General features: G+C 72.2%; 49 protein-coding genes (1 of these 49 running past the window's edge). 32 read left to right on the top strand and 17 right to left on the bottom strand.

The features are described from left to right. Positions 1-130 precede the first annotated feature (130 nt). Positions 131-775: a ferritin-like fold-containing protein gene (locus tag ACZ7CF_RS09635; protein WP_360386323.1), complete on the top strand. Its 645-nt coding sequence runs from the start codon at positions 131-133 to the stop codon at positions 773-775. A gap of 43 nt (positions 776-818) precedes the next feature. After that, the gene (locus ACZ7CF_RS09630; RefSeq protein ID WP_053739329.1) at positions 819-1,043 is read left to right on the top strand and encodes a DUF3107 domain-containing protein; all 225 of its coding nucleotides are present in this window, start codon (positions 819-821) and stop codon (positions 1,041-1,043) included. A 60-nt stretch (positions 1,044-1,103) separates the two neighbouring features. Here ACZ7CF_RS09630 and ACZ7CF_RS09625 read toward each other — a convergent pair whose 3' ends face one another. Both ACZ7CF_RS09625 and ACZ7CF_RS09620 read right to left on the bottom strand, forming a co-directional pair. Then, on the bottom strand, positions 1,104-1,418 hold the full coding sequence (locus ACZ7CF_RS09625; protein WP_360386325.1) for a DUF4873 domain-containing protein: 315 nt from the start codon (positions 1,416-1,418) through the stop codon (positions 1,104-1,106). Next, on the bottom strand, positions 1,418-2,101 hold the full coding sequence (locus tag ACZ7CF_RS09620; protein WP_360386328.1) for a TetR/AcrR family transcriptional regulator: 684 nt from the start codon (positions 2,099-2,101) through the stop codon (positions 1,418-1,420). Before ACZ7CF_RS09620 ends, ACZ7CF_RS09625 begins: the two co-directional genes overlap by 1 nt. A 61-nt stretch (positions 2,102-2,162) precedes the next feature. On the opposite strand from ACZ7CF_RS09620, the gene ACZ7CF_RS09615 reads away from it, so the two are divergent. From ACZ7CF_RS09615 to ACZ7CF_RS09600, 4 genes are all read left to right on the top strand, one after another. Continuing rightward, positions 2,163-3,050 (top strand): AurF N-oxygenase family protein, encoded by an 888-nt coding sequence (locus tag ACZ7CF_RS09615; protein ID WP_360386331.1) that lies wholly within the window; start codon positions 2,163-2,165, stop codon positions 3,048-3,050. Then, positions 3,023-3,811, top strand: coding sequence for an alpha/beta fold hydrolase (locus tag ACZ7CF_RS09610; protein WP_470369381.1), 789 nt, complete (start codon positions 3,023-3,025; stop codon positions 3,809-3,811). The genes ACZ7CF_RS09615 and ACZ7CF_RS09610 overlap by 28 nt, the downstream gene beginning before the upstream one ends. 383 nt (positions 3,812-4,194) lie before the next feature. Further along, positions 4,195-4,341: a hypothetical protein gene (locus ACZ7CF_RS09605; RefSeq protein WP_470369380.1), complete on the top strand. Its 147-nt coding sequence runs from the start codon at positions 4,195-4,197 to the stop codon at positions 4,339-4,341. A gap of 98 nt (positions 4,342-4,439) precedes the next feature. After that, positions 4,440-5,051 (top strand): hypothetical protein, encoded by a 612-nt coding sequence (locus ACZ7CF_RS09600; RefSeq protein WP_470369379.1) that lies wholly within the window; start codon positions 4,440-4,442, stop codon positions 5,049-5,051. 48 nt (positions 5,052-5,099) lie between these two features. On the opposite strand, the gene ACZ7CF_RS09595 is transcribed toward ACZ7CF_RS09600, so the two are convergent. After that, complete coding sequence (locus ACZ7CF_RS09595) at positions 5,100-5,729, bottom strand: TetR/AcrR family transcriptional regulator (RefSeq protein WP_360386336.1); 630 nt, start codon at positions 5,727-5,729, stop codon at positions 5,100-5,102. Positions 5,730-5,856: 127 nt separating this feature from the next. Here ACZ7CF_RS09595 and ACZ7CF_RS09590 point away from each other — a divergent pair, with 127 nt between their 5' ends. From ACZ7CF_RS09590 to ACZ7CF_RS09540, 11 genes are all read left to right on the top strand, one after another. Further along, a complete protein-coding gene (locus ACZ7CF_RS09590; RefSeq protein ID WP_470369378.1) occupies positions 5,857-6,810 on the top strand; it encodes an alpha/beta fold hydrolase in 954 nt (317 codons plus the stop codon). 40 nt (positions 6,811-6,850) lie between these two features. After that, a complete protein-coding gene (locus ACZ7CF_RS09585) occupies positions 6,851-7,843 on the top strand; it encodes a DUF3152 domain-containing protein (RefSeq protein WP_470369377.1) in 993 nt (330 codons plus the stop codon). A 79-nt stretch (positions 7,844-7,922) separates the two neighbouring features. Then, positions 7,923-9,095 (top strand): adenylyltransferase/sulfurtransferase MoeZ, encoded by a 1,173-nt coding sequence (gene moeZ / locus ACZ7CF_RS09580; protein ID WP_360386343.1) that lies wholly within the window; start codon positions 7,923-7,925, stop codon positions 9,093-9,095. Between the two features lie 154 nt (positions 9,096-9,249). After that, entirely contained in the window at positions 9,250-10,047 is a 798-nt protein-coding gene (locus ACZ7CF_RS09575; RefSeq protein ID WP_360386346.1) for a TIGR02569 family protein, read from the top strand. A gap of 105 nt (positions 10,048-10,152) precedes the next feature. Continuing rightward, complete coding sequence (locus tag ACZ7CF_RS09570) at positions 10,153-12,084, top strand: molybdopterin oxidoreductase family protein (RefSeq protein WP_470369667.1); 1,932 nt, start codon at positions 10,153-10,155, stop codon at positions 12,082-12,084. After that, positions 12,069-13,607, top strand: a complete 1,539-nt coding sequence (locus ACZ7CF_RS09565) for an FAD-dependent oxidoreductase (RefSeq protein WP_470369376.1) — start codon at positions 12,069-12,071, stop codon at positions 13,605-13,607. Before ACZ7CF_RS09570 ends, ACZ7CF_RS09565 begins: the two co-directional genes overlap by 16 nt. Positions 13,608-13,705: 98 nt before the next feature. After that, the gene (locus tag ACZ7CF_RS09560; protein WP_470369375.1) at positions 13,706-15,007 is read left to right on the top strand and encodes an MFS transporter; all 1,302 of its coding nucleotides are present in this window, start codon (positions 13,706-13,708) and stop codon (positions 15,005-15,007) included. A gap of 73 nt (positions 15,008-15,080) precedes the next feature. Further along, positions 15,081-17,537: a nitrite reductase large subunit NirB gene (nirB, locus tag ACZ7CF_RS09555; protein WP_470369374.1), complete on the top strand. Its 2,457-nt coding sequence runs from the start codon at positions 15,081-15,083 to the stop codon at positions 17,535-17,537. After that, a complete protein-coding gene (gene nirD, locus ACZ7CF_RS09550) occupies positions 17,534-17,848 on the top strand; it encodes a nitrite reductase small subunit NirD (RefSeq protein WP_360386357.1) in 315 nt (104 codons plus the stop codon). Before nirB ends, nirD begins: the two co-directional genes overlap by 4 nt. Next, entirely contained in the window at positions 17,845-18,939 is a 1,095-nt protein-coding gene (locus tag ACZ7CF_RS09545; protein ID WP_360386359.1) for a uroporphyrinogen-III synthase, read from the top strand. Before nirD ends, ACZ7CF_RS09545 begins: the two co-directional genes overlap by 4 nt. Beyond that, a complete protein-coding gene (locus tag ACZ7CF_RS09540; RefSeq protein ID WP_360386361.1) occupies positions 18,936-19,583 on the top strand; it encodes a sirohydrochlorin chelatase in 648 nt (215 codons plus the stop codon). Before ACZ7CF_RS09545 ends, ACZ7CF_RS09540 begins: the two co-directional genes overlap by 4 nt. Before the next feature lie 31 nt (positions 19,584-19,614). On the opposite strand, the gene ACZ7CF_RS09535 is transcribed toward ACZ7CF_RS09540, so the two are convergent. Further along, positions 19,615-19,932 (bottom strand): MGMT family protein, encoded by a 318-nt coding sequence (locus ACZ7CF_RS09535; protein ID WP_360386363.1) that lies wholly within the window; start codon positions 19,930-19,932, stop codon positions 19,615-19,617. A 235-nt stretch (positions 19,933-20,167) separates the two neighbouring features. Between ACZ7CF_RS09535 and ACZ7CF_RS09530 the strand changes: the two genes are divergently transcribed. After that, positions 20,168-22,249: a putative bifunctional diguanylate cyclase/phosphodiesterase gene (locus ACZ7CF_RS09530; RefSeq protein ID WP_470369373.1), complete on the top strand. Its 2,082-nt coding sequence runs from the start codon at positions 20,168-20,170 to the stop codon at positions 22,247-22,249. A 17-nt stretch (positions 22,250-22,266) separates the two neighbouring features. On the opposite strand, the gene ACZ7CF_RS09525 is transcribed toward ACZ7CF_RS09530, so the two are convergent. Together ACZ7CF_RS09525 and ACZ7CF_RS09520 are read right to left on the bottom strand one after the other, a co-directional pair. Continuing rightward, positions 22,267-23,265: an alpha/beta hydrolase gene (locus ACZ7CF_RS09525; RefSeq protein ID WP_360386369.1), complete on the bottom strand. Its 999-nt coding sequence runs from the start codon at positions 23,263-23,265 to the stop codon at positions 22,267-22,269. 18 nt (positions 23,266-23,283) lie between these two features. Then, positions 23,284-24,597: a cytochrome P450 gene (locus ACZ7CF_RS09520; protein WP_360386372.1), complete on the bottom strand. Its 1,314-nt coding sequence runs from the start codon at positions 24,595-24,597 to the stop codon at positions 23,284-23,286. A 162-nt stretch (positions 24,598-24,759) separates the two neighbouring features. On the opposite strand from ACZ7CF_RS09520, the gene ACZ7CF_RS09515 reads away from it, so the two are divergent. The 5 genes from ACZ7CF_RS09515 to ACZ7CF_RS09495 all read left to right on the top strand — a co-directional run bounded on the left by ACZ7CF_RS09515 (position 24,760) and on the right by ACZ7CF_RS09495 (position 35,236). Next, positions 24,760-25,572: an SAM-dependent methyltransferase gene (locus tag ACZ7CF_RS09515; protein WP_360386375.1), complete on the top strand. Its 813-nt coding sequence runs from the start codon at positions 24,760-24,762 to the stop codon at positions 25,570-25,572. Positions 25,573-25,677: 105 nt separating this feature from the next. Then, complete coding sequence (locus ACZ7CF_RS09510) at positions 25,678-27,798, top strand: putative bifunctional diguanylate cyclase/phosphodiesterase (RefSeq protein ID WP_458429271.1); 2,121 nt, start codon at positions 25,678-25,680, stop codon at positions 27,796-27,798. A 189-nt stretch (positions 27,799-27,987) separates the two neighbouring features. Continuing rightward, the gene (locus tag ACZ7CF_RS09505; protein WP_470369372.1) at positions 27,988-31,125 is read left to right on the top strand and encodes an ATP-dependent helicase; all 3,138 of its coding nucleotides are present in this window, start codon (positions 27,988-27,990) and stop codon (positions 31,123-31,125) included. 198 nt (positions 31,126-31,323) lie between these two features. Continuing rightward, on the top strand, positions 31,324-31,560 hold the full coding sequence (locus tag ACZ7CF_RS09500) for a hypothetical protein (protein WP_470369371.1): 237 nt from the start codon (positions 31,324-31,326) through the stop codon (positions 31,558-31,560). 316 nt (positions 31,561-31,876) lie between these two features. Beyond that, positions 31,877-35,236 (top strand): ATP-dependent helicase, encoded by a 3,360-nt coding sequence (locus ACZ7CF_RS09495; protein ID WP_458429268.1) that lies wholly within the window; start codon positions 31,877-31,879, stop codon positions 35,234-35,236. Positions 35,237-35,289: 53 nt separating this feature from the next. Here the strand turns inward: ACZ7CF_RS09495 and ACZ7CF_RS09490 are convergent, their stop codons facing one another. Both ACZ7CF_RS09490 and ACZ7CF_RS09485 read right to left on the bottom strand, forming a co-directional pair. Then, a complete protein-coding gene (locus tag ACZ7CF_RS09490) occupies positions 35,290-35,829 on the bottom strand; it encodes a hypothetical protein (RefSeq protein WP_197289137.1) in 540 nt (179 codons plus the stop codon). 75 nt (positions 35,830-35,904) lie between these two features. Then, positions 35,905-36,285 carry a DoxX family protein gene (locus tag ACZ7CF_RS09485; RefSeq protein WP_360386387.1) on the bottom strand — a complete coding sequence of 127 codons (381 nt, stop codon included), beginning with the start codon at positions 36,283-36,285 and terminating at the stop codon, positions 35,905-35,907. Between the two features lie 62 nt (positions 36,286-36,347). Here ACZ7CF_RS09485 and ACZ7CF_RS09480 point away from each other — a divergent pair, with 62 nt between their 5' ends. After that, a complete protein-coding gene (locus tag ACZ7CF_RS09480; protein WP_470369370.1) occupies positions 36,348-37,757 on the top strand; it encodes a M20/M25/M40 family metallo-hydrolase in 1,410 nt (469 codons plus the stop codon). Then, a complete protein-coding gene (locus ACZ7CF_RS09475; RefSeq protein WP_360386391.1) occupies positions 37,754-38,794 on the top strand; it encodes a potassium channel family protein in 1,041 nt (346 codons plus the stop codon). The genes ACZ7CF_RS09480 and ACZ7CF_RS09475 overlap by 4 nt, the downstream gene beginning before the upstream one ends. Here the strand turns inward: ACZ7CF_RS09475 and ACZ7CF_RS09470 are convergent. Both ACZ7CF_RS09470 and ACZ7CF_RS09465 read right to left on the bottom strand, forming a co-directional pair. Beyond that, positions 38,766-39,194, bottom strand: coding sequence for a hypothetical protein (locus ACZ7CF_RS09470; RefSeq protein WP_360386394.1), 429 nt, complete (start codon positions 39,192-39,194; stop codon positions 38,766-38,768). The genes ACZ7CF_RS09475 and ACZ7CF_RS09470 overlap by 29 nt on opposite strands. A gap of 74 nt (positions 39,195-39,268) precedes the next feature. After that, positions 39,269-39,841: a single stranded DNA-binding domain-containing protein gene (locus ACZ7CF_RS09465; RefSeq protein ID WP_470369369.1), complete on the bottom strand. Its 573-nt coding sequence runs from the start codon at positions 39,839-39,841 to the stop codon at positions 39,269-39,271. Positions 39,842-39,920: 79 nt separating this feature from the next. Here ACZ7CF_RS09465 and ACZ7CF_RS09460 point away from each other — a divergent pair, with 79 nt between their 5' ends. Both ACZ7CF_RS09460 and ACZ7CF_RS09455 read left to right on the top strand, forming a co-directional pair. Continuing rightward, a complete protein-coding gene (locus ACZ7CF_RS09460; RefSeq protein WP_053739297.1) occupies positions 39,921-40,589 on the top strand; it encodes a response regulator transcription factor in 669 nt (222 codons plus the stop codon). After that, positions 40,586-41,890, top strand: coding sequence for a sensor histidine kinase (locus ACZ7CF_RS09455; protein WP_470369368.1), 1,305 nt, complete (start codon positions 40,586-40,588; stop codon positions 41,888-41,890). The genes ACZ7CF_RS09460 and ACZ7CF_RS09455 overlap by 4 nt, the downstream gene beginning before the upstream one ends. Positions 41,891-41,922: 32 nt before the next feature. Here the strand turns inward: ACZ7CF_RS09455 and ACZ7CF_RS09450 are convergent, their stop codons facing one another. After that, positions 41,923-42,822 carry a neutral zinc metallopeptidase gene (locus tag ACZ7CF_RS09450; RefSeq protein WP_360386401.1) on the bottom strand — a complete coding sequence of 300 codons (900 nt, stop codon included), beginning with the start codon at positions 42,820-42,822 and terminating at the stop codon, positions 41,923-41,925. A gap of 15 nt (positions 42,823-42,837) precedes the next feature. Continuing rightward, positions 42,838-43,926, bottom strand: a complete 1,089-nt coding sequence (locus ACZ7CF_RS09445) for a neutral zinc metallopeptidase (RefSeq protein WP_360386403.1) — start codon at positions 43,924-43,926, stop codon at positions 42,838-42,840. Between the two features lie 478 nt (positions 43,927-44,404). On the opposite strand from ACZ7CF_RS09445, the gene ACZ7CF_RS09440 reads away from it, so the two are divergent. Genes ACZ7CF_RS09440 through nudC form a run of 4 tightly spaced genes read left to right on the top strand, consistent with a single transcriptional unit; the run spans position 44,405 to position 49,677 of the window. After that, on the top strand, positions 44,405-46,045 hold the full coding sequence (locus ACZ7CF_RS09440) for a DUF2207 family protein (protein WP_458429256.1): 1,641 nt from the start codon (positions 44,405-44,407) through the stop codon (positions 46,043-46,045). A 10-nt stretch (positions 46,046-46,055) separates the two neighbouring features. After that, the gene (locus tag ACZ7CF_RS09435; RefSeq protein ID WP_360386409.1) at positions 46,056-47,339 is read left to right on the top strand and encodes a M16 family metallopeptidase; all 1,284 of its coding nucleotides are present in this window, start codon (positions 46,056-46,058) and stop codon (positions 47,337-47,339) included. Beyond that, positions 47,336-48,724, top strand: coding sequence for a M16 family metallopeptidase (locus ACZ7CF_RS09430; RefSeq protein ID WP_360386412.1), 1,389 nt, complete (start codon positions 47,336-47,338; stop codon positions 48,722-48,724). The genes ACZ7CF_RS09435 and ACZ7CF_RS09430 overlap by 4 nt, the downstream gene beginning before the upstream one ends. Further along, positions 48,721-49,677 (top strand): NAD(+) diphosphatase, encoded by a 957-nt coding sequence (nudC, locus tag ACZ7CF_RS09425; protein ID WP_470369367.1) that lies wholly within the window; start codon positions 48,721-48,723, stop codon positions 49,675-49,677. The genes ACZ7CF_RS09430 and nudC overlap by 4 nt, the downstream gene beginning before the upstream one ends. An 18-nt stretch (positions 49,678-49,695) precedes the next feature. Here the strand turns inward: nudC and ACZ7CF_RS09420 are convergent, their stop codons facing one another. Then, positions 49,696-50,901 (bottom strand): FAD-dependent monooxygenase, encoded by a 1,206-nt coding sequence (locus ACZ7CF_RS09420; protein ID WP_470369366.1) that lies wholly within the window; start codon positions 50,899-50,901, stop codon positions 49,696-49,698. 56 nt (positions 50,902-50,957) lie between these two features. On the opposite strand from ACZ7CF_RS09420, the gene ACZ7CF_RS09415 reads away from it, so the two are divergent. Beyond that, positions 50,958-51,428, top strand: coding sequence for a MarR family winged helix-turn-helix transcriptional regulator (locus ACZ7CF_RS09415; RefSeq protein ID WP_360386418.1), 471 nt, complete (start codon positions 50,958-50,960; stop codon positions 51,426-51,428). Here the strand turns inward: ACZ7CF_RS09415 and ACZ7CF_RS09410 are convergent. From ACZ7CF_RS09410 to ACZ7CF_RS09395, 4 genes are all read right to left on the bottom strand, one after another. Beyond that, complete coding sequence (locus tag ACZ7CF_RS09410) at positions 51,414-52,430, bottom strand: DUF2399 domain-containing protein (protein WP_470369365.1); 1,017 nt, start codon at positions 52,428-52,430, stop codon at positions 51,414-51,416. The two genes, ACZ7CF_RS09415 and ACZ7CF_RS09410, sit on opposite strands and share 15 nt — an antisense overlap. A gap of 24 nt (positions 52,431-52,454) precedes the next feature. Beyond that, the gene (locus ACZ7CF_RS09405; protein WP_360386423.1) at positions 52,455-53,594 is read right to left on the bottom strand and encodes a response regulator transcription factor; all 1,140 of its coding nucleotides are present in this window, start codon (positions 53,592-53,594) and stop codon (positions 52,455-52,457) included. A gap of 120 nt (positions 53,595-53,714) precedes the next feature. Next, on the bottom strand, positions 53,715-53,849 hold the full coding sequence (locus ACZ7CF_RS09400) for a hypothetical protein (RefSeq protein WP_360386426.1): 135 nt from the start codon (positions 53,847-53,849) through the stop codon (positions 53,715-53,717). Positions 53,850-54,141: 292 nt separating this feature from the next. Beyond that, positions 54,142-57,441, bottom strand: partial view of an SbcC/MukB-like Walker B domain-containing protein gene (locus ACZ7CF_RS09395; protein WP_470369364.1) — the 3' portion only. It continues 849 nt past the right edge of the window; 3,300 of the gene's 4,149 nt are visible here — the last part of the coding sequence; its start codon lies off the right edge, out of view; its stop codon occupies positions 54,142-54,144.

Below are 57,441 nucleotides of genomic sequence, written 5' to 3'. Positions count from 1 at the left end.
GACACCGGGGCCCGTCGGGACCGCTCCCACGCCTGACGAGCACGTGCTGGGGGCACGCGGCGGGTGCGTTCGGAGCAGGCCGAGCGCGTGACGGGCGGTGGGCACCGGTCGCGCCACTAGAGTTCGGGCCATGGGTGTTGCGGAGGGTGTTGTTGATCTTCTTGGAGCGCTGGCCTACGGCGAGCTCTCCGCCTTCGACCGGATGACGGAGGACTCCCGCTCGGCGCCGACGCTGTCCGGGCGTGCCGCGCTCGCGCAGATGGCCGCCGCGGAGATCGGGCACTTCACGTTGCTGCAGAAGCACCTGGCCGAGCACGACCTCAGGGTCGAGGACGCGATGGCGCCGTTCGTCACCGGGTTCGACGCCTTCCACGAGTCGACGAGCCCCAAGTCGTGGCTGGAGTCGCTGGTGAAGGCGTACGTGGGCGACGGCCTCGCCGCGGACTTCTACCGCGAGGTCGCGGCGTGGCTCGACGACGAGCCGACCCGCGAGCTGGTGCTCGCCGTGCTCGCCGACACGGGTCACTCGGCGTTCGCTGAGCGCGAAGTCCGGGCCGCCGTGGAGTCGGATCCGCGGGTGCGCGACCGGCTCGCGCTGTGGGGCCGCCGGCTGCTCGGAGAGGCGTTGACGCAGGCCCAGTACGTGGTGGCGGAGCGGGACGGGCTCTCGGAGCTGATCATCAGGGGGTCGGGGGACCTCGCTGGGATCGGTCAGCTGTTCCGCCGTCTCCAGCAGTCGCACGCGCGGCGCATGACGCAGCTGGGTCTGGGCTAGGTAGGCTCGGCCGTAGATTTTTCTCTTGAGCACGGAGGTCAGCGTGGAGGTCAGGATCGGCGTCGCGGACAGCCCGCGGGAACTCGTCGTGACCAGTGAGCTCAACCCGTCCGAGGTCGAGGCTCTGGTGGCGGACGCGGTGTCCGGCAAGTCCAGCGTGCTGTCGCTGGTGGACGCCAAGGGTGCGCGGTTCGTCGTGCCCGCTGGCCGCGTCGCGTACGTGGAGATCGGCCCGCAGGACTCGCGCAAGGTCGGGTTCGGCGCCTGAAGCACGGTCGACGAGAAGGGCCCCGGTCACCGCGACCGGGGCCCTTCTCGCTGTTCGGCGTCAGTGCCCGGCGGGCTCTTCGACCCGGTAGGGCGGCGTGGAGGTGCCGCCGACCCGGTACCGGCCCCACGGGTCCTGGTCGGTGAGCGTCCCCTCCGCCTGCCCGGTGGGGGTGCGCAGCAGCGCGGTCCGCGCGCCCGCTTCGACCCGGTTCGTGACCTCGTCGTTCTTCTTCACGCGGCCGTACCAGTGGTAGCGGCCGTCGATCGGCTGGAAGTAGCCGCGCAGCTCGACCTCGACCGCGACCTCCTCCTCCCCGAAGACGAGCGTGGCCGCGCCGGTGTAACCCTCTTCGTCGTGGTCGTGCTCGCTCATCAGTCCACCAATCGCAGCTGGGTGAGGGGCTGTTCGGGGTCGATCTGGATGCCGCCCGCGCGCAGCAGGCCGTCGATGGCGTGCCAGATGATCGTGGCGAGGTAGTCGCTGAGGTTCGCGCGGGACATGGTCTGCCGTTCGAGCCACCAGTCGCCCGCGTTCTGCACCATGCCGACGAGGCCGTGCGCCCACGGCTCGGCACCGCCGGAGTCCATGTCGAACGCGCGCAGGTAGTCGCCGAGGATTCGGGCCAGCGTCGCGGCGATGAGGTTCTTGTCCTCCTGCGCGACGTCCTTCTCCACCGGGCGGTCCACGAACGAGCCCTTGACGACGAACCGGTAGAGGTTCGGGTTCTCCTCGATGACCGACAGGTAGGCGTCGACGATCCGCTCGATGCGGGCGCGGATCGGGCCGTCGGCGGCGAGCGCGGGCCCCATCCGCTCCATCAGCAGCTCGGTGGCCTTCTGGCCGACCGCGAGGTAGAGGTCCGACTTGTCGGTGAAGTGCCGGTACAGCACGGGCTTGCTGACGCCCGCCTCCGCGGCGACGTCCTCCATGCCGACGTCGGGGCCCTTCTTGGCCACGACGGCGATCGTGGCCTCCACGAACTCCGCCCTGCGCTGCTCGCGATGCCCCTTCCACCGCTCACGTCGCGCGTCCGGCCCCTTGACAGTGCGTGCCATGTGACGCACGCTACCAGAAGTAACCGTTACCTCAAGTAACACTTACCGGGGAGGGCAACCGATGAGGGTCGCCGATCGGGAGAAGACGGCGGAGAGGCTGCTGAAGTCGTCCGCGGAGAAGTTCTACGACCCGGAGGTGGACATCGACTGGTCCGCACCGCTGGTCGACGGTCTCTTCTACATCCCTGAGCAGCGCATCTCGCTCTACGGCACACCCCTGTACGACTCGCTGACGCACGAGCAGCGCATCGAGCTCTCGAAGCACGAGCTGGCCTCGATCGCGTCCGTCGGCCTGTGGTTCGAGCTGCTGCTGATGCAGATGCTGGTGAAGGTCGTCTACAACTCCGATCCCACGACCCGGCACGCCCAGTACGCCCTGACCGAGGTGGCCGACGAGTGCCGCCACTCCACGATGTTCGCGCGCCTGGTCGAACGCGTCGGCTGCCCGCCGTACGGCCCGGTCAAGCACACCCACCGCCTGGGCAAGCTGCTGCCGGCGATCGGCTACGGCCCCGCGATGTACGGCTCGATCCTGGTCGCCGAGGAGATCCTCGACCGCCTGCAGCGCGAGGCGATGAACGACGAGACCGTGCAGCCGCTCGTGCGGATGGTGAACCGCATCCACGTGCTGGAGGAGGCCCGCCACGTCCGGTTCGCCCGCGAGGAGCTGCTGCGCGGCATGGAGGGCCTGCGCGGCTTCGAGAAGCCGTACCAGAAGTGGCTCATCGGCTACGTCTCGATGATGATCACCCGCACGATCGTCAACCCGGACGTCTACGCGGCCGTGGGCCTGGACGTGCGCGAGGCCCGCCGCCAGGCGCTCGCCAACCCCCGCTTCCAGGAGACCATTCGCTGGTCCGGTGAGCGGATCATGTCGTTCCTGCAGGAGGCCGGACTCGTCGGAAAGCCGGGGATGCGCTCGTGGCGCCGCTCGTTCTTGATCGCCTGAACGTCGTCACGTCGGGGCCCTCGTCCGCCGGCGTGACCGCCGTCCTGCTGCACGGCTGGACCATGGACCTCACGACGTGGGACCGCGTCGCCGGGGCGTTGCCGGGCCGGGTCGTCCGCTACGACGTGCGCGGCCACGGCCGTTCCCCCGGCGAGGGCCCGTCCCCGACCCTGGCGGAACTGGCCGACGACCTCGCCGCCGTGCTGGCGGAGCACGCCCCCACGGGCCGGATCGTGCTGGCCGGCCACTCGCTGGGCGGCATGACCATCATGGCGCTCGCCGAGTCCCACCCCGAACTGTTCGCGCGCGTCACGGGGGTGGCGCTGATCGCCACGTCGTGCGGGAACCTCCCCGCGGTGAACGCCGTCGAGCGCTTGGCCGCGAAATGGCTGGTCACACGCCCGAAGATCGGGTTCGGCCGCGTGCTCGCGCCCGGTCTGCGCGTGACCTTCGGGCGCCGTCCCCGGTGGTCCGACGTGCGCGCCGCCGCGGCCATGGCGGGGAACACGACCGGGACCGCGTTCGTCGGCCTCCGCGAGGAGCTCACCCGGCACCAGCGCCGGGAAGCGCTCGCGGTGCTGTCGTCCGTGCCGACCGTGGTGATGGCCGGGTCCTGGGACCTGCTGACGCCGATGCGGCACGCGCGGGCCATCGCCGAGGCGCTGCCGTCGGCGGAGTTCGTGATCTACCCGAAGACCGGGCACATGCTGCCGCTGGAACGGTCGGAGGACGTGGCGAGACGCATCGCCGCGCTGATGTGAGCTTCGCGCTCGGTCGAACAGCCCCTCGCCCACGTGGGTGAGGGGCCGTTCGCGTCGATGCTGGATGCTTTTGGACAGTTTTCATGCTCTTGGTCAGATTCCAAGTGTGGTGTTCGGGACCTGCGCTTTTGTCCCTGAACGAAATGCTTCGCAGGCTTCTGGACGTTTTTAGACCTGCGAAGCGCTGCGGATGCGTTTGATCGAAGTCTCGTGTCGGTGTCAGGATCGTGCTCCTCCGACAGTTCCTGAACCGAATCAATGCGGCGCCGAAATGCATCGGCCCGTTGGAGAATCCCTTGAGAACCGCTCTTGAGATGTGCGCTCCTCGCACGTCGTGTCGTTCTGCCGTCCTGGTTCAGCTCGTCCAGACGGCCATGGCTTACGTGACCGTTGTGCTGCTGCTCTCGGCGGGTCATGCGCCCGAGGTCGCCGGTGCGGTGGTGGCGGGGGTTTTGCTGCTGGTCACCGCGGCTACGCGGAGGACGCCGGTGCTCGAGGCGGTCCTCCGGCGCGCGGTGGCGTTGCGATGAGCGCCTGTGGTCCCACGCAGAACGGACGGTCCACGTCGTTCGCGGCCGCCGTGCGGAGCGCATATCGAGAAGCCGGGATGACAGTTCCGGTTCGTGTCATGAAGGCACTTCGGCACCGCGCGATGCCGTGGGTCTGGTTCGCGGCGGAGATGTTCGACCTCGACATCTCCACGGAGAACCGCCGTCGGCTGAAGGCGGAATTCCAGCTCTGGCGGCCGGTGGCCGAACACGAGGTCGTGGAGCACGAACCGATCGCACCGACCGAAGACGGCGAACTGCGGGCTGCGACGCCCGCGGAGTTCAACGCGCTCCTCCGGAGGCTGCATCGGCGATCAGGTGTCAGTCCCGCCGAGATCGCCAAGAGGTCCGATCGGGAGTTGCCCCGCAGCCAGGCCTACGAGCTGGTCAAAGAAGGGCGCACCGCCCTGCCGACGAAGCTCGACCAGATCAGGTCGTTCGCGCGGGCGTGCGGGCTCCCAGGGCGTCAGATCGCCCTGCTCGTCAAGGTGTGGGCGGACCTTCGGGACAGCTCGTGCGCGGCCGTCGCCGGAGAGGTCGAACAGGCTCTGGGGCGGGTCCTGGCGCGGTACGTCCGAGACGCCGGCCTGCACACCGCAGTGAAGATCGACCTCGTGCACCCCACCTGGGCCGCCGACGGCAAGGTGCTCCCGCGTCACGCCCGCTCACGGCCACGAGGCCGCAGTTCGTGACACCGAACGGCCCCTCGCCCGCGTGGGTGAGGGGCCGTTCGCGTCACGTCAGTGCTGCAGCGGGAACCCGCCACCGATCCCGCGCCACGCCAGGTTGGAGATCAACGCCACCGCGTCCTCCTTCGGCACCCGGCGGTTGTCCGCGAGCCACGACCGGGCCGTGACCTGCGACAACCCGACGAGACCGACGGCCAGCAGCCGTGCGCGCTCCGGGTCGAGGCCCGCGTCGGCCGTGATGGTGTCCGTGATGGCGTCGACCGAGTCGGTGGTGGCGCGTTCGACTGCGGACTGGACCGCCGGTTCGGAGCGCAGGTCCGACTCGAAGACCATGCGGAAGGCCTGGCCCTCGCCGTCGACGAAGTCGTAGAACGCGGCCACGGCGGCGCGGACGCGGAGCTTGTTGTCCGTCGTGGAGCCGATGGCGGTGCGCACACGGCCGACCAGCTCGTCCACGTGGGACTCGAGCAGGGCCATGTACAGCTCCAGCTTGCCCGGGAAGTGCTGGTACAGCACCGGCTTGGACACGCCCGCGCGTTCCGCGATCTCGTCCATCGCCGCGGCGTGGTAGCCGTTGGTGACGAACACGTCCTGCGCCGCTGCCAGCAGTTGCGCGCGGCGTGCGGTGCGCGGCAGTCGAACGCCCCTGCCTGCGGGTGCGCTCTGCGCCGTCTCCGTCATGGTGCCTCCAGCACTGGTCATCACTGCCGTCGGGTCGAGCGCCGGCCGACCGCGGCGTGGCCAACCTTACTCGCTGGTAGCCCACTTGAGGGAACCATCTCCCGCCCGGTTCCCGCATCCTGGGGAGATGAGCACGCTGATCCCCGCCCCGCTGTCCACGGCCGAGCTGCCGCCGCTGGACACCGACCAGCCGCCCTGGCCGGGTGAGTTCCGCCGGATCGACGACCACGAGGTGCACGTCAGGGTCACGCCGGGGAACGGGCCGCCCGCGGTCTACGTGCACGGGCTCGGTGGGAGCGCGACCAACTGGACGGACCTCGCGGCGCAGCTGCGGGACCACGTCAGCGGCTCCTCGATCGACCTGCCCGGTTTCGGGCGGTCGGAGCCGATCCCCGGCTACGACTTCAGCCTCGCCACGCACGCCCGCACGGTCATCGGCTACCTGGAGACCCGCGGCGAGCCCGCGCACCTGTTCGGCAACTCCATGGGCGGTGCGATCTCGGTCATCGTTGCCGCGACCAGGCCGGACCTGGTCCGCACGCTCACGCTGGTCTCGCCGGCCGTGCCCGACCTGCGGCCGCGCCTGGACCGCATGTCCGACCCGCGGATGGCGCTCGCGGTGCTGCCGGTCATCGGCGCGAGGGTGCGCCGCGAGCTCGCGAAGCTGACCCCGCACGACCGCACCCGGCAGATGCTCCAGCTCTGCTTCGCGGACCCGAGCATCGTGCCCGACAACCGGATCGAGGAGTCGATCGCGGAGAACGAGGAACGCGCGCGGCAGCGGTGGGCTGGCCGGGCGCTCAACCGCAGCACCGTCGGGTTGATGACGCACTGGCTCACGCCGGGCGCGAAGTCGCTGTGGCGGTTGTTGCCGCAGGTCCAGGCGCCGACGCTGGTGCTGTGGGGCGAGCACGACCGGCTGGTCAGCGTCCGCAAGGGACCCCGCACTGCGCAGCTGCTGCCCAAGGGACGACTGCTCGTGCTGCCCAACACCGGGCACGTCGCCCAGATGGAACGGCCCGCCACCGTCGCGAGGGCGGTGCTGGGCATGTGGGAGGCGGTCGACCGGCACTCATGGTGACGAACGACGGCCATACAGGGGGTGTGGGACCCTGGGCGACGTGAATCGCGCCCCCGAGCGAGGACGAAGTGCTCCGCCCGCAGACCGCTACCGCCGTGGCGCGCGGCGGACCAGCGCGGAACCGCTCGCCGCCGCCTGGGAGCCGGAGGGCACCGGGCGGCTGCAGCGACCCCGCAGGCCCGGTGGCGTGAAGCGGCTCGTCTCCCACTACGGCTGGCGGATCTACGCGATCCCGGTGCTGGTCGTGCTCACCGCGCTCGTGGTGCTCGACACGGTCCAGCCGAAGACGCCGACCGGCGACGCCGGGGGCACCAACGCCGCCGAGACGCCGGTCAACCCCGTCGAGCCGCCCGCGACCGAGGTGCAGGGGCAGAAGCCGCAGCTCAACATCCCCACCGCCGAGCTGCCGCCGGGCCCGGACTTCTCGCAGGACGGCGTCGGCACGTTCAAGGCCGTGCCGGGCAGCGGCCCGCGCGTCGGCGAGGCGAACGCGGCCAAGTTCCGCCGGTACGCGATCGCCATCGAGGACGGCGTGCGGCCCGCGGACTACAACGACGACGCGGCGGCGTTCGGGCGCACGGTCGAGGGCTTCCTGTCCGACCCGCGCAGCTGGATCGGCACGAAGACGGTCGCGCTGCAACGGGTCGAGGCGAACCAGAACCCCGACTTCACGATCATCCTGACCAGCACGAAGACGACGCACGCGATCTGCGGCAAGGAGATCCCGTTCGAGACGTCGTGCTACGACAACCAGAGCAAGCGCGTGATCATCAACGTGGCCCGCTGGGTGCGCGGCGCCATGGTCTACAGCCGCGACCTGTCCGGGTACCGCAACTACGTGATCAACCACGAGGTCGGTCACGCCCTGGGCAGCGGCCACGCGGCCTGCCAGGAGACCGACGCGCCGGCCCCGGTGATGATGCAGCAGACGTTCGGCGTCTCGAACGACTTCGTCGCCCAGCTCAACGCCGGTCTGGACGTGGTGCCCGCCGACGGCAAGGTGTGCAAGCCGAACGCGTTTCCCGCTGGGTGAGACGGCTTTCCAACGGGGAAGAGTCGAGGCAGGGTAGACGTTGTCTCGGACACGGAGACATTCGTCGAGGAGGACCAGCATGGCGCTTCCGCCGCTCGTTGAGCCAGCCGCGGAGCTGACCAAGGAAGAAGTCGCGCGCTACAGCCGGCACCTGATCATCCCGGACGTCGGGGTGGACGGGCAGAAGCGGCTGAAGAACGCGAAGGTGCTCGTCGTCGGCGCGGGCGGCCTGGGCAGCCCGGCACTGCTGTACCTGGCCGCGGCCGGGGTCGGCACGCTCGGCGTCGTCGACTTCGACGTCGTGGACGAGTCGAACCTGCAGCGCCAGGTCATCCACGGCCAGTCCGACGTCGGCCGCCCCAAGGCCGAGTCCGCGCGCGACTCGGTCGCGGAGATCAACCCGTTCGTCAAGGTCGTGCTCCACCAGGCGCACCTGAACTCCGAGAACGCGCTGGAGATCTTCCGCGACTACGACCTGATCCTCGACGGCACGGACAACTTCGCCACGCGGTACCTGGTGAACGACGCCGCGGTGCTGCTGGGCAAGCCGTACGTGTGGGGCTCGATCTTCCGGTTCGAGGGCCAGGTCAGCGTCTTCTGGGAGGACGCGCCGAACGGTCAGGGCCTCAACTACCGCGACCTCTACCCGGAGCCGCCGCCTCCCGGCATGGTCCCCTCGTGCGCCGAGGGCGGCGTGCTGGGCGTGCTGTGCGCGTCGATCGGCTCGATCATGGTCACCGAGGCGATCAAGCTGCTCACGGGCATCGGTGACCCGCTGCTGGGCCGCCTGATGGTCTACGACGCGCTGGAGATGTCCTACCGGACCATCAAGATCCGCAAGGACCCGGAGTCGCCGAAGATCACCGAGCTGATCGACTACGAGGCGTTCTGCGGTGTCGTGTCCACGGACGCGCAGCAGGCCGCCGCGGGCAACACGATCACGCCGCTCGAGCTCAAGCACAAGCAGGAGTCCGGCGAGGACTTCCTGCTGGTGGACGTCCGCGAGCCGCACGAGTACGAGATCGTGAAGATCCCGGGCTCGGTGCTCATCCCGAAGGACAAGATCCTTTCGGGTGAGGCGTTCTCGGAGCTGCCGCAGGACAAGCCGCTGGTGCTGCACTGCAAGTCCGGCGCCCGGTCCGCGGAGGCGCTCGCGGCGCTGCACAAGGCGGGTTTCTCCGACGCCGTGCACGTCGGCGGCGGTGTGCTGGCGTGGGCCCGCGAGGTCGACCCGAGCCTGCCGACGTACTGATCCCTCCTCGCTCGACGGCGTCTGCAAGTACTGCCAACCACCCTGTCGGTGGTACTTGCAGACGCCGGAGCAGGGGACCCGAACGTGGTGACGTGAAAATCGGTCGTGTCGTGGTCCACCACCCGGACGGTCCAGCCAGGTAGCGTGCCCAGCCGTGACCCGCAGTCCCGAACCGCCCCCAGCGCACGTGCGTGCGGCGTTCGGGGCACGTGACGCCGAACCAGAGCTCATCGACGGCGGCCCCGCGTGGCGGTGTGGCGACGCCACGATCCGCCCGGCGCCCAGGCCCGCCGAGGCCACCTGGATCGCCAAGACCCTCGACAACCTCGACGTGCCGAACCTCAGGATCGGCCGCCCGCTGCGGTCCACCGACGGCCGCTACGTCGTCGGCGGCTGGTCGGCCACGAAGTTCCTCGCCGGCCGCGCCGAGGCACGCCACGACGAGGTGATCGCCGTCGCCCAGCGCCTGCACCAGGCCACGGCGGACCTGCCCAGACCCCGGTTCCTCGACGCGCGCACCGACGTGTTCGCCGTCGCCGACCGCCTGGCGTGGGGCGAGGAGGACGTGCCGCTCGACGCCGACCTCGGCGGCCGGCTGTTCGAGCTGCTCGCCGAGGTGCAGAAGCCGATCAACCTCAAGCCGCAGGTCGTGCACGGCGACCTGTTCGGCAACGTGCTGTTCGCCGGCACCGCGCCGCCCGCGGTCATCGACTTCGCCGCGTACTGGCGGCCGGCCGAGTGGGCGGCGGCCGTGGTCGCGGTGGACGCCGTCGCGTGGGGTGGCGCGGACGCCGGCCTGTTCCACCGGTGGAGCCACCAGGCCGAGTGGGAGCAGGCGCTGGTGCGGGCGGTGCTGTACCGGCTGGCCGTGCACGCGTTGCACCCGTTGTCAACGCCGCGGTCGTTTGCGGGCTTGGAACGAGCTGCTCACCACGTGACCGAGCTGCTCTGAGCGGGCCATTTTCCCGGCCTGAAACATTGCGGAGCTTCGGGTTAACGCGCGCTTCTTAGCGTCAGCGGCGTGACCCATTGCCCGTACTGCGCGCTCCAGTGCGCCATGAGCGTCATCGACGGCCAGGTGGCCCCCGGCCCCGGTGGGCTGTGCCAGAAGGGCTGGACGGCGGGGGAGCTGCTGCGCCATCCAGGCCGCCTCACCACGCCGTTGGTCCACGGCGAACCCGCCTCGTGGGACGAGGCGATGGACTACGTGGTCAACAGGATCAGGACTTGCGAACCCGACGAGGTCGCCGTGTTCGGTGGCGGCGGGCTGACCAACGAGAAGGCGTACCTGCTGGGCAAGTTCGCCAGGGTCGCGCTGAAGACCTCGCAGATCGACTACAACGGCCGGTTCTGCATGTCGTCGGCCGCGGCGGCGGGCAACCGTGCGTTCGGGCTGGACCGGGGCATGCCGTTCCCGCTCACCGACCTGCGGACCGCCGACACGGTGCTGCTCGCGGGCTCCAACCCGGCCGAGACCATGCCGCCGTTCCTGCGGCACCTCGAAGGCGCCCGGCTGATCGTCATCGACCCGCGCCGCACGGCCACCGCGGAACGCGCCACGCTGCACCTGCAGCCCGCACCGGGCACGGACCTGGCGCTGGCACTGGGACTGCTGCACACCGCGGTGATCGAGGGCTTGGTCGACAAGGAGTACATCGCCGAGCGCACCACCGGGTTCGACGACGCCTGGCGGATCGCCGCGCAGTGGTGGCCGGAGCAGACCGAACGCGTCACGGGCGTGTCCGCCGCCGACCAGCGCGCGGCCGTGCAGATGCTGGCCGGGAGCTCGTACGTCCTCACCGGGCGGGGCACCGAGCAGCACGCGTCGGGCACCGACACCGTCTCCGCGTGGATCAACCTGGCGCTCGCGCTGGGCCTGCCGGGCAGGAGCGGTTCCGGCTACGGCTGCCTGACCGGGCAGGGCAACGGCCAGGGCGGCCGCGAGCACGGTCAGAAGGCCGACCAGCTGCCCGGTTACCGCAAGATCGACGACCCGGCGGCCCGCGCGCACGTCATGGCCGTCTGGGGCGTCGACGAGCTGCCGGGCCCCGGCCGCAGCGCCTACGAGCTGCTCACCGCCGACGACCTGAAGGCGATGCTCGTGTTCGGCAGCAACCCGGTCGTCTCGGCGCCGCGCGCGGCCCATGTCACCGAGCGGATGAAGGCGCTGGACCTGCTGGTGGTCGCCGACTTCGTCCTGTCGGAGACCGCCGCGATGGCGGACGTCGTGTTCCCGGTCACGCAGTGGGCCGAGGAGGACGGCACGATGACCAACCTCGAAGGCCGGGTCATCCGCCGCCGCAAGGCGCTCGACCCGCCGCCGGGTGTCCGCAGCGACCTGGAGCTGATCAACGGCCTGGCCGCGCGCCTCGGCGTGCCGACGGGGTTCCCCACGTCGCCGCGCGAGGCGTTCGAGGAGCTGCGGAAGGCCTCGCAGGGCGGCCTGTCCGACTACTCCGGCATCACCTACGAGCGGCTCGACGCCGAGCAGCTGCACTGGCCGGTGCCCTCGACCGACCACCCCGGCACCCCCAGGTTGTTCCTGGACCGGTTCGCCCACGCCGACGGTCTGGCGCGGTTCGTCCCGGTCGACCACACCGGCCCGGCGGAACCGCCGGACGCCGAGTTCCCGTTGCAGGCCACCACCGGGCGGGTCTTGCAGCACTACCAGTCAGGTGCGCAGACGCGGCGGATCGGGGAGCTGGCCGCGGCCGTTCCCGGGACGTACGTCGAGGTGCACCCCGACACGGCCGCGCGGGCGGGACTCGTTCCCGGCGAGCCCGCGCACGTCGTGTCCAGAAGAGGTCGTGTCACGGCCACCGTGCGCTGCGTGCCGAGCATGCGCGTCGACGCGGTGTTCCTGCCGTTCCACTTCCCCGGTGACGGGCGGGCGAACCTGCTCACCAACCCCGCGCTCGACCCCACGAGCCGGATGCCCGAGTTCAAGGTCTGCGCGGTGCGATTGGAGCGGGCATGCGACGAGTCGTGATCGTCGGGTACGGCATGGCGGGCGCACGGCTGGCGGACGAGCTCCGCCGCCGTGACCAGGACATCTCCATCACCGTCATCGGAGCCGAGCCGCACGCGGCGTACAACCGCGTGCTGCTCTCAACCGTGGTCGCCGGGACCATGATTCCCTCAGCGACCCGCCTCCACGACGAATCCTGGGCCGCCACCCACAACATCGACCTGCGCCTCTCCCACGAGGTCGTCTCCCTCGACCGCGTCACCCGAACGGTGGACGTCAGGTGCACGCGGGGCGCTTTCGTACCCTCAGAGAGCACGGAAGGGCCCCGCGTGCACGTTCCCCTGGATGTCACGCGGGAGTCCCGCGTTCCCCTGGGGGGAACGCGGGGCCCCCGCGTGACCGTTGCGTACGACGCGTTGGTGTTGGCGACGGGGAGTGTGCCGTGGGTGCCGCCGGCCGAAGGGCTCGTCGAGGACGGGAAGCTCGCCGACGGGGTGGTTGCCTTCCGGACGTTGGACGACTGCGCGCGGATCGAGGCCAAGGCGCAGAAGGGCATGCCGGTCGCGGTCCTGGGCGGTGGCCTGCTGGGCATCGAGGCGGCACGCGGCCTGGCCGGGCGCGGCTGCCTGGTCACGGTCGTGCACCCGGTCGGCCACCTGATGGAACGCCAGCTCGACCCCGGCGCCGGCGGTGTCCTCGCGCGGACGCTCGGCAAGCTCGGCATCGAGTTCCGGCTGAACGCGCGGGCCGCCAAGTACCTGCCCGGTGACGGTCTGGTCCTCGACGACGGCACGCACGTGCCCGCCGAGCTGGTGGTCGTCTCCGCCGGTGTGCGGGCGGAGACCGGGCTGGCGGTGCGGGCGGGACTGGACGTGGACCGCGGCATCGTCGTGGACGACGCGCTGCGCACCAGCGACCCGCGCGTCCACGCGATCGGCGACTGCGCCCAGCACCCCGGCACCGTCTCCGGTCTCGTGCAGCCCGCGTGGGACCAGGCCGCCGTGCTCGCCGACCGGCTGACCGGCGCGAACCCGGCCGCGCGCTACAGCGGCACGTCCGTCGTGACCCGGTTGAAGGCCCGCGACGTCGACCTCGCGGCACTGGGCGACGTGCACACCGACGTGGACTGCCCCGACTCGGAGGTCCTGTGCTTCCAGGAACCCTCCCGCGGCCGCTACGCCAAGCTGGTGCTGCGCGACGACCGGGTCACCGGCGCGATCGTGCTGGGCGCACCGGACGCGGCCGCCACGATCACCCAGCTCTACGACCGCGGCATCCCCGCGCCGACCGACCGGCTGGCGCTGCTGCTGGGCCGGGCGCTGCCCGCGGAGGCCGCGTCACCGGCGGACCTGCCGTCCAGCGCGGTGATCTGCCGCTGCAACACCGTCTCCAAAGGACAGATCGTGTCGGCGTGGCGTGCGGGCGCGGAGTCGTTGCCGCAGCTCGCGGAGGCCACGCGGGCGACCACGGGCTGCGGTGGCTGCAAGGACGCCGTGTGCGGGCTGCTCGACTGGCTCGGGGCCTCACAACCGGCCACCGCGTGATGTGCGGCGGAGTTGCCGCCGCCGTCATCGACCAGAACCCCCTGGTAACGCGCGGTTCCTAGGTTTCTCGGCAATCGCCGACCCCGCGGAGGACGTACATGAGCTGGATCGACCACTGGGAGCCGGAGAAGCCCGAGTTCTGGGAGTCCACCGGCAAGCGGATCGCACGCAAGAACCTCGCGCTCTCCATCTTCGCGGAGAACCTCGGGTTCAGCGTCTGGGTGCTGATGAGCATCGTGGTGGTGAGCCTCGGCCCGGTCGGGTTCGACTTCAGCGTCGGCCAGCAGTTCTGGCTGCTGATCGTGCCGAACCTGGTGGGCGCGGTGCTGCGGGTGCCCTACACGTTCGCGGTGCCGCGGTTCGGCGGGAGGGTGTGGACGACGATCAGCGCGGGGCTGCTGCTGATCCCCTGCACGATGCTCGCCCACGCGGTGTCCACGCCCGGCACGCCGTACTGGTTCTTCCTGCTCACCTCGGCCGCCATGGGCCTGGGCGGCGGCAACTTCTCGTCGTCGATGGCGAACATCTCGTTCTTCTACCCGGAGGGCAAGAAGGGCCTCGCGCTCGGCATGAACGCCGCCGGCGGCAACCTCGGCGTCGCGATCACGCAGCTCATCGTGCCGGTCGTCATCACGCTCGGCACCGGCATCCACCTGGCCTACGCGGCGCTGATCTGGATGCCGTTCATCGTGGTCGCCACGCTGTGCGCCTGGTTCTTCATGGACAGCCTCACCCAGGCCAAGCCGGACGGCCAGTCGTACAAGCTGGCGCTGTCCAACAAGCACACCTGGGTGATGTCGTTCCTGTACATCGGGACGTTCGGGTCGTTCATCGGCTACTCGTTCGCGTTCCCGTCGCTGATCAAGCTCAGCTTCGTGGACCACAGGGGCTGGGTGGCGCTCGCGTTCCTCGGCGCGCTGATCGGCTCGGTCGCCCGGCCCGCCGGCGGGTGGCTCGCCGACCGGGTCGGTGGCGCGAAGGTGACGCTGGGCACGTTCGTGGGGCTCGGCGTCGGCACGATCGGCGTGATCATCAGCGTCGACACGAAGAACTTCGCGCTGTTCTTCGGCTCGTTCATCGCGCTGTTCGTGCTGGCCGGCGTCGGCAACGGCTCGACGTACCGGATGATCCCGGCGATCTTCCGCACGCAGTCGGACGACGACAAGTCCGCCAAGCGCCAGGCCGCCGCCGTGGTCGGCATCGCGGGCGCGGTCGGCGCGGCCGGTGGCGTGCTGGTGAACCTGGTCTTCAAGTTCTCGCTGGAGGGCTCGAAGACGCTCACGCCCGCGCTGACCGCGATCCTCGTGTTCTACGCGCTCTGCCTGGGCACCACGTGGTGGTTCTACCTGCGGCGCACCGTCTTCGCGGCGCGGCCGTCCCTGGCCTACGCGGGCGTGTAACAGCTCGGACACACAGCTGACCTCGGCACGACACACCGCCCGGTGACGATTCCGGGTGGAAGGAGGGACTCCGATGACTCGAACCCTGGTCGTGATCGGCCACGGCATGGTCGGCCACCGGCTCACCGAACTCCTGCACGACTCCGGGTGGCGGATCGTCGTGTTCGGCGAGGAGTCCCGCCCCGCCTACGACCGGGTCGCCCTGTCGTCCTATGTGGACACGTGGAGCTCCGCCGGCCTGGAGCTGCCCGCGCTGAGCGGGTGCGAGCTCCGCCTCGGCGAGAAAGCGGTCTCCGTCGACCGGGAACGCCGGGTCGTCGTGGGCGCCTCCGGTGTCGAGGTCGGCTACGACGCGCTGGTGCTGGCCACCGGCTCCGTGCCGTTCGTGCCGCCCGTCCCCGGCCGGGACCTGCCCGGCTGCCACGTCTACCGGACCATCGACGACCTGGACGAGATCCGGGCGACGGTCCAGGCCGCCGACCGGCCGGGCCGGCACTCCGGCATGGTGCTCGGCGGTGGCCTCCTCGGCCTGGAGGCGGCCAACGCGCTGCGCGGCATGGGGGTCTCGCCGCACGTCGTGGAGCTCGCACCCCGGCTGATGCCGATCCAGGTCGACGACGGCGGCGCCGGACTGCTGAAGCGGCTGGTCGAGAAGCTCGACCTGACCGTGCACACCGGCACCTCCGCCTCCTCGATCGAACGCGACGGGTCGCGGTTGATCGCCAAGCTGGCCAGCGGTCTGGAGCTCGACCTCGACGTCGTGGTGTTCAGCGCCGGCATCCGGCCCCGCACCGACCTGGACCTCGGGCTGGAGCTGGGACCGCGCGGCGGGTACCTGGTCGACGGTTCCTGCCGCACCGCCGACCCGCACGTGTTCGCGATCGGCGAGTGCGCGGCGGTCGAGGGCGTCACGTACGGGCTGGTGGCGCCCGGTTACGCGATGGCCGAGGTGGTCGCGGACCAGCTCTCCGGTGGCACGAAGGTGTTCCCCGGTGCGGACGTGTCGACGAAGCTGAAGCTGCTCGGCGTGGACGTGGCGTCGTTCGGTGACGCGCACGCCACGACCGAGGGTGCGCTGGAAGTCGTCGTGAACAACGCCGTCGCGGGCACGTACAGCAAGCTCGTGGTGTCCGACGACGCGAAGACCCTGCTCGGCGGCGTGCTGGTCGGTGACGCGTCGGCCTACCCGTCGCTGCGCCCGCTGGTGGGCAAGGAGGTCCCCGCGGCCCTGTTGCAGCCGGGTGCGGCCGTCGACGTGGACATGCCGGCGGACGCCCAGGTCTGCTCGTGCCACGCCGTCACCAAGCAGACGATCACCGACGCCATCGGGTCCGGTGTGGCGTGCGACGTCGCCGAGCTGAAGGCGTGCACCAAGGCGGGCACGGGCTGCGGTTCGTGCGTGCCGATGCTGAAGAAGCTGCTGACCGACTGCGGCGTCGAGCAGTCCAAGGCGCTGTGCGAGCACTTCACCCACTCGCGCGCGGAGCTGTTCGAAATCGTCCGCGCGACCCGGATCACGACGTTCACCGCGCTGGTCGAGAAGCACGGCAGCGGGCGCGGATGCGACATCTGCAAGCCCGCCGTGGCCTCGATCCTGGCGTCGCTGAACAACGGGCACATCCTCGGCGAGGCACAGGTTTCGTTGCAGGACACCAACGACCGGTTCCTCGCGAACATGCAGCGCAACGGCACCTACTCGGTCGTGCCGCGCATCCCCGGCGGCGAGATCACGCCGGAGAAGCTCATCGTGATCGGCGAGGTCGCCCGCGACTTCGGGCTCTACACGAAGATCACCGGCGGGCAGCGGATCGACCTGTTCGGCGCGACGGTCGACCAGCTGCCGCAGATCTGGCGCCGCCTGGTCGACGCCGGCTTCGAGTCCGGGCACGCGTACGGCAAGGCGCTGCGCACGGTGAAGTCCTGCGTCGGCACGACCTGGTGCCGCTACGGCGTGCAGGACTCCGTCGGGCTCGCGATCGACCTGGAGCTGCGCTACCGCGGCCTGCGGTCGCCGCACAAGCTCAAGTCCGCGGTGTCGGGGTGTGCGCGCGAGTGCGCGGAGGCCCGCAGCAAGGACTTCGGCATCATCGCGACCGAGAACGGCTGGAACCTCTACGTCGGCGGCAACGGCGGCTTCACACCCCGCCACGCCGACCTGCTGGTGTCCGATGTGGACACGGAGACGCTCATCCGCACCATCGACCGGTTCCTGATGTTCTACATCCGCACCGCGGACCGGTTGCAGCGCACTTCGGCGTGGCTGGAGGGCCTCGACGGCGGCCTCGACCACCTGCGCGAGGTGGTCGTGGACGACGAGCTCGGCATCTGCGCCGACCTGGAGGCCGCGATGGACGCCCACGTCGGTTCGTACGCCGACGAGTGGAAGGGCGTGCTGGAGGACCCGGAGAAGCTGGCGCGCTTCACGTCGTTCGTCAACGCCCCCGGCACCCCCGACCCGTCGATCTCGTTCCGCGCCGAACGCGGTCAGCGCGTTCCCGTCCAGCTCGGCATCCCGGAGGTCGTGCGATGACGAAGGTCTGTGACTTCGCCCTGCTGCGCCCGGAACAGGGCGTCGCGGCCCTGCTCCCCGACGGCTCGCAGGTGGCCGTGTTCCTGACCGCGGAGGGCACCCTGCACGCGCTGGACAACGTCGACCCGTTCAGCGGCGCCGCGGTGCTCTCCCGCGGCATCCTCGGTGACCGCGGCGGCGTGCCCGTGGTCGTGTCCCCGGTCTACAAGCAGGCCTTCGAGCTGGCCACGGGCAAGTGCCTCGACTCGCCCGAGGTGTCGGTCGCCGTGCACGGGGTGCGTGTGCGTGACGGTGTGGTGGAGCTGACGTGACCGGTCCGCTGGCCGGGTTCACCATCGGCGTCACCGCCGCCCGCCGTGCCGACGAGCTCATCGCGCTGCTCGAACGCAAGGGCGCCGCGGTCCTGCACGGCCCGGCCATCCGCATCGTGCCGTTGCCGGACGACACCTCGTTGCTGGCCGCGACGTCCGCCCTGCTGTCGGCGCCGGTCGACGTGGTCGTGGCGACCACCGCGATCGGTTTCCGCGGCTGGTTCGAGGCCGCGGAGGGCTGGGGCCTGGGCGCGCGCCTGCACCGCGCCCTGTCGTCGGCCGTGGTGCTGCCGCGCGGCCCGAAGGCGAAGGGCGCGGTGCGGGCCGCCGGCCTGACCGAGACGTGGTCGCCGTCGTCCGAGTCGAACGCCGAGCTGCTGCAGTACCTGCTGCGGATGGGCGTCTCCGGCAAACGCGTGGCCGTGCAGCTGCACGGCGAACCGCTGCCGGACTTCGTCGGCACCCTCCAGGCCGCGGGCGCCGACGTCGTCGAGATCCCGGTCTACCGCTGGGAACCGCCCGCCGACCCCGGCCCGCTGGAGCGGCTGATCGACGCGGTGCTCGACGGCCAGGTGGACGCGCTGACGTTCACCAGCGCCCCGGCCGCCTCGTCGGTGCTGCGCACGGCCGGAGACCGCCGCGCCGACCTGGTGGAGGCCCTGCGCCGCACCGTGCTGGTGGTCGGCGTCGGCGCGATCACCGCAGGTCCCCTGGTGGCCGCAGGAATCCCGGTGGTGCAGCCGGCCCGCTCGCGCATCGGCTCGATGGTGCGCGAACTGGCCGTCGAGCTACCCGCGCGGGCGACCCGGCTGCGGATCGCCTCGCTGGACATGGAGATGCGCGCCCAGGCCGTGGTGATCGACGGCGAGCTGCGCCCCGTCGCACCGGCGCCGATGGCGGTGCTGCGCACCCTCGTCGCCGCCCGCGGACGGGTGGTGTCCCGGCAGGAGCTGCTGGCCGCCCTGCCCTCCGGCGGCGAGGAACACGCCGTGGAGACGGCGATCGGACGGCTTCGGACGGCACTGGGGGCGCCGCAGATGGTGTGCACCGTGGTCAAGCGCGGATACCGACTCGCGATGGAGCCCGCATGAAGCTCGTCCTGGCCTTCCACGGCACGCGGAACCCGCGCGGGGTCGCGGTGTGCGAGGAGATCGCGGCCCTGGTGCGCGCCGCGGTGGACGCACCCGTCGCGGTCGCGTACGCCGACGTGCTCCAGCCGGACGTCCGGTCCGTTGTGGACGGTCCGTGCGTCGTCGTGCCGGTGTTCCTGGCGGCCGGGTACCACGTGCGGGTGGACATCCCGGAGCAGATCGGGTCACGCCCCGGGGTCGTGGTGACCGAGCCGCTGGGCGTGGCCGCGGTGCCGGCGGTGGTGGACCGGTTGCGCGAGGCCGGGGTCCGGCGCGGCGACCTGGTGGTGCTCGGCGCGGCCGGTTCGTCGGACGCGCGGGCCCTGGCGGACGTGCGGCGGGCCGCGGTGCTGGTGGGGGCGGAGGCCGTCGGGTACGTCGCCACGGCCACGCCCCGGATCGCGGACGTGGTGGCCTCGGTCCGCCACGGCGGGCGGCGGGTCGTGGTGGCGTCGTGGTTGCTGGCGCCCGGTGTCTTCCAGGGCGGCCTGGCCGCGTGCGGGGCGGACGTGGTGGCGGAACCGGTCGGGGCGCATCCGCTGGTGGTCGAGGCGTTGGTGCGGAAGTACCGGGAGGGCGTTGCGGGGGTGCGCAGGTCGGCGTGAGCGCGAGGCCGGTCGCCGACCTGCGCACCGCCTACCAGAGCCCGGGGAGCTCCTCTTCGCGCGCGTCCTCCCACCGGTACTCCCGCAGGTTGACCTTCCCGTCGAGGTTCGGCACCCCTTCCTCGTGCAGCATCTGCAGCTGGGTGTCGCGCAGGTGCGGGGCGCAGGTGCCGTCCGCCTTCAGGACGCGTTGCCATGGCAGGTCGTGGCCGTCCTCGTTCAGGATGCGGCCGACCAGCCGGGGCGACGGTGCCTTGGCGAGATCGGCGATGTCGCCGTAGGTGGCGACGCGGCCGCGGGGGATCGCCTTGATGGTGTCGCGGATCCGCTCGTGGATCTCTTCGTCCATGCGCCGAGTCTAGGGTCAGATCCGCACCGCCCAGGAGGCGACGGCCGCGCGGTGACCGGTCGGTCCCGGCGACGTCGCCGCGGAGGCGCCCGTGAACGTGTTCCGGTACGCTGAAGTAGGTCGTAAGGGTTAAAACCACTCCAAGGAGTGGCGCTTTCACACTGTTGGCGCAACGGACGCCGACTCGTGGTGGGTAAACTGCCGGGCACTCTTCAACCCATACAGGGCAACGGGAATGACGAAACCGAGCCGTAGACCCGATGCCGCTCCACCCGCGGGCACCGCCACCGCCCGCGCGCGGGAAGCCTTGGCGCGCAAGTGGAGCTACCTGCTCAGCAGCGTCGTGATGGTCGCGTTGAGCCGGGACGAGCTGGACGCCGAACTGGGCGACCAGCTCGACGTGCTGTGCACGGCGTTGCACAGCGAGCCGTTCGACCCCGCTCCGTTCGAGCAGGTGGGCGAGCGGCTCGCCGGCGTCGGCTACGTCAACGAGCCCGGGCTGCGCCGCACCGTCGACGTGCTCGGCAAGGGCCTGCTGGGCCTGGACGAGTTCAGCGGGAGCAAGCAGCACGTCGTGCGCGTCGTCGGCGGCATGGGCGCGCTGATGTGCGCCTTCAGCGCGGCGCGGGCACGTTCCATCCTGGACCAGCAGGAGAGCATGCAGCTCGCGCTGCTCAAGGCCGCCCGTGACGCGCAGCGGGACCAGCGGCGCAGCGAGGCCAGGTTCGCCGGCATCGCGACGTCGTCGACCAGCGGCATCTTCGTCGTCGGCCTCGACGGCAAGGTGGTGTGGGTCAACGACGCCGTCGGCGACGTCCTGGGCCACAAGCCCGATCCGGGCACGCGGCTCATGGACCTGGTCGCGCCGGGGTCGGTCGTCGTGTTCCGCGAGATGGTCGAACGCGTGCTGGCCGAACGCCGTGAGTTCGAACGGGAACCGCTGCACCTGTTGCGCGGCGAGGACGACGTGGCCAAGGTGACGCTGACGGCGTCACTGCTGCGCGACGGCGACAACAAGCCCAGCCACGTGCTGGTGGTCGCCGACGACGCCACGGAACTCGCGCTGCTGCAAGGAGAACTGCGCAGGCAGTCGTTGCACGACGTGCTGACCGGCCTGCCGAACCGGCAGTTCTTCACCACCCACCTGGAGACCGTGCTGCGCAGGGCCGACCCCGTGCTCGGCGTGACGGTGTTCCACCTCGACCTCGACGCGTTCGGCCTGGTGTGCAACAGCCTCGGCGGCCGGGTCGGCGAGCGGCTGCTGCAGCACGTGGCCCGCAGGCTGCGCGCGTTGCTGTCGCGCGAACAGGCGATGGTCGCCCGGTTCGACGGTGACGAGTTCGGCATCGTCGTCGAGAACTCCGCCGCCACACCGGACATCGCGACGATGATGACCACGATCAACGCCGACCTGGCCGAACCGGTGTTCGTCGACGAGCACGGGCTCGCGGTGTCGGTGAGCGCGGGCGTCGTGCACCGGCCCTCGCCGGACGTCGACCCGGTCGAGCTGCTGCGCATGGCCGACCTCGCGTTGCGGCAGGCCAAGAAGGACCAGCGCGGCCAGTGGGAGTTGTTCCACAGCAACCAGGACACCGAACGGCGCCGTGACCACGCGCTGGCCGTCGTGATGCCGGGCGCGTGGGAACAGGGTGACATCGGCGTCTGCTACCGGCCGGTGCGCGCGCTCGCGACCGGTGAGCTGGCGGGCGTGGAGGCCGTGCTGCACTGGGACCTCACCGACCGCTGCGCCGAGCTCGCCGACGCCACGGGCATGATCCTGCCGATGGGCGAGTGGCTGATCCGGATCGTCGCCGGTCAGGCCCAGTGGTGGCGGCACCGCGGTGAGCTCGACGCGCAGTTCGGCGTCCGGCTCACCCGCCACCAGTCGACCGACGGCGACCTCGTGTCCCGCGTGGCGCGGGTGATCGAGGAGACCGGCCTGCCGCACGAGCGGCTGACGCTGAGCATGCCGGTCGGCGTGCTGGGCGTGGCCTGCGCGGCGGAGAACCTGGGCACGCTGGCGGCCAGGGGAGTGCGGATCGCGCTGGAGGACTTCGCTCTCGGCCCGCGCGACCTGAACTGGCTCTCGGAGCTGCCGATCGCGTCCGTGCTGGTGCCGGGGGACCTGGTGCGCAAGCAGGACGAGCGGTGCGCCGCGCTCACCCCCGCCGTGCACGAGCTGGGCGTGAACATCTGCGTGGACGGCGTCGAGACCGCCGCCCAGGCCGAGTGGTGGGCGCGAGCGGGCGCCGACCTCGCGATCGGCACCCACTTCGGCGTTCCACGCGACGCAGGCGAGTTCCTGCAGAAGCTCTAGCCCCCTTGCAGATGCCGTCAGACGCTGCGCTGCCAGGTGACGACGGCCGTGTGGTAGGCGTCAGCGGCCGTCACCGAGAAGTTGAAGCAGTGGCCGTACCCGTTGACCACGAAGGCGTCCAGCCGCGGTGCGCGCGGGTAGAACGGCCGCTCGGAGCGGGCCAGTGCCGCGGACGACGAGCAGTCGGCGCCGAGCGGCGGGGTGCCGCAGAAGTAGTCGGCCGAGGTCTGCACGGTCATCACCGGCACGTCGATGGCACCGCTCGCGGGGAGCACGATGTTCGACATCAGCGCGGTCGTGACGAACTCACCGGCCGACACGACGTCCTTGGTGGACTCGTCGAGGTTCACCACGTCGGTGACCTTCGGGCCCGGTGCGTGGAACATGGTGTAACGGGTGCCGGGTGCCGTGGTCAGGTAGCCGAGGTCGAGACCGCGCAGGCTCAGCTTCGCGTCGAGCACGGCGGGGATCAGGTTCGTCAGCGCGGGCACGGCCCGGACGTAGTCCCACTGGTGGGTCATGCCGGTGACCAGCACGCCGTCGACGTCGCGGTACCGGCCGGCCTCGGCCATCGCGATCGCGGAACCGATGGAGTGCCCGCCGATCAGCACCTTCGCGAACCGCTGCCGCAGGCGCTCGACGATCTGGTGCACCGCTTCGGCCTGGTTGGGGACGTCGACCAGGATGCTGAGCGGCTTGGTGCTCTTGCCGGTGCCGATCCGGTCCACCGCCATGGTGGCGATGCCGGCGCTGTTCATGGCGCGCACGACCGACCGGGCCTCGGGACCGACCGGGATGTCCCAGTAGCCGCTGGTGTAGGTGCCACCGGGGACGAGCACCTGGACCGCCCTGGCCCCGCGGGGGACGCAGAGGCGGCCGTACATCGTCTGCTTGACCAGTCCGAACTGGACGGGCGTGTACACGTCCTCACAGGTGGTCTGGGCGGCGTTCGCCTGCGCGGGCACCGGTAAGAGCGCGGCGAGCAGCACGGCGGCACAGAGCCGACGGAAACGCATGGGGGAAGAAACCTCCAACTAGCGGGGGACGACCTTCATCATCAGGTCGTTGGGGTAGGCCGCATTGGTGAACGTGGTGCGCACGGGCCGGTCCGGGACCAGCCGGTAGCGCGAGCAGACCGCCGCAACGACGACGGCGATCTCGGTCAGCGCGAAGTGGTTGCCGATGCACTGGTGGATGCCGCCGCCGAACGGGACGAACGCGCCCTTCGGCAGCTGCCGGACGCGGTCGGGCGTCCAGCGGTCCGGGTCGAAGCGCTCGGGGTCGGGGAACTGCGCGGGGTCGTGGTGCAGGGTGTGCGGGCTGAGGATCACCTCGGTGCCCGGTGGCAGGCGGACGCCGCCGAGGTCGACCTCCTCGGCGGTGCGGCGCATGACGAGCCACAGCGGGTACTTCCGCAGCACCTCGCTCGCCACCTGGCCGACGTAGGTCAGCCTCGGCACGTCGTCGACCGTGACCGCGCGCCCGGCGAGCACCTCGTCGACCTCGGCCACGACCCGCCGCTGCACGTCGGGGTTCGCGGCGATCTCGTGGAAGATCCACGCCAGCGCGAGCGCGGTGGTCTCGATCCCGGCCGTCAGCAGCGTGATGACCTCGTCGAAGACCTGCTCGTCGGTCATCGGCTCGCCGGTCTCGGCGTCCCTGGCGGCCAGCATGGTCGACAGCAGGTCGCCGTGGTCGGCGGGGTCGTCGCGGCGGGCCGCGATGACCTCCTGCACGATCGCCCGCATCCGGTCGACCGCCTCGTCGAACTCGCGGTTCGCCGGGATGGGCAGCTTCTCCACGAACCCCGGTGACAACGCGCGCAGGATGCCGTTGCGGATGATCACGAAGACGGACCGCCGGGCCTCGTCGATCGCCCGCTGACCGATCTCGGTGGAGAACAGCGCCTCACCGACGATCGTGACGGCGAGGCCCTGCATGTCGGCCTCCAGCTGCCGCACCTCGCCCGGCCGCCAGCCGTCGACGACCTCGCGCGCCGCGCGGGCCATGACGGTGACGTAGCCCGCGATCCGGTCGCGGTGGAACGCCGGCTGCACCATCCGGCGCTGGCGCAGGTGGAACGACCCGCTGGACACCGCGAGCCCGTTGCCCACGAACGGGCGGAACTTGTCGTACATCCGGCCCTTGTGGAACTTCGGCGCATCGGTGACCAGCACCTGGTGCGTCAACCGCGGGCTGGTGACGAAATAGGTGCGCATCGGACCCAGGTGGACTTCCACCAGATCACCGCGACCACGCAAATTCCCGGTGAAGGCGAATCTTTTCCTGAGCATTGGCAACGTGTGCCCGAGAAATGGCAGCCGACCGGGTGCCACCGGGACGGACATCATCGCTCCTCGCGACGTGGAAAGGATGGACCACCTTATGAGTCGTTCGGGTGAGGATGACAGTGCCCGTTCGGGTGGCGTGTGTTCACACTTGCGGCCTAATCGAGTGCGCTTCGTGCATGACTAAGCTTGTGCGTCCGCAACCTCAAGAGGGTGGTCGCCGTGGCCGACGAGAACTGGATCCCGCAGAGCGTGGACGTGTCCGTGCCCAGTGCGGCGCGGGTCTACGACTACCTGCTCGGCGGCGCGCACAACTTCGCGGTCGACCGCGTGATGGGCGACAAGGCCGAGGAGATGATGCCGCACTCGCGCAGCGCGGCCCGCCTCAACCGGGCCTTCCTGCGCCGTGCCGTGCGGTTCATGACCGAGCAGGGGGTGCGGCAGTTCCTCGACATCGGCTCCGGCATCCCGACCGTGGCGAACGTGCACGAGGTCGCGCAGGAGCAGGCCCCGGAGTGCCGGGTCGTCTACGTGGACCGCGATCCCGTCGCCGTGGCGCACGGTGAGCTGATCGTCGCGGGCAACGACCGCGTCGGCGTGCTGCAGGCCGACATGCGCGACCCGGAGAGCATCCTGAGCAGCGGCGAGGTCAGGCGGCTGCTCGACTTCGACCAGCCGGTCGGGCTGCTGCTGCTGTTCATGGTCCACTGGGTGCCGGACGACGCCGACCCGCAGGGGCTGCTCAAGCGCTACCGCGAGGCGTTGCCCGCCGGGAGCTACCTCGCGATCTCGCACATGGCCGGCGACCACGTCAACGACGAGGCCAGGGCCGTCACCGACCGGATGAGCAAGGCCGGCGGCGGTGACGTCGCCTATCGCGACCGCGCCGAGATCGAAGCCTTCTTCGGTGATTTCGAGCTGGTCGAACCGGGACTGGTCAAGTACGCCGAATGGCGACCTTCCGGTCCTGGTGACATCTCCGACGACCCGGCGGTGAACCGGATCGCCTTCGCAGGGGTCGGTCGTAAGTCATAGCCGATACCGATAGGGTGATGTCGATTCACGTCGCCGGTTGAGGTGGGACCGACGGTGCGTGGCTAAACTGCCGGACACTCCGAGCCCGTGACGAGGCAGCCCCGAATGCCGAAGCCGAGTCGTGCACGTGACGCAACCCCGTCGCCCGAGGACGCCGTCCGGGCGCGGCTGACGCTCGCGCGCAAGTGGTCCTACCGGCTGCTCGGCACCGTCGTCATCCCGCGCGGCAGCCAGGAGCTCGACGAGGAGCTGAGCGGCCGGCTCGACGCGTTGTGCGCCCTGCTGCACGAGGAACCGTTCCGCGCGACCGCGGTCGAGCAGCTGGGCGCCGACCTGGTGGGCCTGGGCCACCTCGGGAAGGCCGGTCTGCGCTGCACCACCGAGGTGCTGGGCAAGGGCCTGCTCGCGCTGCCGGAGTTCCAGCCCGTCGAGCGGTACGCGGAACGGGTCGCGCTCGCCGTGGGCGCCCTCGGCGTCGGGTTCACCGCCGCCAGCACCGAGTCCGTGCTCTCCCAGCAGGAGGGCATGCAGAAGTCGTTGCTCAAGGCGGTCCGCGACGCGAACTGGAACCTCAGGGAGAGCGAGGCCCGCTTCAACGAGGTGGTCACCTCCTCGACCAACGGCGTGCTGATCGTCGACCTCGACGGCCGGTTGCTCCAGGTCAACGCCGCGATCGGGCAGATCCTCGGCAGCACCTCCGACGAGCTCACCGGTGTGCCGCTGCTCGACCTGATCCAGCCCGGTTTCACCGACATGCTGCGGGAGGCGCTCGCCGACCTGGCCGCCGGCGCCACCGAGCGGGTCCGGCAGTCGCAGCGGTTGCTGCGCAAGGACGGCGAGTCGGCGCGGGTGACGCTGACGGCGTCGTTGCTGCGCGGCGCCGACGACAAGCCGATGCACTTCGTCGTGGTGGTCGAGGACGGCACGGAGCTGGCGCTGCTGCAGGGCGAGCTCAAGCGGCAGGCGCTGCACGACGTGCTCACCGGCCTGCCGAACCGGCAGTTCTTCACGACCCAGCTGGAGATCGCGCTGCGCAAGTGCGACCCCGAGCACGGCATCACGGTGTTCCACCTCGACCTCGACGCGTTCGGCATGCTGCGCGACACCTTCGGCGGCCGGGTCGTCGAACGCCTGCTGCAGCACGTCACGCAGCGGCTGAAGGCGTTGCTGGCGGACGAGAAGGTCATGATCGCCCGGTTCGGCGGCGACGAGTTCGGCGTGCTGGTCGAGAACACCGCGACCACGCCGGGCATCGACGCCGTCATGCGCGGCATCAACGACGACCTCGGGCTGGAACCGACCTATGTGGACGGTCACGGGCTGGCGGTGTCGGTCAGCGCGGGCGTCGTGCACCGGCCGGCCGCCGACAGCGAGCCGCTCGACGTGCTGCGCTCGGCGGAACGCGCGCTGCGCAGGGCCAAGAAGGGCCGCCGCGGCCAGTGGGAGCTGTTCCACGCGGGCCAGGACGCCGAGGAACGCCGTGACGACGCGCTGGCCGTGGCGATGCCGAGCGCGTGGGAGGACGGCGAGATCACCGTGCGGTACCGGCCGGTCGTCGACCTGGTCGGCGGGGTGGTCAGCGGTGTCGAGGCCGCGCTGCACTGGGACCGGCCGGACGCGGGCGAGCTGGGCCACGACCGGTGCGCGGAGCTGGCCGAGCAGACCGGGCTGATCCTGCCGCTCGGCGAGTGGGCGCTGCGGGTCGCCGCCGGCCAGTCGGTGTGGTGGCGCCAGCGCGGCCAGTTCGACCGCGCGCTCGCGATGCGGCTCACCGCGCACCAGTCGGCCGACGCGGACCTGGTCTCGCGGGTCGTGGGCGTGCTCGACCAGGTCGGGCTGCCCACCGACCAGCTGATGATCAGCGTGCCCGGCTCGGTGCTGCCGATGGCCGACGCCGCGGACAACGTCGCCGTCCTGACCCGCATGGGCGTGCTGACGGCGATCGACGACTTCGGCCTGGGGCCGCTGGACTTCGGCCTGCTCGCTTCCGACCTGCCGGTCCGCGCGGTGCGGGTGGCCCGCGGCCTGGTGGAGAGCCGGTCGCCGTACGTCGCGGCGCTGCTGCCGTTGCTGCGGGAACGCGGTGTGTCGGTGGCGGTCGACGGGATCACCAGCGCCGAGCAGGCGGAGTGGTGGCGTGCGGCGGGGGCGAGCTTCGCGACCGGCGACCACTTCGGCGTGGCCCGCGCGGCCGGGGAGTTCCTGGAGGGCCTGCAGCCCCGGTGACGGACGGGGTCGGGGTCACGTCCGATCGCCGGGGGAGTTCGTCCGGACCGGCTGCGCAGTGGCGAGGCTCACAACACCGTCAAAACGGGCTGAACCACCGCTCGCCGTCGAGGAGGTGGACGGCAGCGGTGGGTGCTCCGATCGGCGGGCGGGACTGATCTTGTCGGTGCAGCGTGGTGAAATCGAGGCGTGGCACTTCCACCCCAGCTGGTCCGCAGGAGACCGGAGACGCGTCCGCGTCCCCGGTGGGACGCCGCTGCGCAGCGGGTCTTCGCGCACGAGGGCTTCGTGCGCGTCCTCGGCGGCCCCGGCACGGGCAAGACGACGCTGCTGGCCGAGCTGGCCGCGCACGTGGTGCTGGAGCACGGCGCCGACCCGGAGAACGTGCTGGTGCTCACGGCGAACCGGCGCGCGTCCGTGGCGTTGCGCGCCCACGTCACGCGGCTGCTGACCGGGCAGTTCCCGACGGTGCGCGAGCCGCTGGTGCGCACCGTGCACTCGTACGCGTTCGCGGTGCTGCGCAACCAGGCGGTGCTGCTCGGCGAGCCGCCGCCGCGGTTGCTGTCCGGGCCGGAGCAGGACGCGATGGTGCGCGACCTGCTCGCCGGTGACGTCGAGCTGGGCGCCGCGCACTGGCCGGAGCGGTTGCGGCCGGCGCTGGAGCTGCCCGGGTTCGCGCACGAGCTGCGGGACCTGCTGCTGCGCGCCGCCGAACGCGGGCTGGGCCCGGAGGACCTGGTCGAGCTGGGCGAGCGGCACGGGCGCGACGAGTGGGTGGCGGCCGGGCGGTTCGGGCAGCAGTACGAGGAGGTGAACCTGCTGTCGGGGATGGACTCCGCGACGGCGTTCGCCCCCGCGCTGGACGCGGCCGAGCTGGTGGCGATGGCCTACGCGGCGTTCGCGACGGACGAGGACCTGCTGTGGGCCGAGCGGCGGCGGGTGCGGTACCTGCTGGTCGACGACGCGCAGCACCTCGACCCGATGCAGTACTCGCTGATCAGGACGCTGGGGTCGGGTGCGGCGCGGTTCGTTCTCGCCGGTGACCCCGACCAGGCGATCTTCACGTTCCGCGGCGCCGACCCGGACATCCTGCGGGACGTGCCGGGCGAGACGGTGGTGCTGGCGCAGTCGCACCGGATGCTGCCCGAGGTGCGCGACGCGGTGGCGCGGCTGGCCGCCCGGTTGCCTGGTGCGTCGCCGACGCGGTCGGTGCTGCCGGTCGACGGCGAGGGGACGGTGCAGGTGCGGCTGCTCGCCTCGGCCGCGCAGGAGGCCACGTGGGTGGCGGACCAGCTGCGGCGGTCCCATCTGGCCGATGAGGTGCCGTGGTCGCAGATGGCCGTGATCGTGCGGTCGGCCACGTTGTCGCTGCCGGTGTTGCAGCGCGCGCTGCTCGCCGCGGGCGTACCGGTGGCGGTGCCGTCGGACGAGCTGCCGTTGGCGCAACAGCCGTCCGTGCGCCCGTTGCTGGCCTTGGTGCGTGCGGCGGCCTCACCGTCCGCGTTGGACGAGGACACGGCGGCGATGCTGCTGTCGTCGTCGTACGGTGGCGCGGACCCGTTGGCGCTGCGGCGGTTGCGGCGTGGTCTGCGGCGGCTGGAGATGGCCGCCGGCGGTGACCGGCCGAGCGGGGAGCTGCTGGTCGAGGTGCTGCTGACCGACGACCGGCTGGCCGCGCTGGAGGACGTCGAGTCGCTGCCCGCCCGCCGGATCTCGCACCTGCTGTCGCTGGCGCGCAAGGCGATCGGCCGCGGTGCGACGGTCGAGTCGGTGCTGTGGGAGCTGTGGACGGCCACCGGGCTGCAGGAGCGGTGGGTCACGCAGTCGGCGCGCCGCGGCGTGACCGGCATGCAGGCCGACCGCGACCTCGACGCGATCGTGGCGTTGTTCGAGGCGGCCGCGAAGTACGTCGACCGGTTGCCGGGCTCCGGTGTGGCCGGTTTCGCGGACTACCTGGAGTCGCAGCGGATCGTCGGCGACACGCTGGCCGCCGCCGCACCCGTCGGCGAGGCCGTGGCGGTGCTGACCGCGCACGCCGCCGCCGGCCGGGAGTGGGAGGTCGTCGCGGTGCCGGGGGTGCAGGAGGGCGCGTGGCCCGACCTGCGGCTGCGCGGCACGGTGCTGGGCGTCGAGCGGATGGTGGACGTGCTGGCCGGCCTGGAGCCGTCGGTGTCCGCGGTGGCGCCGATCCTGGCCGAGGAACGCCGCCTGCTGCTCGTGGCGGCGTCGCGGGCCCGGTCGAAGCTGCTGATCAGCGCCGTCCGCGGCGAGGACGAGCAGCCGTCGCGCTTCCTGGACGAGATCGAGTCGTCCGCCGAGGACGAGCGCAAGCTCCACCGCCCCCAGCGCGGCCTGGTGCTCGCCGAGCTGGTCGGCGAGCTGCGCCGGGTGGTGTGCTCGGACGCGGAGCCGGCCGACCGCCGTTCGCGCGCCGCCACCCAGCTGGCCCGCCTGGCCGAGGCCGGCGTTCCCGGCGCGCACCCGGAGTCCTGGTACGGCGTCGCCGCCGTGTCGTCAGAAGATCCACTGTGGACGGAAGAGCAGAAGGTCAGCGTGACCCCCTCGACCATCGAGGTGATCACCAAGTGCCCGCTGCGCTGGGTCGTCGAACGCCACGGCGGCCAGGACCCGGCCGAGCTCGCCTCCGTCACCGGCACCCTCGTCCACGCCCTCGCCCAAGCCGCCGCCTCGGGTGCAGACGCCCGCGAGCTGCGCGTGAAGCTCGACGAGGCCTGGGCCGCCGTCGACGCGGGCGCCCCCTGGTTCTCCCGCCGCGAACGCATGCGCGTCGAGAAGATGCTGGACACGTTCCTCGCCTGGCTCACCATGACCCGCAGCCAGCTCACCCAGGTGGCGGTCGAGGAGGAGATGTCCGTCGAGGTCCCGAAACGCGACGGCGGCCCCTGGCTCCAGGTCCGCGGCCGCGTCGACCGCCTCGAACACGACGCCGACGGCCGCCCGATCGTCGTGGACATCAAGACCGGCAAGAACCCGGTCTCCCGCGACGCCGGCCAGGAACACCCCCAGCTCGCCGTCTACCAGCTGGCCACCTCCCTGGGCGGCTTCACGCACATCGGCCTCGGCACCGAACCGGGCGGCGCCCGCCTGCTGTACGTGGCCCGCGAGGACAAGAAGACCGGCGCCGTGGAACGCACCCAGGCCCCCCTGGACGAACAGGGCGTCCGCGCGTGGCTGGAGGTCGTCCAAGACGCGGCCGAGTCCGTGCTCGGCCCCTCGTACACGGCGCGCGAGAACGCCGACTGCGACCGCTGCCCGGCCCGCACCACGTGCCCGGTCCACCCGTCCGGACGCCAGGTGAGCGAGTAGGTGGTGAGGCCCGCCGGTGACCTGCACCTCCCTCCCGGCGCACCGCCGGGCGACCGCGTCCACCCGGCTGGTGCGGAGCCGTTCGGAGCAGGTAGGAAGATGTGCCGGTGACGTTGCTCAGCACCCCGGTCCGGTTCTTCGCCTCGTGCGCTGAGCCGCGCCTTGCCACGGGCGCATGCCGCGCGCGTGGTGGGCGGTGTGGGGTTGTTGGGTGGCGTGGGGCTGTTGAGTGGCGTGCGCGCGTTGGGCGTGTGGCGGGGGAGCGACGTGTGGGTGCTGGGGGGCCTGCTGGCGCGGCGCGGCTCCCAGCGGCTGGCGCGCTGGCGCGCATGGGACGGCACGGAACCGTCGGACGGCGTGCGGGCGGTGAGCACCGGCCGTGCGTTGGCCGCGGTGCGCGCGTTGACTGGCGTGCGCGTGTTGAGCGCGGTGTAGTTGTCGGCTGGCGTGCGCGCGTTGAGCACGAGCCGTGCGTCGGGCTCCGTGCGCGCGTTGAGTACCGGCCGTGTGTTGGCCGCGGTGCGCGCGTTGACTGGCGTGCGCGTGTTGAGCGCGGTGTAGTTGTCGGCTGGCGTGCGCGCGTTGAGCACGAGCCGTGCGTCGGGCTCCGTGCGCGCGTTGAGTACCGGCCATGCGTTGACCGCCGTGTGCCCGTCGAACACCATGCGCGCGTTGAGCACCGGCCGCGCGTTGACCGCCATGCGCGCGTTGATCGGTCTCGTCCCGCTCCCCACCCCAAGGGCAGGCGGCCATGACCGTCAGCCCCTTCGAGATCGCCGAAGCCCTCGGCCTCAACAAGCCGACCCCCGAGCAGGCCGAGGTCATCGCCGCCCCCGCCCGCCCCGCCCTGGTCATCGCCGGCGCGGGTGCGGGCAAGACCGAGACCATGGCCGCGCGGGTCGTCTGGCTGGTGGCGAACGGGCTGGTCGAGCCGGACCGCGTCCTGGGCCTGACGTTCACCCGCAAGGCCGCCCGCCAGCTCGCGGACCGGGTGCGGGCGCGGCTCAGGCGGCTCGCCGGCTCCACCCTGCTCGACGACCTCGACCCCAGCGGCGAGCGCAAGATGGCGGTGTTGACCGGCGAACCCGTCGTGCTCACCTACCACGCCTACGCGGGGCGGCTCGTCACCGAGCACGGGTTGCGGCTCCCGGTCGAGCCCGGGGTGCGGCTGCTCACCGAGACCGCAGCGTGGCAGCTCGCGCACCGCGTCGTGTCGACGTGGGCCAAGGACCTCGACACCGACAAGGTGCCCGCGACCATCACCGGGTACCTGCTCTCGCTCGCCGGTGAGCTGGGTGAGCACCTCGTCACGCCCGAGCAGCTGCAGGACCACGCCGCGCGGCTCACCGAGCTCGTCGAGAACGCCCCCAAGGCGCCGCGGCAGCGGGACGCGTTGCCCGAGAAGCTCAAGGAGATCGTTGCGGCGCAACGGTTGCGGGTCGCGTTGCTGCCGTTGCTCGACGCCTACCAGCAGCGCAAGCGCAGGGAGGCGGCGCTCGACTTCGCCGACCAGATGTCGCTGGCGGCGCAGCTCGCCGGGTTCCCCGAGGTCAGCGAGGGCGAACGGGCCCGGTACGGCGCGGTGCTGCTCGACGAGTACCAGGACACCGGGCACGCGCAGCGCGTGCTGTTGCGCAGCCTCTTCGGTGAGGGCGCGCCGATGCCGGTCACGTCGGTGGGCGACCCGGCGCAGGCGATCTACGGCTGGCGCGGTGCGTCGGCGGCGAACCTGCCGCGGTTCGCGGACGACTTCCCGCCGACGACGAAGTTCGGGCTGCTGACGAGCTTCCGCAACCCGCCGGAGGTGCTGGAGCTCGCGAACGCGGTGTCGTTGCCGTTGCGGGAGGCCGGTCTCGACGTCGAGGAGCTCAAGGCCCGTCCGGGTGCGGGGCCGGGGGACGTGCGGCTCGCGCTGCACGCCGACATCCGCCAGGAGCTCGACTGGATGGCGGACAACCTCGCGGCGCAGTGGATCGCGCACCTCGACGCGGAGGGGGCGCCGCCGACCGCGGCCGTGCTGGTGCGGCGCCGGTCCGACATGGCGGCGATCGCCGCGGCGCTGCGGGAACGCGGGCTGCCCGTCGAGGTCGTCGGGCTCGGCGGGCTGCTCGACGAGCCCGAGGTGCGGGACCTGGTGTCCGCGCTGCGCGTCCTCGTCGACCCGCTCGCGGGCACGGCGGCCGCGCGGTTGCTCACCGGCTCGCGCTGGCGGCTCGCGGCGCGCGACCTGGCCGCGTTGTGGACCAGGGCGCGGGACCTGGCCGGTGTCCAGTCGCGACAGTCCGCCGTGGACGACCCGCTGCTGGTGATCGCGGACGCGCTGCCGGGGGAGCACGCCGAGCAGGCCGGGCTCGCCGACGCGCTGGACGACCCCGGCGACCCGGACGCGTACTCGACGGACGGGTACCGGCGGATCCGCAGGCTCGGCGGTGAGCTGGCGGCGATCCGGCGCAGGCTCGACCAGCCGCTGCCGGAGCTGGTGGCGGACGTCGAACGGACGTTGCTGCTGGACATCGAGGCCATGTCGCGGCCGGGCATGGTCGGCCGCGCGCACCTGGACGCCTTCGCCGACGTCGTCGCGGACTTCGCGGCCGCCAGCCCGTCGGCGACGCTGCCGTCGCTGCTCGACTACCTCTACACCGCCGAGCACGCCGAGGACGGGCTGGAGCCGGGCGAGGTCGAGGTGTCCGAGGACCGGGTGCAGATCCTGACCGTGCACTCGGCGAAGGGCCTGGAGTGGCACATCGTCGCGCTGCCGCACCTGGTCAAGGACGTGTTCCCGGGCCGCAAGAAGTCGTCGTGCTGGTTGAAGGCGGTCACCGAACTGCCCGCCGACCTGCGCGGTGACGCGCAGGACCTGCCCGAGCTGAAGCTGAGTGCCGGCCAGAACCGCAAGGAGGTCGACGAGGCCCTCACGATCCACGCCGAGGAGTTCGAGGACCGCAGGCAGGTCGAGGAACGCCGGCTGTTCTACGTCGGCGTCACGCGCGCCGAGCACAGCCTGCTGCTGTCCGGCCACTGGTGGGGCGAGGCGGGCGACAAACCCAAGGGCCCCTCGGTGTTCCTCACCGACATGCACGCGGTCCTGCAGCGCGACAACGCCCCTGGCGACATCAGCGTCTGGGCCGACGAACCCGAGCCCGGCACCCCGAACCCGCTCGCCGAGGACGTGAAGGCCGCGCAGTGGCCCGCCGACCCGCTGGGCAAGCGCCGTGACGCCGTCGTCGAGGGCGCGGAGCTGGTGCTGGCCGCGCTCGACCGGCTCCGCACCGCACCGCCGGAGCCGCTGCCGCTGATCTTCGAGCCGGAACCGGAACCGGAGACCCCCGCCGACGAGGACTACCCGCCGCCGGACGAGCCACCGGACGAGGACTTCCCGCCCGAGCCGGAACCGCTGCCCGACGACGTGGTCCCCGACGACCCGGAGCTGCCGGAGGACGCCGACCCCGAGGGCTGGGCCGCGGACGTCGACGTGCTGCTCGCTGAACGGGCCGCCTCGATGAACCGGCGTGAGCAGGTCCTGCTGCCCGACCACCTGAGCGTGAGCCAGCTCGTCGAGCTCGCCAAGGACCCCGACCTGCTCGCCCGCAGGTTGCGGCGGCCGCTGCCGTTCCCGCCGAACCCGCTGGCCCGCCGCGGCACCGCGTTCCACACGTGGCTGGAGAACCGCTTCGGCGCCACCCGCCTGCTCGACATCGACGAGCTGCCCGGCGCCGGTGACGCCGACGCCTCGCCCGACACGGACCTGGACCGCCTCAAGGAGGCGTTCCTGAGCAGCCCGTGGGCCGACCGCACCCCGCACGACGTGGAGGTGCCGTTCGAGGCGGAGTTCGACGGGATCTCGGTGCGCGGCCGCATGGACGCCGTCTACCGGGACCCGGACGGCTGGACCGTCGTCGACTGGAAGACCGGCGCGGTGCCGGACGAGGAGGCGCTGCCGGCGTTGTCGGTGCAGCTCGCCGCGTACCGGCTGGCGTGGGCGGCGCTGGTGGACGAGCCGCTGGAACGGGTGCGGGCCGCGTTCCACTACGTCCGGCACGACCACACGGTGCGCCCGGCCGACCTGCTGGACGAGGACGGCCTGAAGGCCCTGATCAGGACCGTGGGCTAGGCAGGATCGTGGGCTAGGCAGGACTGCGGGTCCGGCTCAGGACCGGGGCTGGCTCAGGACTGCGGGCTGGTCCCGGCCGGTGCGTGCGAGGCCTTCAGCACGCGTTCGTAGAGCACTTCGAGCAGCCACCGGCCGAACAGCGACGGCCCGAACTCCGGTGAGCGGTCCTCCGGCGGCACCATCAGGTCGGCGGAGTGCTCGTCCGCGACCACGACACCGATGCCGTAGTAGTCGAGCTCGATGAACGACCACGCCTGCGACTCACCGGTCCGCGGCAACATGACCGCACACGGCGCGAGGGTCAGCAACGTGCCGCACGACTGGAGCGCCCGGTCCGTCGTCGACTCGCTGACGAGCACGCCGACCAGTTCCACGGCGGCAACGGGCAGGCGGTCGTGCGCGGCCGGCTCGAACCAGGAGCGGAACCACGACGGGTCCGCGCGCGGCGGCCAGCCGTTCTGGGTTCTCCACTCGTGGACCTCGGGCAGCAAACGCACCACCGCGGACACCTGCTGGCCGAGCACGGCGACGTCCGGAACGGCGACCCCGTCCCAGCCGAGCGCGGCCGCGGCGCGTTGCAGAAGCGTTTGCACAGGGCGCATCCTAAGGTTTCTCGCGCAAGAAATGACAGCGTTTGCCGACACCCCGCCACTCACCACCGGGGGTGATCAGGGCGACGACTTCGCCACTTTCCACGCCCATGCCACAAGAGGGACCTGCAACGGCAGGCGACCGTAGGCAATTGCCTTGGCTTTGGGTGATTTGTCCCGGAAATCGAGAGCCATCTTCACATTTGCCGGGAACACCGCGACGAACAGCGCCGCGGCGGCGAGACCGCCGAGCCTGCGGGTGCGGGGTGCGGCGACGGCTGCCGCGACGGCGAGCTCGGCCGCGCCCGACGCGTACGTCCACTGCCGCGGGGTACCGGGCAGCGCACGCGGAACGATCGCGTCGTAGTACTTCGGCCTGGTGAAGTGGGTTGCCCCGGCCAGCCCGAGCAGTGCGGCGAGCGCCAACGCCGATCGCGCTCGGGAACGGTTCGGTTCCATGCCGTCACCCTGTCATGCCTGCACCGCGTAGGCGAGCGCGGGCTGGCCTATTGTCCTGCGGCGTGGCAGGTGATTCTCATCATCCAGAACGGTCCGCGGTCGCCGCGCTGGCCGAGGAGTTCGTGGCCGGGCTCAGCGAGTGGCTGACCATCCCGTCGATCGGCGTCGACCCGGCGCACCACGCCGACGTGCACCGATCCGCCCGGTGGCTGGCCGATCGGCTCAGCGCCGACGGGTGGCCGCAGGTCGAGGTCTGGGACCACGGTCCGGCGCTGCCCGCGGTCTACGCGTGCTGGCCCGCCGAGGACCCCGGCGCACCGACCGTGCTGGTCTACGGCCACCACGACGTGCAACCGGTGGACCCGGTGGAACGCTGGCACCACCCGCCGTTCGAGCCCGTCCTCAGCGGCGACGAGCTGCGCGGGCGGGGTGCGAGCGACGACAAGGGCCAGGTCGCGATGCACCTGCTCGCGGTGAGGGCGCACCTGTCCGCGACCGGGCAGAATGCGCCGAGCGTCACCCTGAAGCTTTTCGTGGAGGGTGAGGAGGAATCGGGTTCCCCGCACCTGCGAAAGCTCCTCGAAGACCACAAAAGCGATCTCGGATGTGACCTCGTCGTGTTCACCGACACGGCATTGCACGATCGCGACGCACCGACGGTCAACACCGGGCAACGCGGTGTTCTCGGCGGTGAGATCACGTTCTTCGGCGGCATCGACGACGTCCATTCCGGACGCGCGGGCGGTGCGGTCCCGAACCCGGCGACGGCACTCGCGCGGTTGGTCGCGGCGCTGCACGACGAGCACGGCCGCGTTCAACTCCCCGGTTTCTACGACGACGTCCGCGAGCCCACCGAACGGGAACGCGCCGACTACGCCGCGCTGCCGTTCGACGAGCGGAAGTGGCTCGCGGCCAACGGCGGCGGCGCGCAGGCGCTGTCCGGCGAACCCGGCTACACCACGTTCGAACGGCTCTGGGTCCGCCCGACCGCCGAGGTCAACGGCCTGTCGGCCGGGTACACCGGACCCGGCCTGAAGACGATCATCCCGGCGGCCGCGACCGCGAAGCTCAGCTTCCGGCTCGTGCCGGACCAGCTGCCGGAGAACGTCGCCGACCAGTTGCGCGAGTTCGTCGCGAAGCACACGCCCGAGGGCATCAGGGCCGAGGTCAGCTTCCGCGGCACGGGCGTGCCGCCGTACGCCATCAGCCCGGACGACCCGGCGAACGAGGCCGTTCGCGAGGCGTTCGAGCTGGCCTTCGACCAGCCGGTGCGGTTCGCACGGGCGGGCGGGTCGGGGCCGGCGGCGGTGCTGCAGGCGTGGCTCGGGGTGCCCCTCGTGTACCTCGGCGCGACGTTGCCGGATGATCGCGTCCACGCGCCGAACGAGCGCGTAGTCGTGCCGTTGCTCCTCAAAGGCGCGGAGGCGGCCGCTCACCTGTGGCGGATGCTCCCCGAGAGGTTGACCCGATGAGCCTGTCTGACGAGGCCTCGCACTCGCTCGTCGGCGTGGTCAGGATGCCGGACCAGGTGCAGAGCCCGGTCCGCGCGATCCTCAAGCGCGTCGTCGGCGCGATGGCCGCGTTGCTGCTCGCGGTGCTGATCGTCTACCTGGACCGCGACGGCTACCGCGACGTCAACGAGGACGGCGTCTCGCTGCTCGACGCGTTCTACTACGCCACGGTGTCGCTCTCCACGACCGGCTACGGCGACATCACGCCCGCCTCGTCCACCGCGCGGCTGGTGAACGTCCTCGTCATCACGCCGCTGCGGGTCCTGTTCCTGATCGTGCTGGTCGGCACGACACTCGAAGTTCTCACCGAGCGCTCCCGTCAGGCGTTGCGCATTCAGAAGTGGAGGCGGGTCGTGCGGGACCACGTGGTGGTCGTCGGTTACGGCACCAAGGGGCGGTCCGCGGTCGCGGCGCTGCTCGGTGACGGCGTCGACCCCGGTTCGATCGTCGTCGTCGACACCGTGCAGGAGTCGCTCGACGCGGCGACCGCCAAGGGGCTCGTGGTCGTGCACGGCTCCGGTACGCGCAACGACGTGCTGAGGGTCGCCGGCGCGGCCCGTGCCCGCGCCATCGTCGTCGCCCCGAACCGCGACGACACGGCCGTGCTGATCACCCTCACCGCCCGCGAGCTCGCACCCAAGGCGCAGATCGTGGCGTCGGTGCGGGAACGGGAGAACGAGCACCTGCTCAAGCAGTCCGGTGCCGACTCGGTCGTCGTGTCGTCGGAGACGGCCGGCCGCCTGCTGGGCATGGCCACCGCGACGCCGTCCGTGGTGGCGATGGTGGAGGACCTGCTCACGCCGGACGCGGGCCTGGCGATCGCCGAGCGCGACGTCGAACCGGGCGAGGTGGGCGGGTCGCCGCGGCACCTGTCCGACATCGTGCTGGGCGTCGTGCGGGGCAAGACGCTGTACCGCGTCGACGCACCGGAGGCGGACGCGATCGAGCCGGGTGACCGGCTGCTCTACGTCAAGAAGGTGACCCCGGCCGGGGAGTAGGGAGCACGGCCGGTGCGCGCAGCGGCGCGTAGCGGAAGAGGAACGCGTAGAAGCCGCCCGCCAGCGCTGCGAGGCACAGCAGCAGCGCGGTGAGGCGGCTCGCCATCGGCATCCCGGCCGGGACCGAGGCCGCGGACTGGACCGTGCCGGTGTTCCCCGCGGACATCACGACCTCGACGGTCTCGCCCTTGCGGTGGCCGCACCCGTCGAGCTTGGCCTGCTCCTTCCGGCCGTCGGCGTCCCACTCGACGGTGTCCATGCCCTGGCCGCAGGAGCCGCTCTCGACAACGGTCGCGGTCACCCGCCTCGGGGGCTCCGCCGCTCCCAGGACCCTGGTGGGCACCAGCAGGGCGACCGCGACACCGATGCCCACCAGTCCTACGACCAGCAGGATGAACACCCATCTGTCCGGGCTTCGCGGAACCGCCACACTGCGATGTTCGCAGACGCGGCGGCCCGCGTGGGAGACCGGTTTTATTTCGGCAGCTGACGCAACTGCTCGACCTTCACGGTCTTGCCGTCGGACACGGTCCCGGTCACCGCGACGAGGTCGCCGTTCTTCGGCTTCTCGTTCACGGCGGACAGGTCCAGCGGCGTCTGCAGGCCGTCGACCTGGATCAACGTGGCGTTGTCGCCGTTGACGTCCTTGACCGTGCCCTGCGCGCGCGCCTTGGCGAGGGCCACGTTCAGCGCCTTGCCGTCCTTGGCCCGGACGGTCACCCGCTGGTCGGTCTTGAGACCCGCGAGGTCACCGCCGCGCAGCTTCGTGCCGCTGTCGGTGGTCAGCGACACCTCACCGCCGTCGTCCCTGGTGATGGTGAGCTTGCCCGTCTCGACCGCCTTGACCCGGCCGACCACGAGCGTGCTGTCCTTGAGGTTCTGCGCCTTGTCCCGGCCGTGGCCCTTGCCGGGGCCGCCGGGGTGGCGCTCGGCGAACGCCGCCGGCGGGCCGTCGGGGTTGTCGGCCGCCGTCGCGACCGCGATGCCGCCGACGGTGAGCCCGGCGGCCGCGACGAGGGCGCCGGCCCACGCTGATTTCTTCGACATGCGCCCAGCGTGCGCGCGAAGCCTGAATCTGAGCTGAAGGTGGGTCGCCGACTTCGCGGATGATCAGCAGAATGGGGAGGTGTCCGCCAGGGTGTTGGTGATCGAGGACGCCGAGGCGATCGGCGCCGCCGTCTCGTCCGCGTTGCGCGAGTCGGGCTACGAGGTGCAGCACCGCCTGGACGGGCGCCAGCTGGAGGCCGACCTCGGCCGCTTCCGCCCCGACCTCGTGGTGCTCGACGTGATGCTGCCCGGCCGTGACGGCTTCCAGCTGCTCGAGGTGATCCGCCGCGCGTCCGGCGCGGGCGTGGTGATGCTGACCGCGCGCGACGGCGTCCCCGACCGGCTGCGCGGCCTGTCCGGCGGTGCCGACGACTACGTGGGCAAACCGTTCGTGCTGGCCGAGCTGGTGGCGCGGGTGTCGGCCGTGCTGCGCAGGTTGGGCCGCACACCGTCGACGGTGCAGGTCGGCGACCTCGTCGTGGACGCCGACGCCGGTGTCGTGATGCGCGCCGACCAGCCGATCGAGCTGACCGCGACCGAGCTGCGCCTGCTCGTGTACCTGGCCGCCCAGCGCGGCCGGGTGGTGTCGAAGACGCAGATCCTGACCGCCGTGTGGGGCTACGAGGACTACGACCCGAACCTCGTCGAGGTCCACGTCTCCGCCGTGCGCCGCAAGCTGGAGGAGCACGGACCGCGGCTGGTGCACACCGTGCGCGGCCTGGGGTACGTGCTGCGGGCCGAGGAGTGAACCTGCGCCCGGCGTCCCTGCGCACGGTGTCGCTGCGGCGGCGCGTGGCCGTGTCGGTGCTGCTGGTGCTGATCGTCGTGATGGTCGCGCTGGTGATCTCCGTCGACCGCACCTTCGCCCAGCAGTCCACGAAGGACCTCGGCACGGTGGCCATGGAGACCGAGAACCGCGCCGTGCAGATGCTGCGCAGCGGCCGCCCGCCCCGCCAGATCGCGAAGGACCTGTCGCGCAACAACATGCGCGTGAAGCTCCGCTTCCCCGACGGCCGCGAGTTCGGCGAGACCCCCGACGAGGCCTCACCGGGCCGTCGCGAACGGACCGCGCAGGGCGTGAAGATCACCGTCGACGCCGACTACGGCGCCATCTCGGCCGCCCAGGGCCGGTTGCGCAAACTGCTGGTGCTGCTCGGCCTCGGGGCCGTGGTGCTGGTCGGCGCCCTGCTGTTCTTCGTGGTGCGGCGGGCACTGGCCCCTCTGGACGCGATGACGTCACTGGCCCAGGCGATCGCCGCCGGCCACCGCGGCGGCCGGCTGAACCCCTCGCGCACGGACACCGAGCTCGGCCGCACCGCGGCGGCGTTCGACGGCATGCTGGACTCCCTGGAGGGTTCGGAGCTGCGCACCCGCCGGTTCGTCGCCGACGCCGCCCATGAGCTGCGCACCCCGATCACCGGCGTGCAGGCGGTCGCCGAAGCGCTGGTGCAGGCCCCCGTGGACTCACCGGACCGCGACCAGATGTCGTTCCTGCTGGTCCGCGAAGCCCGCAGGGCCGGCCGGCTCGTCGACGACCTGCTCGCCCTCGCCCAGCTCGACGCCGGCTACGAGATGCAACGCGAGCAGGTCGACCTGCTCGCGCTCGCCGAAGCCGAGGTGGCGCGCACCCGGTTCGTGGCACCGGACTTCGACATCGCCGCCGAAGGTGTCCCCGCGGTCGTCGTCGGCGACGGGCAGCGGCTGGCCCAGGTGCTGGCCAACCTCGTGGACAACGCCCGGCAGGCGACCGGTCCACACGGGACCGTGCGGATCCGGGTGGACCTGACCGGGTTCACCGTCTCCGACAACGGGCCGGGGGTGCCGGACGCGGAACGCGAGCGGATCTTCGACCGGTTGGTGCGGCTGGACGACGCGCGGGACCGGCGGTCAGGGGGGTCCGGGCTGGGGCTGGCCATCGCTCGGGGGGTGGTCCGGGCGCACGGTGGGGAGTTGAGCTGTGAGCCGGCCAGCGGCGGGGCGGTGTTCCGGGTCGTGCTGCCGAGGGCAGAGGGCACGCCTGCTGCGCAGCCCTCGGCCCAGCCGGGCTGAGGCGCCTCGCCTCCGGCTCGGTCGGGAACCGGTCAGGAGACCTGCGCGGGCGGAGCCGCGAACGTGTTGCAGGCCGAGGTCGAGTTCGCCGTGAACCCCGCACCGGCCCACTGGGCCTGGTTCTTCGCGGAACCGTGCGCGTTGTCCTCCGGCTTCTCCTCGATCGCGTACTGGAAGTCCTCCTGCGCCTGCCTGGCCAGCGACGGGGTGACCGAGCCGCGGCCGGAGACGGCGGTGAGGAACATGCCCGCGAAGCAGTTCGCCTGGAGTTCGACGCGGCGCGACATCTCCAGGCCCGCCGGGGTCCGCTCGCCCGCGTCGGTGATCTTCAGGTCGGCTGCGCGCAGCAGGCCGGTGAGGGCCTGGACGTGGTGGCCGTACTCGTGGGACAGCGTGGCGAGGTGGGTGGCCGGGGCCTCGCCGCCGCCGTTGGAGCGCAGGCGGGAGGTCGGCATGTAGATCGTGTGGTTGCGGCCGCAGTAGTAGGCGACCGCGTGGTCGGACTCCGGTGCGGCGCCGCAGGGGCCGTCGTGCAGGACGGGGGAGGCGTCCAGGAGGGGCTTCTCGAACGGCATGTTCGCCGCGGTGAGCAGCGGGCCCCAGGCCGCGTCGAGGCAGGCGACGCCGGCCGCGTAGTAGGCGGCCAGGGCCGGGTCGGAGGTGCCGAAGCGCGGGAGGTCGCAGGTCACCTCGGCCAGCGGCGTGGGCTTGAGCAGCAACGGGTGGTCCGCCAGGCGCAGGACCGCGCGCGGGCGGATCGGGGTCGAGGGGTCCGTCGTCGACGGTTGGGTGAGCGGGCGCGAGGACTCGGCCAGTGCGCGGCCCGCGACGACCTGCGGGCCCGTCAGCTGGCCGATGCCCAGGACGAACGCGACCACCAGCGCGAACACGCCCGCGAGAACGAACGGGTTGTTCCCCGCCGGTTGGGTCACGTGGTGCGCCTTTCGCTAGGAGACGTACTGGGCCTGCGACGCCCAGGTGTTGCACTGCGACGCCTGGTTCGACGAGTAGCCCTGCCGCACCCAGGCCGCGTTGTTCTGCGGTGTGCCGTGGTCCTTCGTGGGGTAGATGTCGTAGTCACCCCGGTTGCCCGCGTCGTTGAGGCCCGTCTGGATCACGTCCATCGGGACCGCGCCGTGGGACAGCGGTGCCAGCGTCATGCCGCCGAAGCAGGTCGCCTGCAGCTCCATCCGGCGGTTCAGGTCGAGGCCCTTCGGAGTATCCCACCCTCCCGCGTCGTACTGCGCGCGGTCCGAGGCCTTGAGCATGCCGGTGAGCCACTGGATGTGGTGGCCGTACTCGTGGGCGAGCTGGCCCAGGTACTTGCCGGGGTGGTTCGGGTTGTTCGGGTTGCGCTCGGAGGCGTAGGCGTTCGCCGTCCAGTAGATGCCACCCTGGCAGTAGCGGGCGGTCGAGTCCGGGCGCACGGTGCCGCACGGGTACTGCACCGACTCGGTCACGATGTGCAGCTCGACGGGCTGGTACGGCATGTTCGCCGCCTGCATCGCGGGCTTCCACATCGCCTCGATGCACGGCAGGGCCGCGCGCAGGTAGCGGTCCTGGCCAGCCGGCGAGTAGTCCATCGCGGGCAACGGGCAGCTCGCCAGGCGGTTCGCGCCGATGTTGGGCTTCAGGAACGGGTGGTCCGCCAGCGCGTACACGGCCTTCGGGCCCACGGGCGTCGACTGGGTCGACGGCGCGCGTGACGGGGCCGACCGCGACGGGGCCGTCGTTCCCGTCGTCGTCTCCGCGGTGGGCTCGTTGCTGAACGTCGGGCTGTAGGTCGTGTAACCCGAGTAGCCCGCGTCCTTGACCTTGCTGTTCAGCGTCGCCGCGAACAGGCCGATCGCGCCCAGGCCGAGGATCACCACGCCACCGAGCACGAGGGCCACGATCGGGCCGTTGCTCTTCTTCCGCGGCGGAGGCGGATACGCGCCGTAACCGCCCCACGAGGGCTGCGGCGGCGGCATGACCTGGCCGGGAGGAGGCCCGTACGGACCGGGAGGCGGGCCGTAGTGCCGCGGCGGCGGGCCCATCGGGCCACCCATCGGTGGCGGGCCCATCGGCGGCGGCCCCTGAGGTGGTGGGCCTTGGGGCGGCGGGCCCTGGGGCGGCGGGCCCATCGGCGGTGGGCCCTGCGGGGGCATGCCGGGCGGTGGCCCGTAAGACGGACGCTGCGGTTGCCCGAGCGGTGCGGGCATGGGCGGCGGGCCGACCGGGCGCGGCGGCGGCCAGTTGCCCGGTGGCGGTGGTTGCGTCATCGCCTGAGGTCCCCCCAACGGTGAGCCTGGGTCGGTTACGAGCATAGGCGGACGGGATCTGCACGTCCCCCGACCGGGCTAACGCGTCCCGCCCACCTCTGTGGGACGCGTCGCACGGGTGTCGGTTCACGTGCCGTCCGCCGAGCTCGTGTCGCAGGCACGGCGGTGGTGCCGTCATCGTCGGAAATCCCCCGGATGGCGCCTGGTGCGAACAGCGCCAGAGCTTATGGGGACTCCGCTATTGTCCGCAGCCGTGTTGAAAAACTGGGGCCTGGCGCTCTTCGCCGCCACCGCGCTGGCCACCGCGGTGCCCGTCGGCGCGGCGGCCGGTGCGCTCGCGCAGCCGCTGCCGGGGACCGTCAGCACCGAGGTGCGGATGAAGCTGGAGCGCGACGCGCGGCTCTCCGTCACCGAGAAGGTCCACGTGCCGGACGGGAAGACCGTCAACCGGACCGTCCCCTTGCGACTCGCGGTCGGCAACGACCTGGAGCGCCAGTTCACGATCACCGACGCGAAGGTCGAGGGCAGGGGCAGCGCGACCGTCAGCGGGGACGAGCTGACGCTGCGCCTGGAGGGCGGCGACGCCACCGTCACCTACACCGTCGGGGGCGCGGTCGCCCCCGTCGGCGACGCGCTGGAGGTCCGCTGGCAGGTCGCGGGCGGCTGGGACGTCGAGCTGGACAAGGTCTCCGCCACGTTCTCCGCGCCCGACTCGCCGACGTCGGTCAACTGCCTCGCCGGCCCGGTCGGCTCGTCGCAGCCGTGCACGAGCGCGGACCTCGCCGACGGCAAGGGCGTGCGGGCGCAGGAGATCAAGCTCGCCGCGGGGGAACGCGTCGACGTCGCGGTCGGGCTGGCCGCCGGTGTCGTGCCCGCGAACGCCGTCGTGGTCGAGTCCTCCGGGCTGGCCGCCGCGTTCGCGCTCACCCCGGTCAGCGGTGCCGCGCTCGGCGGGCTGCTGCTGCTCCTGTTCGGCGGCGTCGCCCTGCTGTGGTTCCTGCGCGGCCGGGACGCGGCGGCGCTCGCCGGTGACGTCGGCGCGGTCAGCGTGCTGGTCCGCGACCAGAACGACCGGGTCGCCTTCGCTTCACCCGATGGTGTGCTGCCCGGCCAGGTCGGCACGGTCGTCGACGAGCACGTGGACGTCGTCGACGTGACCGCCACCGTCATCGACCTGGCCGTGCGCAACTACCTGTGGATCGCCGAGACGAGCCAGGAGGGTGGTTTCGGCCACGACTGGCAGATCGTGCGCCGCAACCCGGCCGACGCCTCGCTGTCGGGCTACGAGCGGGCGGTCTACGAGGCGCTGCTGCCCGCCGGCGCGGACGCGGTGACCGTGTCCGAGCTGCGCGGCCGCGGCATCGACCTGGCACTGGTCCGCGACCGCCTCTACGCCGACGTGGTGGAGAAGCGCTGGTTCGCCCGCCGCCCGGACTCCGAGCGCAGCCTGTTCTGGTGGGTCGGTGTCGTGGTGGCGGCGCTGGGCGTCGTGGCCACGGTCGCGCTCGCGCTGACCGTCGGCAACGCCCTGTTCGGCCTGGCCGTCGCGGTCGCCGGCGTGGCGCTGGCGTTCGGCGCCCGCTCGATGCCCGCCCGCACCAAGCGCGGCAGCGAGCTGCTGGTGCACGTCCGCGGCCTGCGCGGGTACCTGCACGGAGTGACGCCCGACGACGTGCCGGAGGAGGACCGCGAGCTGGTGTTCTCCCGGTCGCTGCCGTACGCGGTGGTGCTCGGGGAGACCGAGCGGTGGCTCGCGACGTTCGGCCGGCAGGACCTCTACTGGTACGGCGGCGCGACCGACTTCCGGCGCAGCTTCCCGGCGTTCCTCGGGGCGCTCGACGGCGTGCTCGCCCAGGCGGGCCACCTGCGATCGCTCCGGGCGCCGAACCCGTAGGCTGGCAGGCATGGCCTCACCCGAACTGCACAGGTTCACGTTGCCCAACGGCCTGCGGGTGGTGCTCGCCCCCGACGCCAGCGCACCGGTCGTCGGCGTCAGCGTGCACTACGACGTCGGCTTCCGCTCAGAACCCGAGGGGCGCACCGGCTTCGCGCACCTGTTCGAACATCTCATGTTCCAGGGCAGCGAGAGCCTGGAGAAGCTCGCGCACTTCCGGCACGTGCAGTCGTCGGGCGGCACGTTCAACGGGTCGACGCACCCGGACTACACGGACTACTACCAGCTGCTGCCCTCGGCGGCGCTGGAGCGCGCGCTGTTCCTCGAGGCGGACCGCATGCGCGCGCCGAAGCTCACCGAGGAGAACCTCCGCAACCAGATCGACGTGGTGAAGGAGGAGATCCGGCTCAACGTGCTGAACCGCCCGTACGGCGGGTTCCCGTGGATCCTGCTGCCGCCGGTGCTGTTCAAGACGTTCGCCAACGCGCACAACGGCTACGGCGACTTCGTCGACCTGGAGAGCGCCACGGTCGACGACTGCGCGGAGTTCTTCGACACCTACTACTCGCCGTCCAACGCGGTGCTGACGGTCGCGGGCGACCTCGACGTCGAGGCCACGAAGGCGTTGGTGGAGAAGCACTTCGGTGACGTGCCCGCGCGGCCGAAGCCGGAGCGGCCCTCGTTCGCCGAGCCCGCGCCGCAGGGCGAGGTGCGCCACGAGCACGGCGACGCGCTGGCCCCGCTGCCCGCTATCGCGATCGGCTACCGCGTGCCCGACCCCGGCACCGACATCGACGGCTACCTCGCCTACCTGGTGCTCGCCGGCGTGCTGACCGACGGCGACAGCTCCCGCCTGCAGCAGCGCCTGGTGCACCGCGAGGGAATCGTGATCGACCTCAACGCCGGCTGCGGCCTGTTCGGCCCGCTGGAGGCGCGCGACCCGGACACGTTCAGCATCACCGCGATCCACACCGCCGAGGTCTCGCCGGACCAGGTCGTGGCCGCGATCGACGAGGAGCTGCAGAAGCTCGCGCAGGAACCGCCGTCGGTCGAGGAGCTCGCGAAGGTCACCGCCCGCTGGGCGTCGACCATGCACAAGGAGCACGACCGGCTCACGAACCGCACCCTGGGCCTCGGCTCGGCGGAGCTGCTGTTCGGCCGCGCCGAGCTCATCTACGAACTGCCCGAGCGGATCGCCTCGGTGACCGTGGACGAGGTGTCGGCCGCCGCCAAGGCGCTGCGCCCCGACGCCCGTGCACTTCTCTTCGTCAAGCCCACCGGAGGAACGCAGTGACCGCCGCGAAGACCCACCGCTCCGCCGAGGAGATCGGGCGCACCGAGACCGGTCCGCGCCCGCTGCCGGAGCTGGGCGCGCAGAAGGTGGCCGCCGAGCTGTCCACTGTGGACACCACGCTGCCGAACGGCCTGCGCGTCATCGCCGTGCAGCGCGCGACCGTGCCGATGGTCGAGGTGCGGCTGCGCGTGCCGTTCGCCGACCCGGCCGAGCCCGGCAGCGGCTCCACGCACGCGGCGCAGGCGGAGATCCTCGCCAACACCGTGCTGACGGGCACCGCGAACCGCAGCCGCGTGCAGATCGACACCGAGCTCGCGCTGGTCGGCGGCGAGCTCGACGCCGTGGTCGACCCGGAGCGGCTGAGCTTCACCGGCAACGCGCTGGCCACCGGCTTCGGCACGGTGCTCGACGTCCTGCGCGACGTGCTGGCCAACGCCTCCTACCCGGCCGAGGAGGTCGAGCGCGAGCGCGGCCGCCTGGTCGAGCGCATCACGATCGCCCGCTCGCAGCCGAACGTCATCGCCCGCGAGGCGTTGCAGCGCGTGCTGTACGGCGACCACCCGTACGCCAAGGAGATGCCGGAGGCCGACGAGGTCGCCGCCGTGTCCCGCGACGACGTGCTGGCGCTGCACCGCAAGGCGTTGCTGCCCAAGGGGTCGGTGCTGGTCGTCGTCGGCGACGTGGAGCCGTCCGAGGCGGTCGCGCAGATCGGCGCGGCGCTGGAGTCGTGGGCCGGTGACGGCGAGGCCGTCCAGCTGCCGCCGCTGCCGCGGGTCGAAGGCGGTGACGTGCACCTGGTGCACCGCGCCGGTGCCGTGCAGTCGCAGATCCGGCTGGCCGCGCAGGCCATCCCGCGCACCGACGAGCGCTACCCGGCGCTGCAGCTCGCGAACCTGGTCTACGGCGGGTTCTTCTCCTCGCGCCTGGTCGAGAACATCCGCGAGGACAAGGGCTACACCTACAGCGCGCGGTCGCACCCCGAGTTCACGGTCCACGGCGCCACGCTGCTGATCGACGCGGACACGGCGTCGGAGGTCACGGCCGCGGCGCTGCTGGAGACCCGCTACGAGCTGGCCCGCCTGGGCATGGTGCCGCCGTCGGAGTCCGAGGTGGACGTCGCGCGCCGGTACGCCATCGGGTCGCTGCTCACGTCCACGTCGTCGCAGGGCGGCCTCGCGTCGTTCCTGGTGAACCTCGCCGGACTGGGCCTGGACATCGACTGGCTGGTCGCCCACCCGCAGCGGCTCGCGGCCGTCACGCCGGAGCAGGTCGCGGCGGCGGCGCTGGAGTTCTTCGCCCCCGGCAACTTCACCGGTGTGCTGGTCGGCGACGCCGAGCAGCTCGCGCCGAAGCTCCGGGCGCTGGGAGGGGTCCGGGTTCCGTGAGCTTCGACCTGGTCGGCCTGCCCGCGCTGTCGCGGGCCGCGGTCGACCGCACCGAGCCGGTGCGCGGCGACGAGGAGCAGATCGCCGCGATCTGGCCGAAGTCGCGCATGATCGTGGTCGACACCAGGGGTCGCACCCTGGTGTCCGGCCGCGGCACGAGGGTCGTCGACCGGCCGGCCACCGACTTCGGGGACAGGCCGCCGCTGAACGCCGTGCTGCTGGGTGTGCAGGACGACATGGCCTACTGGGCGGTGCCGGTGCCCGCCGAGGACGACGCCGCCCCCGTGACGCCGCGCGCGTGGTCGGCGCCGGAGCTGACCGACGAGCCGCAGTGGCTCGACCTGCGCCAGGCCGGCGCGACCCTCGACGACATGTCGGCGGGCCTGTTCACCACGGCGGCGGCGCTGTTCCAGTGGCACCGCCTGGCGAAGTTCTGCGCCAAGTGCGGCTCGCCGACGGTCCCGGCCAAGTCCGGCTGGCACACCGCGTGCTCCGGCTGCGGCCGCGAGGAGTACCCGCGCACCGACGCCGCCGTCATCTGCCTGGTGCACGACGGCGCCGACCAGGTGCTCGTCGCACGCGGCCCGGAGTGGCCGGAGGGCCGGTTCTCCGTGCTGGCCGGGTTCGTCGAGGCCGGCGAGTCGCTGGAGGCCTGCGTGGCCCGCGAGGTCCTCGAAGAGGTCGGCGTGGCCGTGCGGGACATCCGGTACCTGGGGTCCCAGCCGTGGCCGTTCCCGCGGTCGCTGATGATCGGTTTCGAGGCGGTGGCCGACCCCGCCGACCCGCTGCTGCTCGCCGACGGCGAGATCGCCGAGGCCAAGTGGGTGTCGCGGGCGGACGTGCGCAAGGCGATCGAGGAACCGGGCAGCGTGCCGGGTCTCGGGCTCGCCGGTGGCGCGTCGATCGCGTTCCGGATGCTGCAGTCCTGGTCGGGCGCCGGCTCTTCCTCGTGAGCGGGGTCCTGGGCCGGCTCAGCGCGACCCGACCCAGGACGCGTACCCGTCCGGCCTGATCGTCGCCTCCTCACCGGCGAGCACGGTCGTCGTTCCCTTGCCGTCGGCCAGGTCCAGCCCCGGAACGAACGTGCCCGCCAGCGGGTGCTCGCAGCCGGTCCCGTACCGGATGTCGGTGCCCTGCACCATCGCCGTGATGCGTTCCCGCACCGCGGGCAGGTCGAGCAGGTCGCTGAACAGGCCGTGCAGCTCGCGCGCCTGCGGATCGGGCCGGGTGAGCGCGACCTGGGCCATCGTGTTGCGCAGCACGCGTTCCGCGACCGGGTGGCGTTCGGCGGTGTAGGTGTCGATCAGCGCGAGGTCGCCGGTGGCGAGCTTCCAGCCGAGGTTCAGCGCGTCCTGCAGACCGAGGTTGAGGCCCTGGCCGCCGAACGGCGAGTGCACGTGCGCGGCGTCGCCCGCGAGCAGGACGTTGCCGCGGCGGTAGGTGCTCGCCTGGCGGGTGTTGTCGGTCCACACGGTCGAGGTGTGCACGGCGGTGATCCGCACGTCGTGGCCGCTGACCCGGCGCAGCACGGCTTCGAGCACCTCCGGTGTGACCTCGCGCGCTTCCGGCGGGCCGGAGTGGTCGATCATCATGATCCGGCCCTTCAGCGGACCGAACGCGAAGACGCCCGCCGGGGTGCGGTGCCAGCCGAACGGCAGCTCGCCGTCGAGGTCGACGACCGCCTGGTAGCCGGTCAGCGTCGGCCCCTGGCCGGGGAAGTCGAAGCCGGCGAGCCTGCGGACGGTGCTGCGGCCGCCGTCGCAGCCCACGACGAACTCGCTGCCCAGGTCCAGGCCGGTGACCTCGGCACCGCGGCGGACCTCGACGCCGAGCTCGCGGGCGCGGGCCTCCAGGACCCGTTCGAGTGCCTGCTGCGTCAGCATGACGAGCGGCAGACCGTCCAGTTTGAACAGTCCGGCGAAGTGCCCGCCGGACGGCCGGTACCAGGCGAGCCTCGCGGTCTCGGCCGCGCTCTCGGCCAGCACGGCGGGCCCGAGGCCGCGCATGGCGAGCATCTCGAACGTCCGGCCGCTGATCATCTGGGCCTTGATGGTGTCCGCCTGCGCGGTGAGGCGTTCGAGCACGGTGGTGCGCACACCGTTGAGCGCGAGCTCGCAGGCGAGCAGCAGGCCGACCGGCCCGGCGCCGACGACGGTGACGTCCGCTGAGGTTTTCATGCTCAACATTTGAGCGTGAAAACATCGCGCCGTCAAACCTGATTTAGGATGACCCGGTGAGCGAGCCGATCTACTCGTGGCTGTACGCGCAGCAGGGCGTCGACGCGGTGCGCGCCGCGCTGGGGGAGCGCATGGAGGCCGAGGCCGGGTGCTCGCTGCTGGAGCACGTCGCGCTCTACCAGCTGCACCACAACGGCGGACGGCTGAAGATGCTGGAGCTCGCCGAGCTGCTCGACGTCAGCCCGTCCGGTGTCACGCGGCTGGTCGAGCGCCTGGTCAAACGCGGCTGGGTCACGCGCGAGCAGCCGCAGGACAACCGCAGGCTGGTGTTCGCGGTCCTGACACCGGAGGGCGAGGAGGCCTGCCTGGGTGTCACCGCGCGGGTCTACCGGGCGTCGATCGCCGAGCACTTCACGTCGTTGCTGAACGAACGCGACCTCGCCGACCTGCGCCGCATCGGCCGCAAGCTGATGGAGGGCCACGGCCGGTGGGACGTCAAGCGGTTCGCGCCCTCAGAGGAGGAGTGACGGCAGGACGTGCTCCTCGGTGACCACCAGGCCGGTCGTGGCCATGGTCGCGGCGAGGTCGGGGTCCCAGCTCGCCTCCTCCGGCCTGGTGTTCAGCGTGGGCAGCTCGACACCGCGCGCGATCAGCGTGGCCACGGCCTCGCGGTAGTCGGCGGCGGACATGCGCCACGGCGTCCCGCCGGTGTGGTCGAGGAGCTCGTTCATCCGCCGGACGCCGTCGGGCGTGAAGTCGTCGTGGCAGCGGACGGTCTTGCCGGCGAGGTGGTGCCGGGCCTGCGGGGTCAGCCCGGCCGGCAGGACCACCAGCGGCCCCGGCACACCCGATTCGAGCAGCCGGGCGCTGTGCACGACGGTCACCTCCCGGGCCGCCAGCACGTCGTTGAGCGTCAGGTAGCCCTGCGAGGTCAGCACGGGGTCGCCGTAGGCGTCGGGCAGCACGCCCATGCGTTCCCAGTCGGTGCCCGCGAGCTGCAACGCCTTCTGCACGATGCGGGTGAGCGGGCGGCCGTCGTCGAGGTCGTTGCCCGCCAACGCGAACCGGGTCGTGACGCGGCCGGGGTCGAGCCGCGCCAGCACCTCGGCGGCCTGGTTCGCGAGCATCGGCAACGCGGGCTGCGGGATCTTGCCGTACCGGCGCACGTGCTCGATCCACTCCGCCGCCCACGGCCGCCCGAGCAGACCGTGCTCGCGCAACGCGTACCGCAGCACCGCGTCCGCGGTCGACGCCTCGGTCTCGGCGGACAGGCCGACCGGCTCGCCGTGCACCGCCTCCAGCACCTCGGGCAACGTGCTGCCGTGCGCGCGGACGTGTTCGTCCAGCCGCGCCAACGAGATCTGCCGCCGCGCCGGGTGCGCGACCGGTTTGCGCAGCAGCTCGGACAGGGCCCGCGCGGTCTGCTCGTCCTCGACGCGCAGGCTGAACGCCGACCGCCCGCCGCCTTCGAGGGTCTCGCGGGCCAGGCGCCAGAGCTCGGCGAGTTCGGGGCGGTCGTACACGCTCACCGCGCCAACATAGCCGGACCTGGCCTATCCGGGCCGGTCAGGGTTGAGCAGCCGATCGGCGTGGCCGTACCCGACCGGTGGGCCGGAAGCGGGCCGGTTCGGTGGCAGGTAGTAGTAGCCGAGTCCGTGTGCGGCGACGATCGCGTTCGGACCGAGGTGCTCGTTGAGCTTTGTGCGCAGCACGGCCACAAGGACCGCCAAGGTGCGCTTTCTGGGCCCTGTCACCTCGGAGTCGCCCCAGACGTGCGCGACGATCACGCCGGTCGGGATGGCGGTACCCGCTGACCGGACGAGGACCTCGATCAGCCGGAACTCGCGCTCCGAGAAGTGCGCCTCCTCGCCGCCGAGGTGGACCTGGCGCAGCTCGAAGTCCACGCGCAGGGCGCCGTCGTCGTAGACCAGCGGGCGGGCGGCGGCGCGGTGCCGGGTGACGCGGCGCATGCGGGCGACGAGCTCGCCGATGTCGTACGGCTTGACGAGGTAGTCGTCGGCGCCCGTCTCCAAGCCGAGCACCCTGGCGGCGGCTTCGCCCCGCGCGGTCGTGATGATCACCGGCAGGTCGCTCGTGGCGCGGAGCCTGCGCAGAACGCTGATGCCGTCCACGTCGGGCAGGCCGAGGTCGAGCAGCACCACCGCCGGCCGGTGCGCCAGCGCCGCGTCCAGCCCCTCCCTGCCGGTGAGCGCGGCCACGACCTCGTACCCCCTGCGTCCCAGTGCTGCGCTCAGCGCGTCGACCACCCGGCTGTCGTCCTCGATCAGCAGCACCTTCCCCTGACCGACCGGCCGCGGCGGGATCGGCGCGGGCCCGGTGTCCGGCCGGTCGATGCGCCGTGTCTCCACCGCCGTCGCGGACGTGCCCTGACCGACCAGGAACCTCAGCGCGAGGTCCTCGCACGCGGCGCAGACCTTGAGCTCCCGCCCGTCGACCGCGAGCACGCAGACCGCGGCCCGCCCGCACCGGTGACCGGCGACCTCGATGTCGCACTGCCGGGACCGGCGCGCCTCGGCCCGCCTGGTCTCGCGCAGGCGGACGCGGTGGGCGCGGGAACGGCACCGGTCGGAGCAGTACCGGCGCGGGCGTCCCGACTCGGTCGCCTCCGGCAGGGGTCCGTCGCACTCCTCGCACATCGGCACCGCGGCGTCCCCCTTCCCCGTTCGTTGCAACGAAACCACTTTCGTGTCGGTCCTGCGACATCGCCGGGACAACCGGCGCTTGGCTCCGGCGCCGCTGTGCTGTTCCCTGGGAAGGGGACGGTCCGGCCGCCGAGGCGACCGGACCCGGTGTCACGATCGCCCGTGCCTGCCAGGGTCGACGATCGCGTCACCCACCACGCGGAGCGCCCTCGCCGCGACGGCGAGGGCGACCTCCCCCTTCAACGGCGCCACCACGCCCTCCACCAGCAGGAGGACGAGCCGCACCCCCTTCCAGACCCGGGGTGCCCGCGTGCGGCACCACCTGGCGGCCTGACACAGCGCGGCACGCGGCCGGCCGGTCCGCGGCCGCGACCTCGACCGGGTTCTTCGACGTGCGGGAACGACCACCTCGACGACCTCCTCTCGACAGCGGAGCGACCGTCGCGGTTGTCGCGACGGGCCCGCTGGAGCCACCGTCACGGGGGCGCCGGAGTCCGCACAAGATCAGGTGAACAACACAACGGCCCGGCAGCACCGGCGGGGCCGGTCTGCCGGGCGGGGGTGCCGAGGTGTCCTGCTAGGGGTCGATGCGGTCCAGCACCGCGCCGTCCCACGTCGTCTGCGTGCACGCCACACCCCGGCCGTTCTTGGGCCGCAGCACGTCGTAGATGTGCATGCGCGGGATCTTGTCGGACACGCCCCAGCCGCTCGGCCAGGTGATCACCCAGTCCATGTCGAGGTCGACCAGCAGCCCCAGCATGCGCGCGATCGTCGGGTCGTCGAGCCGTTCGAACGCCTCGTCCAGCAGCACCAGCCGCAGCGGGTCGAACTCGTCGCTGACCGCGTCGTAGAAGCTGGCCGCCGCCGCGAACAGCGTCACGTACGAGATCAGCCGCGTCTCGCCGGACGACAGCTGCCGCAGCCGGCGTTCGCGCGGGTTGCCGTCGGGGCCGGTGTCGCCGACGGTGACCGTGAACTGGTGCCACGTCCGGTAGTCGAGCGCCCGCGACAGGATCTCCGCGTAGCCGCCGGAGTGGGTGTCGCGCTCGTTCTCGATCCGCTCGGTGAACACCCGGCGCAGCGTCGCGTCCTGCTCCGGCGTGCGTTCGCCGAACGGCAACCGCACCAGCGCAAGCGCTTGCCGGGTCTGGTCGTCGAGCGCCGCCGACGACTTCCACGCCAGCTTCACGTGCACGCCCTGGCTGGACCGCGCCCGCGACAGCACCTCGTTCATGCGCCTGGTCAGGTCCTCGGCCACGGCGACCTGCCCGCGCAGCCACTCCGCCAGGTCGCGGATCAGGTAGTCGGCGAAGATCCCCTGGTACTGCTCGTCGAGGAACCCGCGCTGCTCACCGAGCCTCGTCGAGACCTGCCGTGCGGCGACGGCGACGGGCTTCGCGCCCTCCTCGCCGGTCACCGTGACGGTCAGCAGGCCCGCGTGCTGCTCGGCGGCGATGTCGTGGCTGCCCGCGAGCGACGTCTGCAGCGCCTGGAGCTTCGCGATCACCGTGGCCTCGGTGCCGCCGCGCCGGTCGCCCGCCGCCGCGATCGCCTGGCGCACCGCGGTCTCACCCGTCTCGCCGTCCCAGTCCGGGAACGCGGCCGCGAGCAACCCCGGCGCCCGCACGGTCGCCGCGAAGGTGCCGCTCGCCCGCTCCCTCGCCGCCGCGGCCTCGGTGACCTGGGTGGAGTTGGTCTCCAGCAACGCTTCCAGCTTCGCGGCCTGCTCGCGCGCCGTCGTGATGCCCTCGCGCACGCCCTTGAGGTCCGCGCGCATCTTCTTGCGCGACCTCTCCAGCTGCGTGAGCTGCTCGCTGATCTCCTTGGCCTCGCCGCCGACCGCGTCGGTGAGCTCGGCCAGCGTCCCCGCCTGCGCCGCGTGGTCCACGCACCGCGCGTCGGCGTCGGCCTCCGCGGTCTGCCGGTCCGCGACGGCCTCGTGGTAGCGGTGCGACGCGTCGGTGAGGTCGGAGATCGTGCCCTGGCACCGCCTGCGCACCGCGTCGGCGAGCAGGTCCGCGGTCCGCTGGGCGTCCGCGGCCGCCGTCCTGGCCTGCCGCAACGCCTCGGTGTCCGCGGGCAGGCCCGCGTCGCCCGCCTGGCGGGTGAGCTCGCCGCGGGCCGCCTCCAGCCGGGAACCGGCGTCCTCCAGCGCCTCCCGCAGCTCGAACGTCCGCTGCCGCGCGCGTGCCGCCGACTCCTCCGCGGCCTGCACCCGGCTGTGCTTCGCGATCAGCTCGCCGTCACCGGGGAACGCCGCCACGTGCGCCTCCCACGTCGCGACGTGCTCGTGCGCGCGGGCCAGCTCGTCCTCGGCGGTGCCGAGCCGCCGGCGCAGCTCCGCGAGCTCCTCCTCCAGCGCCGCGATCCGCCGCCCGCGGGCGGCCTCCCGCGCGCCGGCACCGATGAACTCGGCCTCGGGCTTGGTCCACGACCCGGTCAGCACCCCCGCGCGCCACACGCCGTCCGTGGTCAGGCTCAGGCCCTCCCGGTCGTCCAGCGACACCGCGCGCAGCAGGTCCGCGACGAACCCCTCCGGCACCGGCGACCCCTCCACCGCGGGCACGAGCACGTGGGCGAGCGTGCGGCCCTCGACCGGCGGGCTGGCGACGGCCAGCACGTCGGTGAGCTCGGTGTCGGCGAGCGTGACCCAGGCGTCGAGCAGGCCGCTGGCCTGCAGGGCGGCCTCCAGGCCCGCGCGTTCGGCGTCGGTGAGCGCCGGCGCGAAGTCCACCAGGCGGTAGAACGGGGCACCGGTGGCCGGGTCGCGGTCGGCCGAGACGTACCGGCCGGGCAGCGGCACGCGTTCGGCACCGGACCGCAGGCCGACCAGCTCCTCGTCCAGCGCGTCCAGGCGGGCACGCAGGTCCGCGCGCTGCTGCGCGTGGGCGTGGGCGGCGTCGCGGGCCGCGCGCACCAGCGGGCCGACCCACTCGCGGGCCGCCGTGGTCAGCGCCTTGGCCGAGGCCGGGGTGACCGTGGCGGGCAGCGGGAACGCCGGGTGGTCGAGGTCCGGTGCTTCCCCGTCGCCCTCCCGCGCGCTTCCTCCTTGCGAGGCGGCCGAACCGGCGAATCGAGACTCACTCGACGGGGTGAAACCCGGTCGCTCGTCGACCAGCGGCCCGCTGGTCGTCCACGTCTGCACCTGCGCCAGCCACGTCTGCACGGCCTCGGCGAGCTCCTGCGCCTCCTGGTTGCGCAGGGCGGTGGACTCCGTGGCGGCGAGCTGCGCGTCCCTGGCCTTGCCGCGCAACGACTCCACCTCGCGCTGCTGCGCGTCGAGCGCCAGCGCCTGCTCGTGCAGCGCCAGCGCCAGCGCGCCCCGCTGCCGGGCCAGCGAGGCGATCCCGGCTGCCCGCTCGACCGCGGTCGCCAGCTCGGCCAGCACCTCCTCGCCCGCGGCGGCCGGCGGCACCCGGCGGTCGATCGGCAGCGGTGCGGCCTCGGGATCGGGCTTGGCGCGCACGGTCGCCATGGTCACCGTCGCCTCGGCGGCCGGCACCTGCGGCACCACCGGCGCGAGGTCGACGTCCATGCCGGCCAGGCGCAGGTTCTCCCGCAACGGCTCGGTCAACGCGTCCGCCGCCGACAGGTCCTCCGCCAGCCGCCGCAGCAACCGCAGCACGGTGTCGACCGCGGCGTCCTCCTGCGCCCGCTGCCGGTGCGCCGTCTCCAGCGCCGCGACGGCGGAGGAACGCATCTGCGCCACCAGGTTCTCGCGCGTCTTCAGGTCCTGCAGGTCGCGGAACGCCGGCAGCTCCTTCAGCGCCGCGATGGTCTCCTCCGCCTGCTGCTCGCCGGTCTCCATGTCGACGAGCGCCTGCTCGGCCGCCGCGCGTTCGACCCGCGTGAGGTCCAGCTCCGACACCAGCTTCGA

The organism is Lentzea sp. NPDC036955, from assembly GCF_055608005.1.
Note: the sequence above shows the minus strand (reverse complement) of the source record. Positions and strands in the feature narration are given on the sequence as shown.

What these genes read in the sequence shown, in the direction of transcription:
- nirD (WP_360386357.1), top strand. Translation starts at nt 17,534, where the DNA reads ATGACGAAGGTCTGTGACTTCGCCCTGCTGCGCCCGGAACAGGGCGTC.
- ACZ7CF_RS09565 (WP_470369376.1), top strand. Translation starts at nt 12,069, where the DNA reads ATGCGACGAGTCGTGATCGTCGGGTACGGCATGGCGGGCGCACGGCTG.
- ACZ7CF_RS09475 (WP_360386391.1), top strand. Translation starts at nt 37,754, where the DNA reads ATGAGCCTGTCTGACGAGGCCTCGCACTCGCTCGTCGGCGTGGTCAGG.
- ACZ7CF_RS09560 (WP_470369375.1), top strand. Translation starts at nt 13,706, where the DNA reads ATGAGCTGGATCGACCACTGGGAGCCGGAGAAGCCCGAGTTCTGGGAG.
- ACZ7CF_RS09435 (WP_360386409.1), top strand. Translation starts at nt 46,056, where the DNA reads ATGGCCTCACCCGAACTGCACAGGTTCACGTTGCCCAACGGCCTGCGG.
- ACZ7CF_RS09570 (WP_470369667.1), top strand. Translation starts at nt 10,153, where the DNA reads ATGAGCGTCATCGACGGCCAGGTGGCCCCCGGCCCCGGTGGGCTGTGC.
- ACZ7CF_RS09485 (WP_360386387.1), bottom strand. Translation starts at nt 36,285, where the DNA reads ATGGAACCGAACCGTTCCCGAGCGCGATCGGCGTTGGCGCTCGCCGCA.
- ACZ7CF_RS09595 (WP_360386336.1), bottom strand. Translation starts at nt 5,729, where the DNA reads ATGACGGAGACGGCGCAGAGCGCACCCGCAGGCAGGGGCGTTCGACTG.
- ACZ7CF_RS09535 (WP_360386363.1), bottom strand. Translation starts at nt 19,932, where the DNA reads ATGGACGAAGAGATCCACGAGCGGATCCGCGACACCATCAAGGCGATC.
- ACZ7CF_RS09590 (WP_470369378.1), top strand. Translation starts at nt 5,857, where the DNA reads ATGAGCACGCTGATCCCCGCCCCGCTGTCCACGGCCGAGCTGCCGCCG.
- ACZ7CF_RS09465 (WP_470369369.1), bottom strand. Translation starts at nt 39,841, where the DNA reads ATGTCGAAGAAATCAGCGTGGGCCGGCGCCCTCGTCGCGGCCGCCGGG.
- ACZ7CF_RS09520 (WP_360386372.1), bottom strand. Translation starts at nt 24,597, where the DNA reads ATGTCCGTCCCGGTGGCACCCGGTCGGCTGCCATTTCTCGGGCACACG.
- ACZ7CF_RS09540 (WP_360386361.1), top strand. Translation starts at nt 18,936, where the DNA reads ATGAAGCTCGTCCTGGCCTTCCACGGCACGCGGAACCCGCGCGGGGTC.
- ACZ7CF_RS09510 (WP_458429271.1), top strand. Translation starts at nt 25,678, where the DNA reads ATGCCGAAGCCGAGTCGTGCACGTGACGCAACCCCGTCGCCCGAGGAC.
- nirB (WP_470369374.1), top strand. Translation starts at nt 15,081, where the DNA reads ATGACTCGAACCCTGGTCGTGATCGGCCACGGCATGGTCGGCCACCGG.
- ACZ7CF_RS09620 (WP_360386328.1), bottom strand. Translation starts at nt 2,101, where the DNA reads ATGGCACGCACTGTCAAGGGGCCGGACGCGCGACGTGAGCGGTGGAAG.
- ACZ7CF_RS09615 (WP_360386331.1), top strand. Translation starts at nt 2,163, where the DNA reads ATGAGGGTCGCCGATCGGGAGAAGACGGCGGAGAGGCTGCTGAAGTCG.
- ACZ7CF_RS09420 (WP_470369366.1), bottom strand. Translation starts at nt 50,901, where the DNA reads ATGAAAACCTCAGCGGACGTCACCGTCGTCGGCGCCGGGCCGGTCGGC.
- ACZ7CF_RS09495 (WP_458429268.1), top strand. Translation starts at nt 31,877, where the DNA reads ATGACCGTCAGCCCCTTCGAGATCGCCGAAGCCCTCGGCCTCAACAAG.
- ACZ7CF_RS09445 (WP_360386403.1), bottom strand. Translation starts at nt 43,926, where the DNA reads ATGGGCCCGCCGCCGCGGCACTACGGCCCGCCTCCCGGTCCGTACGGG.
- ACZ7CF_RS09530 (WP_470369373.1), top strand. Translation starts at nt 20,168, where the DNA reads ATGACGAAACCGAGCCGTAGACCCGATGCCGCTCCACCCGCGGGCACC.
- ACZ7CF_RS09600 (WP_470369379.1), top strand. Translation starts at nt 4,440, where the DNA reads ATGAAGGCACTTCGGCACCGCGCGATGCCGTGGGTCTGGTTCGCGGCG.
- moeZ (WP_360386343.1), top strand. Translation starts at nt 7,923, where the DNA reads ATGGCGCTTCCGCCGCTCGTTGAGCCAGCCGCGGAGCTGACCAAGGAA.
- ACZ7CF_RS09525 (WP_360386369.1), bottom strand. Translation starts at nt 23,265, where the DNA reads ATGCGTTTCCGTCGGCTCTGTGCCGCCGTGCTGCTCGCCGCGCTCTTA.
- ACZ7CF_RS09625 (WP_360386325.1), bottom strand. Translation starts at nt 1,418, where the DNA reads ATGAGCGAGCACGACCACGACGAAGAGGGTTACACCGGCGCGGCCACG.
- ACZ7CF_RS09635 (WP_360386323.1), top strand. Translation starts at nt 131, where the DNA reads ATGGGTGTTGCGGAGGGTGTTGTTGATCTTCTTGGAGCGCTGGCCTAC.